We start from the raw sequence: 56,899 nt of genomic DNA, 5'->3' as shown, positions 1-56,899 counted from the left end.
TCCTGTGGACGGCCCACATCGCAGGCAACAGCAGTGACCTCGCCCAACGGGGCAAGCTGCGCGGCGGCGGATTCACAGGCCTCGACTTTACGTGATGAGATGTACACTCGTGCACCTCGGCGTAGAAACCCTTCAGCCAGCATATAGCCGATGCCGCGAGTTCCTCCTGTGATGAGAACGGTCTTCCCCTCCACGGAGAACAGATCGGTCGAAGTCGTCATAATTGGTCGCTCCCTCTCGTTGCGCTCACCGTCATTTCCCCTGGAATTCCGCATCGCGTCTTTCGACGAAGGATTGAATGCCCTCGCGGAAGTCCTCCGTGCCGAACACCGTCTCCTGGATACGGTCGATCTCAGCGATGGCGGCCTGCTCTGCCGCCTCAAGAAACTTGCGTGCACCCTCTTTGGTGGCTCTGATCCCCAAAGGAGCGTTCTTGCAGATCTCGTGCGCAAGTTCGATGGCGCGTTCGATCTGATCGCCTTCGGGCACGACCTCCTGGACGAAGCCCAACTGCAGAGCCCGCTCCGCGTCATACTCGTCGCAGAGGAAGAGGTGGTACATCGCGTTGCCCCATCCCGTGCGTGTGAGATACCGGAAATGCGCGCCACCTAGAGGGGCAATGCCGCGCTTCGACTCAAGCTGAGCGAAGCGTGTTGTGTCAGCGGCGACGGCGATGTCGGCGGCCAGCATCATCTCGATACCGATCGTGTATGTGATTCCCTGCACTGCGGCGACGACCGGTTTGCGGCACTGCCGACTCAGCCCGAAAGGGTCGACCTGCCCGTCGGGGACCGCCTGGGGCTCGGCGTCAGGCCCGAAGAAGCGAGGCATGTCCAAACCCGCCGTCGTATGCTTGCCCGAGAAGGACAGCACCGCGGCCCACAGGCCGTCGTCTTCGTCCACAGTGGTCAGATGGTCTGACAGCTGCTTCATCATCTCCGGTGTGAACGCATTCATCTTCGCTTCGTTCTCCACGGTAATGATTGCGACATGGCCATCAACGGCCATCGTCACGGCGCCGAGTTCCTGCTTCGAGTTCATGCTTTTCCTTGCAGGGTCCATCGGCATCGACGGACGCATCGAGTCCACTCTGACTTGCCCCTATCAGGGCGCCTGCTGCATTTAGACTATTTCGTCTAGACCGAGCCGTCAACTACTTTCAGCAGAATACTTCCTCGGCAAGAACTGGACATCCGAGAATTGCACAGTGGAGGGTTGTTCACCCTGACTGGCGGTGCCGCGCAGCTCGACAGGAATAGGGCTCAGGACATGGTGTCTCTTCACCGGCTCGCATATTGCCGTTCAGGAGAATAACCGCATCGCCGGAGTCTGTAGACCGCGACGCCGTGAAGAGGAAACCGCTGCTAAGTGTGCGCAGAGCACGAGGAACGCCGCAGGTACGCGAAACGAGACACGCCCTGTTGCCGAAAGACCCAAGGTCGGAGAACCGGCAGATGCCGGCGAGCGAATTACTTCGGGGGTTCGATGATGCTTGCGATGGTCTCGCCCACTGCAGTCAATGAATGGTCATCGTGAGTAGACAGTGCCACGACGAAAGCACCTTGGATCAGCGCCATGATCCCGTCAGCGATGTCACTGGAGGAACGATCCTGACGTACATCGCCATTGGCTTGTCCGGCTTCCAGCGCGACAACAATGTCACACTTCATCTCATTCAGCGCCGCGCTCAGCTGCTGCCTGAACAACTCCGAGGTCGAACTGACCTCAGAGGAGAGCTTGCCAACGAGACAAGCACGCTGATGTCCGGTACCGATGAAGCGATCAACCATGCTCATGAAATGGCCGACAATCTTCTCCGCTGTGCTCAAGCCGTCCTTGGCCAGCCAGTCATCGAGCATGCTTGCCTGGTGCGAGACATAGCGCCCGACAAGCGCCTTTGCGAATCCGTCCTTCGACCCAAAATGATGATAAAAGGATCCTTTCGGGACTTCAGCAGCCGCGAGAACTCCATCGATCGAGGTACCGTTGAAACCGTTCTGATAGATTAGTCGAACACCTTCGCGAAGTAGCTTCTCTTTATGCGGGAGTGGTCGTGAGGCCTGGTTGCCCATCATCGTCACCCGTCTCCCCTGTCGTTCCAACTACTTCCGCCTGGCTGAGTGCAACCAGACCTAGATCTGCGCAGTCTCTTCTTTTGATTGTGATGACTACCAGTCTAATGAGTTTAGCTTCCGATCCTTTCGATTGCGACCGCTTCCGACCCCACCTCGTTGGACTCAATAGGTGCGGCGAGCCGTTCTACTCAATAGTGCATGGTCCCATCCTCCGCGGTAATTGCAGGAGCGGAAAGGACAGCTAGGACTCTGACGGTCTTTGCCAGTACGGATACGGACTGTTGGCGGGCTCATCAAGGATGAATGCGACGCTTTGTCTCGCACGTGTAAGCGCCACGTAGAGGTAAGCGGCGCGTTGTTGCTCCAGAGGCGTACCACACTGAAGAAGTTTCTTAACTTCATTGGTCGGGATGATAAGGACGTGTTCTCGGCCAAGACCTTTCGAGACTCCTATGTTAATAGGCTTAAGGCGTTCGAAAGCCTTGCCGGAGTTCGCTGTGCGTCGCAAGACAAGTGGACGAAAAGTCTCCACGTAGTGGCCCACGTCGTTCGACTTAACAAGGAAGATCCCATCGTGCCCTGTGACAGTGGTGTTTCGTGATGTTGTTGGACTGAACCCAAGTTCCGGTGAAAATAGCGAGTCAGCCATCTCCACTATTTCGGGTCGGCAGCGATACGATTCGCTCATCTGTACAATGGCGAGACGCGTGGCAGCCTCCTCGCCTCGAAACCAGTCCCAGATATTCAAGTACTGATACTTCTTATTCTTTGTCTCGCGTGGGTTAGTAAGGAGAATTGCCTGACGCACATCCCCGACCATATCGAGCGGAAGAGATGTACCCATGAGCAGTCTCAAAATCTCCAAATCCCATCCGCAAAGATCCTGGACTTCGTCGATGAAGATGCGGTCATAGACACGCTCTAGCCTCATGAGAGGTCTGCCGGAAGCTGACTTATTCACGTGGTGCGCAAGCTGAGAAAGGTGAACCTTGCGGACTTCATCACGCTTGTTGAAGTACCGATCCCACGAGTAATTGGAGACGCCTTGTTGCGGTGCACTCTTGAAGTCGAAACCACACACTCGTGAGTGGGAGAACGCGAACGGAAGGTATGGGCGGACGATGTCATTAATGAGGAACGAAAACCACCCACGTACCTCAATGTTGTGGTGCTTTCCTGCAATCCTCGCGAGCCGCTCCCGCAGCTCCTCCTGATTCGCAGCAGTGTATGTGAGGATGAGTATCTGTTCGTCTGGATCTGCTCTGACGCTAGCATTGACGATGCTCTGTGTCTTTCCTGAGCCAGCCGCAGCCAAGGTCAGGTGATTATTCGCCACGAAGGAACTCAATGGCTCGGCGGAAGTATGGCGGAGGAGAAAGCCGTTCATCGGAATCTGCGATCCGCAGTGCAGCCTCGGTCTTGTTGTTCGACATCCACTTCTGGGGGTCCGCTCGTTCGGTTATGTCTAGGACCCGGCGCATTTGGGCTTCGTCAGGATTGGCGTTCAAAATTTGAGGCTCGAGCGTGTTTCCGAGAGCCGGTTCACCGATGAATGCGGAACGGCTCGTCCCGTTGACGAGGTCTCCCAGTTCTGAAATAAGGTCTTCGCTCGGTATGCCATCGTTATCGCGAAGCACCGCACAACGCTTGCCTGTCACCTTCGCTAGCTCCAGACACCGCGAAAGTGACAGCCCGCGCATTGAGAACACGTCGATACCGTGTTCGATCGGCCGGCTCCCAGTTTCGTCATAGTAGAAGCGTTCGAAAACGAGCTCATCAGACGGTCCCTCGACAAGCACGAATCGATCCGCAAGTACCATACGCAGCGTGTCATAGCCGGGCAGCTTTTGAAAGTACTTCACGGTGCTGGCGCTAATCTGGCCGAACGTAGAGATTGTCCCCTCGGACATGAGCTGGAGCCCATCCAGACCGAGCCGGTTTAATAGAAACGAGCTGTGTGTGGTGATGAAGAGCTGTTGCTCATCGCCGGCCAGATCATTAATGCGTTTCACCAACATATTGAGGCTAGTGTGCGAGAGGTGGTTTTCTGGTTCTTCAACCATGACTACTTGCGCCTGGTGAGCCCGGCGGGCCATGGCAAGTTCGATCTTGATCGTTGCCTGTTGACCTTGTCCGGCCATCGCGAACGGCAAGTCCGATACGTGTGGCACGACGCTCGAGTCCCACGAAGTGCGCGATGACTGGTCCATAGCGAGGGAGATCGGCTGACCGTTAAGAACGCTCCCCAGCTCTCGCATCCCTTCGTTAACCGATGCTAGATGCTGTCTAGTCATCTCCTCCTTGACAGTACGGAACGCCAGCGAAACCTGTGCTTTATCTTCAGGCTTGAGGTGGTCGCTCAAGATGTGCCGGAGGTGCCAGTCGACGCCATTGTTCGACCGGATAGTACGAGAATCGATTATTGCTGTGGTCAGCTCTTTCGGCCGCTTGGTAAGCACTCCGTCTTTGAAAGTCCTCCAGTCCACCGAATAGTACTCGACGGGTAAGATGACGCTGCCAGATTCAAGGTGCTGCTCCATCTCTTCTGCGTAATCGGCATCAGGTTCGATACGCATTCGTACACCAGCACTTTCGTGAACGGGCATATCGGAATTATGCGCCCCTAGGAGGTGCCGGGCGAACTCGTCACGATTTTCGAGGAATACCTCAATGTCTATGGTGGGCGGTGCCACTGGGTCTCCAGCAGCGCGAGCCTCGAAGAACTCGGCCACGAGCTTAGAGTTGAACCAGTAAGGGTTTAATTCCTCGGCTGCACGCCGACCATTCACTCGACCTGTAAGCGCGAGGCCGATCGCTTCGAGGAGTGACGACTTTCCGGATTCGTTGTCTCCAACAAGAATGTTGAGTTTAGCTTGGGGGAAAAACGTTTCATCCCGAAAAATGCGGTATCCACGGATTCGCACCTTCTCGATCACTTCTAGCCCTCTCGCGGGAATGTTGTTGCCGCATCTCTAGATGAGTCTTTCGTCGAGCGGCGTAGTAATTTCAGTCACTACATGTGATCGTAGCCGATCAAGTCACTCGTGAGGGCTAAGTCCGACGTGGATTTGAAGATAGGCGATAGCACAAGTATGTGGCAGCTAGCGGATCGCCAGTTGGTCAGCACGCATACTTTCTGCTCGAGCTAGCAGACTCACTCGGTTAGGTGAACTAGCTACAATTCGTGATAGTAATAGATCGGACTGGGCAAAAAGTTCTCGACCACTTTTGGGAAGTTGTTGCCGACTAGATGTTGTGGCGATGGGCGTCTATCGACAACGCGAACGGTGGTCAGTAAACGATCGTTTCCGCGACGTCCCAACTTCACCACTTCATTTCCGCTTCACACTGCGTCTGGAATGTCGCACAAACGTGTTCCACAATTGAACACGAACCTCTAACGGGAATTGACACATCTTCACTGTCAGCGACCTGTGGTACATCTGAACGCATGAGTTCGCCCCACCCCAGTTTCCGCAGGCTTGGTTATGGACGAGTCTCCACTGTCGGTCAGAACCTCGAACGACAGCTCGACTCTCTCAAACAGGCCGGATGCTCACGAGTCTTTTCTGACACTGGATCGGGAGCTAAGGCGGATCGTCCAGGAATCACTGCCCTGCGCGACCACGTGCGCCCCGGTGACACTGTATTAGTCACGTCTCTCGACCGCCTGGGACGCTCGATGTCGGGCATCCTCGGTCTCATTCACGAATTCGCCGAGGAAGACGTATCCGTAGAAACGCTGGACGGTTTATCCACCGACCGCCGCAAACCAGGGGGCAAAATCCTTCTCGCCGTCACAGCCGCCATGGCAGAGGTCGAACGCGACCTAATCATCGAGCGCACCAACGCGGGGTTGAAATCCGCACGTGCCAGAGGACGAGTCGGTGGGCGCAAGCCCCGACTGACGCCGTCGCAAGAACAGGCGGTTCTTTCCGTCGTCGACGGCGGGCAACAGAGCCTGACAGCCATAGCCGACGACTTCAGCATTTCCAGGTCCACGCTCTACAGGATCCTCGAACGGCACCGAGACAAGTCAGGCCCCGACCCAACTGTCAGTGGGCCAGGGTCTGACTGATATTACGAGAACTAGCAGTTCTCACGTGACTGGAAAGATTGCGTTTCCTTTTCCGTCCGACTTTGCCGATAGCAGCTTGACATTGCTGGTCTGGTCGAAGTCTTCAGGATTGACCTCGACCATCTGGATTCCACGTAAACGCTCATTTGAGTCGTAGTCTCCCAGCCGCGAGTTCGCCTGAACCACGTCGCCGACGCCAACGACCTGCCACCAGGTATCACCTGGCAATATCAGCTCGTTCTCACCCATCAGATGCGACTTCACCACTGGCTCCGACCTCTCGGACAGGAACAATCCACGCTTTGGAGCGAGCTCAAGCCGCAGACCGTTCTCCTCACCCTCTTTGTTCAACCAATGTGGATCCCTGCCCAACACTGACCCAAACCACCAGGTCTTCGTCGTCGCCGAACGCGCGTGCTCGTATCGCACAACATCACCCACTTGCAGATTCTGGTGCTGGTCGAACGACCACCGTGCCCACTGATCCCACAGACTCAACCGGGACAATTCGGACGTGCCCACACAGGGTCGCATCTCCTGGTGATACACCACGAGTCCGTCTTCGAGGTCCAGATTGGCCTCGGGGTCGTCGAAGACATCTTGAATCTCTGGCGGGCGCTCATGATGCTTATAGGCATGAATCACCGACTTATGTCGCTCGATCACACCTGCGTTCGCAATCTCTTGCTCATCAAGCAAGTTCCTGGCATCGTCGTCAACGCGTCGCCGCCGCGTCACTGGTGTGAATGGCGCCGGAGTCGGAGATTTCATCTCCTGCTGCTGCCTCGCCACGCTATCGATCCAGCTCTCAAACGAGAGCACTGGAAAAAGATCTCCGTCGTCGCGTGGCACGCCCGACACCTCATCCAACTGCATGTATGGGTACTGCTCGATCATGGTCTCCGCCAGCCAGCCGTCCGGAGGCAACCGCCACGCAGAATGGCCTTTCTGCGACCGCCACTGTGAAATTAGTGGCTCGACAAGCTGAGACGCAGCATAGAGGCGAATCTCGTTGATCTCGCGATGGGCGGCTCGGCTGCTTCGGCTCCACATATCACCGCTCCGGATGCTCTCGAGTTTCCGCATTCGCTTCTGGCTCGCCACCCACCATCCACTGATATCCATGTCATGGGTCGTCAACGGATCGAAATGTTCCTCGCCAGCCAGCCATGCCCGCAAGCGGCTCTTCGCTGCCCAATCGTGGAACCGACACCGCGTCTTCTCCGTGCTCCTAATACACAGTTCCACCAAACAAATTCGGCCGTCCATGTGTGCATTTCTCACGTCGTCAATCCTTCCACTCTGATTTGTTCGCGATCGTACCGGTGACCCATGACACGCCTCTTTTCGACGAGACCTGCTTCTCACTCAACGCTGGGGACAGTAGTAGCCGGCTGTGGCGCAGGCGGAGTATAAAGGTCCGGTGATACTGGCTCGCCTGGGGACCGTGCCGCCTGGGCCTCGACGCTCTTGAGGTTCTCCTGGAGCTGCTTGATCTTGCCGTGAGCATCGATCAACCGTGCTTCGTGGACCTTGAGGTCGTCCTCGTGTGCTGAGCTTTCCGCCGTTTCCACAGCGGCAGAGAAAGCTTCCAATCCGGTTGAGCACATTGTGGCCACCCGTTCCAGCTCATACCGGTAAACACTCAATGCAGGAGAGAGCTTGTGCTTATCCGTGGCTTCACGACGCACGCGCTCCACCGCCGCTGCTGTTCTTTCCTCGATCTGAATCGTGATCTTCTTCGCCTCGTCGCCGAGTTTCTGCGACCGTTCCATCCGTGCACTCTGAGCGTGCGCGGCCCCTTCGGATTCCGCCTCGTTCGTCGCCGTCTCAGGCACGCTGGACAGTCGATGCCCTGTCTCTGTGTACTTGACCGTCTCCGGTTGGCTCACGGTCACGCCCGATCTCGTGGGTGTCACCGCGACCCTCGTCACTGAATATCCGGCCTCGGTCCCGTCTCCATTCGTCTCTGGTCCCGGCTCCCGCTTCTTGCGGTCCTCAGCCTCCTGCATCTCCTTGATCTTCGCGTCGATCTCAGCCAGTTTCGCCTCCGCCTCGGCCAGCTCGTCGGCATGTTTGAACGGCTTGCCCAACTGCTCACCCACGGCCTCCAGCGTCTGCTCGGCCTCGTTCTGGTTCGCCACCAGCCGATCTCTGACCTTGTCCAGGCCAGTGACCTTGTTCTCCAGCAGTTGCGCGACATTCCGCGGTGCTGAACTCTGCGGATCCAAAATGGCGTCGAAGTCGATCTCCACCTGCACTGATTCAGGCAACGCCCCGGTGTCTTCCAACGTCAGGAGGACTCGTCGACCCGTCGCGTAGTCGTGTCGGAAGTCGACGTTGACGAAGAACCCACCAATCTCGATGCGGTTGCCCTCACCATTGATCAAACCGCCACCGGGCCGAGTGAATCCCTTGATATGCGAGTAGATCGCTTCCGAGGCATCCCCACGATTGTCATACTCGACACCGGCGACCCGTGCTCGGAAACGATCACCCTGCGTGTCGATTCGTCGTGTCAGTGCCTCTTCGACGGCAGGCAGGATCCGCTTGATCTGCCCGAGCCGCTGCTCAGCCGAACTTCGGCGGAACTTCAACGCCGCCTGCGCCTTGTCATGACCGCGTGCACGCCGAGATAGCTTCTGCACCGTCACATCGACTTCGGTACGTTCGACCAGCAACGGGTTTCCGGAAGATCCAGCCATCATCTGCTGCGCATCCAGCGCCAGGTCGCCGGGATCGTCGAGCTCTCTGACATCGAGTCGGCCCCGCATCACCTGAGCGATCGCGGTGGCCTTTCGACCGATGATGTCCCAGGACGTGCTGTCGAATGTGTTCTCCGTCGCGTACCGGTAGATCTGGACTTCACTGTTCTCGTTGCCCTGCCGCAGGATCCGTCCCTCACGCTGTTCAAGCTGGTCGGGTCGCCACGGACAATCAACATGGTGCATCGCCACCGCACGATTTTGGATATTGGCTCCGGTGCCCATTTTCTGGCTGGATCCGATGAGCACGTCGACACGACCCTCGCGGGCATCCCGGAACAGATTCGCCCGCTTCTCATCGTCCTTGGCTTCGTGGATGAACCGGATCCGCGACCGGTCCATCCCGTGCTTGGCCACCAGATCGGACTTCATCTGGTCATAGGCATTCCACTCATCATCAGTCGGCGTCGACAAGTCACAGAACACCAACTGCAGCCCACCCTTGTTCTCGGACACATCGGTTGTGCCGGGAACCAGGTATTCGTTGTCGCGGTTCTCGCGCCAGATCTTCGCGATTCGGCGAGTGACGTAGTTGAGCTTCACATCCCCGCTGAATTCCAAGCCGACCATGCGAGGGTCCAATGCCACCTGTCTGCCGTCGTTGTACACGGTCAGGTGGTTGTCCTCGCCTTTCTCTGGTCGACCCGACAGCTTATCCAAGCGTCCTTCGAGGTACTCCATGTACTGTGCGTGAGCCTCGGTGCGAGGAATGACGACCATCTCGGGGCGGCGGTCACCATTGGAGTTGACCGCCTGTTCGGGCACCGGCAGGTTCAGATCCTCGGCACGCTTCACATCGGCGAACTGCTGCCATGACGACAGCATTTCGGGGACGTTCTTGAACTTCGCGAACCGAGTCCGCTGCTTCAGCCGGCCCGCAGCATCACGTTCGACTCGAGTCACCGTCTCACCGAACGTTGACCCCCACTGGTCGAAAGCACGCACTCCGGCCTCTTCCAACAGATCAGGACGCAGATACCGTGTCATCACGTGGGCTTCGCTGATGCTGTTGGCAATCGGGGTGCCCGTGGCCATCGTGACCACCCGCTCACCATAGGTGTCCCGCAGATAGTTGATCTTCAGCTCCATGTCGGTGGCCTTCTCGGATCCTTCGATGAAAGCACCGGCAATCGAGGTGGGCGTGTGCAGATTCTTGAACTCGTGAGCCTCATCAACGGTCAGGTAGTCAATCCCCGTGGCCTCGAACGTCAGGTTTGTCTCGTCAGCGGCGGCGAGAATCTTCTCCAACCGTGCTTCCTGCTTCTTCTTCGCGTTCTCGATCTGCTTGACGGTGCGGTTCGTTTCGCTCTCCGTCGACGCTTCCATGGCCGCTTTGGCTTCATCGAGCTCGGCGGTGATGTCACGGAAATAGCTCTTCGCGGTCTCCGGTTTCACGCCCAGCATCTTGAACGACGAGTGTGTCATGATGATGCCGTCCCAGTCGCCGGTAGCTGCCTTGGCCACGAATTCCCGGCGCCCAGCCAGACTGCCTTTCTTCACTGCCAGATCGTCACTTCCGGCAGCAAGCAGCCGCGCGTTGGGGTACATCTCCTGCCACTCGCGGGTGAACTGTTCGAGCATGTGGCCGGGAACCAGCACGGCAGGTTTGGTGACCAACCCTCGCCGTTTCAGCTCCATCATTCCCATCACAGCGGCCCCGGTCTTGCCCGCACCCACGACATGGAACAGGCCCACTGCCGGTTCAGCGATCATCCTCGCCACCGCCGTGCGCTGATGCGGTTTCGGTACCCAATCATCGACCAGGCCGGGGAACGTCAGTCGCTCGGCCTCTGGAGTGTAATCACGGGGTACGAGTGAGTTGAAGCGGCGGTTGTAATCGGCACTGAGTCGTTCAGCACGCTCAGGATCGGCAAACACCCAGTCCTCGAACCGTTCGGCGATTTCCTCGGCTTTCGCTCGTGCCGCCTCGGTCTCGGTCGGGTTGAGGACACGGGTCTTATCCTCCATCGTGTCCATGACCTGGATCTCTGCACCGGTGAGCAGGTGGCGGTAGATGTCATAGACGGGCATTCTCGATGTGCCCCACTCCGTGGTGGCCTGCACCGACTGGCGTGCACCGGCATATCCGAACTTCACATCCCAATAGCCTGCGCCGGCCTTATGCACGCTCGCCCAACGGTCGCCGGCGATCTCTTGCAAGAACGCCTCATGATCGGACGCCGGAATCCATACCGCCCCGATAGTCGGGGTGATGTCCTCAATGGGAATATCGTCCGGGATCACCGACTTCAATGCATCCACGTTGACCGTGTACCGGTCATCGTTGACCGCAGCCGCTTCGGCCTCAGCCAGTTTCCGGCGCACGTTGCCCGACAGGTATTCCGCCCGCGTTGCCAGGTCTCCGGTGGTCGGATCGTCGAACACGAGAGCGCCGAGCTCTTCGCGAGCGGTAGCTTCGTCTGTTCCCAGCAGATTGGCGATTCGTTCGATCTCGGCCTTGCCCTTGGCATCCAGGCACAGTCCGAGGGCTTCTTCTGCCGTGTCGGCACCCAACAGGGGCCGGTTCTGCTCGACGGTGCGCTGGTGCAGAATGTCTGCCGCGACCGCTTCCCCGGTCTCGTCGTTGTAGGTTTCCAAGGCTTTCGTCAGTGACCACAACGGATCATCGCGCATGACCTGTGCCGGTTTCGGGTCCTGCCGCACCTGCACCCGGACCTTTTCTTTCTCCCCGGTGTCGTCGTTGTCAACTGTCACCGTCTGCCACTTCATCCCGTGCCGATTGATCGGACCGAACTTCGCGACGTGCTTGGCCCACACGGCCCGTGTGTCCTCGCGCAGTGCGACCAGTTCCTCGGTATCGACCGGAGTGGCCACCTGTCCCTCGATGAGGGCACTGGCACGGTCTCGAAGATCCATCAGTGACCGAACCTCGGCCATGGCGTTCTTCGGCACCTTCACGTCCACGTTCTCGCCGTAGACGACGCGCACGAAATGACCTGGTTCTGTCTCGACAATCGTTCCCGGCCACTGGCCCTCAGCCAGTTCGACGGGAGTCTCACGCTCACGCTCGGCCAGCATCTCCGCCGTGGGAGCCACGTACCCGCGACCACGTTCGTTGGCCGCATCGACGATAGCGGTCAGCCGCTGCCGCAGCAGTTCCGGTACCTGCTCCAGGCTTTCGGCACGCACGTTGATCTGCGATTCCCGGAACGTGCTCGCCTCCAGCTCGCCCAGAATGTTCTCTGGGTGGTCATGGAAATACCGATTCATCAAGGGCCGTGCACCGGCCTCACCGAGGTCGGTCGGTTGCGTCTTCACCCACCGCAGAGTCTCCGGTGTGGGATCTTCACCGGGCAGGCGTTTACGGAACACGAGCACATCGGTGACCACTTCGGTGCCCGCGGTCCGGCGATGCGCCCCAGTCGGCAATCGCACCGCGCCCAGGAAGTCGGCCTCGCGACCGATCTCTGCCCTGAACGCTGGATTCTTCGCATCCATGGTGTAGGCCGACGTCATCATCACCGCAACACCACCGTCGTGGAGGCCACCGACGGCTTTGCGGATGAAGTGATTGTGGATGGAGAATCGTTCACCCGGATTCCACGACGGGTCGAAGACGGGAAAGTTGCCGAACGGGACGTTGGCAATCGCGGCATCGAAATGGTTTGGCCGAATCAGGGTCTTGCCGAACGATTCATTGCGCACATCGGCGTGCGGATACAGATACGATGCGATCTGCGCTGACAGTGGGTCGAGTTCAACTCCGACCATGTTCATTGACTCTGGTGCCGAGCCGATGAAGTTGCCGGATCCACACCCTGGTTCGATCACGCGGCCCTCGGTGACTCCCAGACGCTCCAGTGATGACCACATTTCGGCCACGATGGCCGGGGAGGTGAAGTGAGCGTTGAGCGTCGTTGCCCGTGCCGCTTCCCACTCATCGTCGGTCAGCACCTGCCGCAACTGGTCACGTTCGCTCGACCAGTTCTCTTTCGCTTCATCGAAGACATCGGCCACGGCACCCCACGATGACCACCCGGCCAGGACTTCCTGATCCTGACCGGTCACCGTCCGACCGGACTCGGTCAACTCACGGACACGCTCAATCGCGGCCAGATTCGCCTGAAACCGTGCCTTTGGCCCCGAGGGCACATACTCTTTGGCCCGGTCAACGACGAACCTCGGCCCAGTAGTGTCCGGTGTCGTGTCCGCCTCTGTCCGGTCATGACCAGTGTCCGTGACCGGACGAACATCGTCGCCGGTCACGGACACCACCTCGATATTGTCCGACTCGAGGAAATCGGTCAGTCTCAGTCGTCCAGTGGACTGCCGCTCTCGTCGACTTCCGGTGGATACCGGTCGAGAACGACCTCCTGCCACGCGATCTCCTCGGCCTGCCGCCGATTCGCCCGACTCTTCCCAATCAGCAGCAACGGATTCGCCCGCTCTTCCGCGCTCGGCTGTACGCCCTCCGGCTCCAGATCCGCGATCACCTGGCTGCGCCGGCTCACGTACTCGTCGAACATCGCCGAATAGTGTTCCGTCGGGTTCTGGATCGCTGCTGCCCTGCTCGGCGCGAACCTCTCCACGTACTCCCGAATCCTCTGGCCCTCGGCCATCTTCCTCACCTGCTCCTGCACTCTCAGCTCGTGGCTCCGACACGAGTTCCTGTTTGACACTGAGCACCGGCTGTTCCGATGCATCATCCGAAAAAATGAGGTCAAACAGACCCTCAGCGTCGTCAAACTCTTTTTTCGCCATTCTGCCTTACCTCACAGATTAGAACATACCTACGATTACGTCAATAGTGGACGCGCTTGCCCTCGGAGGTCTGTTGCGCCCTCGGTCTATCCGGTCCCTGTCGGACTCACACAGTGCTTCTCGCGGTCACCGGTCAAGGCCGGTGTCCGGTCCCTGACCGGTCACCGAGTGACCGGTCATCATGTCCAGGCTTGGCCCGGTCGTGGTGGTTGCTGGTGTCCGGTCACGACCGATGTGTTCGTCCCAGGCTCGCGTTTGGCTGACCCCGGTTGCCCGGTCAACGGTCATCATTCGTGCCGCGAGCTGACCGGTCGGAGACTCGGGTTCGTTCATGAGGGCACTTGATTGTTCGAACCGTGTCCGCGCACGTGTGGACAGATCAGCGTCGTTGGACACTGCCCTCCACGCCTCGGACACGAGCCGTGACCGGTCATACTTCTGACCGGACTCGCCCAGATCGATCGTGCATGCCCTATTTTGCTGTTCGTAGGCCTCCCAGTACCGGTTCAAGGCGGTCTCGACCTGGGGTGCTTCGGCCGTCGGTGTCCACGACATCAACGCCGCCTCCCGACTCGCCGCCTTTGTCACGTACATGCTCTGACTGTCCTCAAGCTGTTTGACCGTCTGAGCCGGGAGTTCAGCCTGCATTGCCCGTCTCACGATGGCCCAGTCCTGGCCCCCAGTGACGGGATCCTTGGCCGCAACGAGAGCATCGGCGTAGCGTTCCATGACTGCCGCCTCTGCCGGTGCTTGCTCGGCGAGGTTCGACGCCGCCAGTTCTGCGTCTTTCGCTTGACCACCCAGAAGCTTCTGCATGTCCTCCATGTACTCAATCTGGGACTCAGGTGACTGATCCACCCGTTGTCCCAACTGCCTCACCACGCGAACTCGCAGACTCATCCGGTCACGGATCTCAGCAATATCGGTATCGGCCATGACCGTTCACTTCCACATCTCAAACGTCGACGTCTGTTCGAACTCGACTGTGGGCGGTTCCACCCCGTACATGCTCTGCGGGTCTGCGGCCTTCTCGACCATCCACTTCTGCAGGTTCAGGCCCTCGCCCTCTTCCCTGGCCTGATCAGCCATTGCAAGAGCAGGCATGGCGGGAAGCCCAATCGCTGTCGAGTAGTCATGTGCTCGGGCACTGTTGACTCCGCGGTCATCTACGATGGAGCGTTCGACCGATGACAACTTCCGCCACCGGTCGCTGAGCTCCTTTTGCTCCTTGCTGATCACGTCATAGCACGCCATCGCTAATCCTTGCCCCCGCAGGGTGGGAGTGCGAGGTAGATGACGTCGATCGACCATTTCGTCCCAATCGAGGCGGTCACGTTCCTGGGCTGTGTCGATATAGCTGTGGATCCGCTTGATCATCCCATCTTGGTCGGGATACCAGTTCACTGGATCTCTCGGCGTCAATCGCAGTGCCGCCTCGACGCTAGACTGCTCGGTGAGCCTGCCAGCTTTGGTCGCGAGAATCTCCCTGTCCTGATGAGGGAATCGTTCGCTCAGACTCCGCCGCAGGCACGCCATGAATGGTGTTGTCCGACGCGCTGCTCGCTCCAGGGCCAACGAGTACGCGGTCAAAGCGGCAGCTCTGCTCGCGGCAACCTGTCTGTTCGCCTCGAACAACTCGCGAAGAGAATCAGGCGTGGACTCCCGGTCCCTCGTTTCGTGGAAGTCTCTAGCCGCTGCCGTGTACTTTCTCGTCGCGAGCTCCACGTGCTCACGAGCCATAGCGATTTCCCGTTTAATGTACCGCTCAGCCTCGGCACGCCGCGTCGGATCTTCCGCCATCGCCTGTCCATGGACAAGAGCGTCAACGATACGTCGCCGAAGCAGCACTACGGCCTCATCAGCTTCAACCAGGTCCAGAGGACCACTCTCAGCCTCTTGATGGTTCCGATACACGCCTTGTTCGTCTTCCCACCACTGCGACGCTTCGTCTCGTCCCGGCACCCGCACTGTTCTGTCCGGGTTCCGAGCGTCCGCGATCGCGTCCTCGACCACTCGGTCGACGACTTCGGGTGACACTTCACCATGGCCAGTCTCTAGATGTGTTTCCATCGCATACATCAGGACGCCGTCGTTCTCGATCCGGTCAAGGTCGCCATATGCGTAACCGACGGCATCGAGACCGAAGATCCTAGGACTCTCGTGCTCTCCAGCGTCTCGAGCCTGGCGGCGCAACTGCTGTTCGTAGTCGGCCAGTTCACTCCAGCGTTCCCAGCGCAACGCGACATCATCCGGCGTATTACCTGCCACGCCCAAACGCATCGCCGTTCCAGGAGGCGCTGCCGCTAGCTCTGCGTGCAATTGTTCTAGCTCAATGAAGTTCATGGTCATCCTCTTTCTCGTGTTGCTTCAGGCACTGAGACGGGTAAAACCGCCCGTGATGGGGGTGTCGCTGGTGTCTCCCACTGGGAGCACTCCTTGGTCGAAACGACGTGCCATCACCTCGCAGTAGCGTTCGTTGATCTCGATGCCAATCCCTTTTCGTCCGAGCATCCGTGCCGCTGCCAGAGTCGTTCCTGACCCAGCGAACGGGTCGAGGATCGTCTCACCGGGGTCCGTGAACTGTGACAGAAGCGTGTGCATGAGTTCCTGGGGTTTCTGAGTGGTGTGGAGCCGCGCCCCGGTGCGGCCACGGTCGAGCACGATTGGGAACGACCACACGGCGTGTTTGCCCCCGCCGTTCCACTTCTTCCGACCTTTCGGGTGAGCGATAGTGATTGCCTCGAAGCCAGTTGCGGGACGGTCCCCAGAGAACTGTGGTGTCGCTCCGAGCTTCACCCATGCCCCTGTACGCACGTAGTCCAATCCGGCCCCTGTCAGGTCGGACCGCCAGAGGTGATCAGATTCAACGTCGGAGAACACGAGCACCCACCGCTCGGCCAGACGGGCGAACTCGGCAGCGCACCAGCGTCTGAGGTCCTCGTCAAGATGGTCGAACCCTAGGTCAACGGTGCGGCGTACATCGGCACCGTAGCGGCCTCCCCGGTCGTTGGCTGCTCTCATTCGACCAGAACGCGCATTCGGGTGAATGTGTTCTCCATAAGGAGGGTCCGTGATGATGTGGTCGGCAGTTGAAAACTGCGGCAAGATTTCACTGCAGTCGCCGTGGTAGATCACCACGTGCTCGTCCTCGTAGTAGGGATCCATATTCGATCACCGATCCAGGTCGGCACCGGCAACCGCCGGGGTCGCTGGAGGAACTATGTGTGGTGCCACCGCCGGAGCCGGGGCACTGTTGTGCATGGTGACCGGCTTGGCTGAGTTGAGCGCACCCACGACGACACTGCACTGGTAAGCGACCCGCTCCGCATCGTCGCGCAGTTCCTCGACCTGCCCCACAGTCTCACCACCGTCGAGTCCATAGTCGTCGCTGCTCTGGCTAAATTCGATACGTTCTTCCGCCTCGTAGACGGTTCTGAACTGCACGTCCTCGGCTCGTTTTCGCAGCTCGATGCGTTTCTGTGCGCTGACGGTCACGTCGACGTCGCTCTCGCCCTCGATCACAGCGTGGTCGAACGCCGGTCCCATGTATGCCCGGCTTGCCTCCCACACCGGGCGGGGGAGCTTGAATCGCACGTCGGCGTGCTGCTGAACAGACTCGTTCGGAGCCGGAAACGAATCAATCTCGACCGGGATGCCATTGCGCAGTGCCCACCAGTCACTAGTCGGAGACAACGCGCCCTGGTCCGGCACTGGCACGAATCGCTCTTCCTCGAGATCGCCGCCCTCAGGCACTCCGACCGACTCCATCGCCGGTTCTCGCGTATCGAATTCGTAGGCCTTGGTAAACGCCGTGTCCATGGCCAACCAACTGATGTCGGTGCGCTGACAGCTCACCTTGAGACGTTGTCCCACCGCCTCCCGCAACAGGTGCCCAGTCGCTGGCCCATCAGCCGAACGTTCCGAAACTGGCGGTTCGTCAGCAACCAACCACGCCGCAACATCTGCGTCGTGCTCTTTCAAGCGTTTGAGTCCTGCACCGGTGGGGGCTGACCAACCATCAGGGGACGGTGGCATGCACGATACGGTGGCTTCGATACTGGCCTGCTGCATCAGACCCCATTCTGGTGTTTCACGCAGTTCGGGAAGCTTCTCAGGGCTGACCACCTCTGCGGTCGTCACCGACATTCCAGCCAGCCATGGTCGGCGGTCCATAACAGCGTTGACGACAGAATCGCTGAAAGCACTCAGATGGGCCGCACGTGCGCTCATCTCCTGCTGGACTTCTTCGACTCCAGACAGTTCGGAGACCGCCTGATACTGGTCCCTTGCGTAGACTGCCCTGTCCGCAATCATCCGCAGTTCAGCATGCAATTGCCCATGGAGGACGTCACGGTCGCGGGCGGGACTTTTCATCAATTTCTCGTGTGCATCCGCGAGACTTGCAACCACTTCCCGCCGCATTCGCCTCACCTGTGCGTCAGCAGCACCGACCATGCGTTCTTGCAGATCACCCCCGGCAGCGGGGCCTTCTTCCGAATTTTCAGCCATTGCCGGTCACCGTCCCAGACCGGCATCCGGCGCGTGGTCCGGTGGCGGTGGCGGTGTGTACTGCTGGTGGACTGGCTGACCACGGTCCGCGAACTGCTGTGAATGTTGTGGGTACGGGTCCGGGTTCTGCCCCCATGCAAGCGAGTTCTCGTGCTCGGTCTCCGGCCCGTTCACATTCTGATTCACGTCCGGCTGGCTGTCCCGTCCCACGGCAACACCGCCGCGACCCTGTGATTCGTGCATGTAGCTGGCCGAAACATCGTGGCCGAAGATCTTGTGTCCGATTCGTTGATTGCCGGCCCCATCAATGAAGGGCTTGGCAACGTAATTGCCCTCGACGGTGACTCGCTGACCCCTTTCGAGTGAGGCAAGCACGTTCTCACGTAGCTTCGGCTGGTCGACAGTGACGTCGTATCGAGTGGCCTTTGCGTCTTTCCACTCCTGCGTTTCCGGATCCTTATACCGTTTGTTCTCGACTACGGGAAACGCAGCGAACTGCTTGCCCTCCGGGGTGGTAATCCGTTCGGGGTCGGCGGCGACATATGCTTTGATAGTTCTCTTCTCGGCCATCGTGCTCACTCTCCTTAATCGTGAGACCGCATTCATTGCGACTCACCAGGAGTACCCACCAGCCGGTATGTCTCTTCGAGTGACAAACATTTCCACCCGAAACACCGTAAACACACTGAAAGCGGTGACCTGGGCATTCAGGCCACCGCTTTACCTCGCTCAAACCCGTTGGGCGAGAGGACTCACCCACGGTCCGGTCCCACCGCAAACAACGCTCGGGCCTTCCGGCCCATTTCGCGAATCCACCCTGAGTTCTCTGGGATTGTATGGACCTCGTCGAGGATGATTGCCGACTCGTGTTCGGGCGTCATCGGCTCTTCAGCGTGCGGCCCCTCATGCCCCTTTCGAAGTCCGCACAGCGTCAACACAAACGCGAAGTCGTCACCGTCCTCATACGGAACAACGAGTTGGAACTCCTTGAAGCATTGCATCTCCTCCAACGCCCACCGAGCCTCGGAGACTTCCACTTCTGCCTGTCGAGCGGCGTCAACCGCCAGGTGCAACTCACACACCGCTTTTGCAAATTCGGTCTCACTCACCATGACTTCTTCCTTTCTCATCCTGGTCGCTCACAGGTCCACAGGCGGCTGCTCTTGGTTCACAACCTCTTCGGTCTCACTCAACCAACTGCCCCATCGTGGATCCCAGAACCCGTCCAACGGATACTGATCAAATAAGTCGACGATTTCGGTGTCTTCCGACGACATCTCATCTTCCGATTCCATCAACCCCTTCGACTCCATCACCCTGTCCAACTCTCCTTCTTGCCAGGTGTCGTCAGGATCCTCCTTCCATTGAACCGCGCTAATGGCGTCCAACCATCGCTGTGATGCGATCCCAGCATCACGATCTGCCAACACATACTCGGCGACCGCAACCGCGAAATCCTCGCAAGGGTTCTCTTCCAGATAGAACCGCGCATCATGAGTCCCGTCATGGCCGTCCGGGCGTCCACACCACAACGCCGACCACCCGGGCCGGGCGTCTTCAGGCTCCCATGAGAACCGGCACTGCAGACGCCCCAGTACATTCCGTGCCCGCTCCAATCGGGCACTGGCAACACCGAACTCATCTCTGGCCCTGGCCTCAGCTGCCGCGAGCTCTTCCTCAGTCACAGTCGTATTTCCTGCCGCATTCATTTTCCTTAACCCTTTCTTTCGCCCAGCTTCGCTTCACTCCGCAAGATCAGCCACAGATCAAATCCACCGAGGCAGGCCCTTGCCCATCCAGAACAACTCATCAGTCTGAACACCAGCGGACGCATCGATCGCGGCCACGTGAGCATCCAACGCAGCTCTGAAGCTCTTATAACGGCCCTGCGGGTAGTTCGCCAACGGGGTATTGCGTTTCCAGCCATCGGAGTACTCGTAGATCCAGCAGATCTCGTAGCCGTCGAGGTCCTCAATCATCCAGGCTCCACCGTCTTCGTCAGCAACCTGGATTTCAGTGCGAAAACACGTACCCAGCCGGTGCTCGAACGCTTCTCTTTGTCCCATCATGAATCCCGCTTTCGACTCGTTCTCTCAACCGCTCACAGGTCCGCAGGCGGCTGCTCTTTGGGTTCATCGTCATCATCGAAACCAGTCCATGGACCGTCCTGGGAGTCAGCTTTCTCCCACACAAGTTCGACAACTTCGGGCACCTGATTCACTGTTGTCGTCAACACAGCATCCGACCCACCAGGTACACCATCACCAGTGAGGACAGCCGTCGAGTCTCTGCGAGCCGTTCGCATCGCTCCAGCACCTCCGAGGTTCGACTCGCTGACGATCTCGCCGTTATTGTCGACAGCTCGCACCCGCACATACGTCGCCTCTCCTGCGGTTTCGGGCCGATCCATTGTCTTCGTCTCTGTGCGAGTAAACACGGTGGACTCCCACAGGTCTTCGTCATAATCACGTTTCACCAGTTCGGGTTCGTGATGCTTTCCCTCCCCGCACCCGCCGAGCTCATCAACAAAGATGCGCAGTCGCATGATCATGGCCTGCAACTGGGGCAACCACATCCACATCGGGTTCACCGTCGGAGCGCCCTCTTCCCAGGCCTTCCATTCCAGGTTCATAGCTGCATGGAGTTCGGCAACGATTTCTGAGTGACGGAACCAGCAGGGAGGGATCACTGCCTTGGTGATCTTGAATTCCGCGATCAGCCAGTCCACCCAGCGGCGGAGACCCACCCATGCTTCTTGTTGAAGTTCGACAGGGATCTCCCGCCACCGGATCCCCAACCAGGCTGGGTGCGCGGTCTCTTCTGCCAATCCCATCAGGCCTGGATCGACGTATGACGACGTCTGGGTACTGCCGTAGACCTGTTCCGGGTCCGTGATCTTCGCTAACAGAGCATCGAGATCACTAGGATCCACATTGTCCTCAGATTCCGGAGTGGTGTCGGATTCGTCAACCATTGGTCCGTCCCTTCTTGTGATACTTACGTGCCTTTACTGACACTGCCTCGGCTAAGCGGCGCACCATTGCGCCGATGACCTTTGCAGAACGGCCTTCCCCGGTTTCGTCCCTCATCAGCTCGTGTGCCGTTGAATGGCACAGATCCGAGCACAACCAGTACCCCGCTCCACCTGATGCGACCGAGGCCGAGCACTCAATCGCGGTGTTGTAATCCACGCTGATTGAGTGCCATTCGAGATCAGCGAAACGTCCGCACACCTCACACAGCATCGGCTTCGCAGCACTGCTCGCGCTCATCGTGGACCCTCCGGTTGTTGAATCTATTGTCATTTCTTTTCCCCTCTCGAACGGAGGTAAGCAACGATCACGAGCGTTGCCCGTCGCCGGTCCCATCCGTAGAAGTCTCGTTTCCGGTCCATCAGCCGATGGACCGCTTGGTGATGGCCCCTGCATAGTGGCATCAGATCCTCGTCGGCCTCTCGCGCCGTCCAGGAACCATCAGCGTTCTCAATCACACCCTCATACGAAACGTGGTGCAGATCGAGACTGCCTGCATCCTCGAGCCGCACACCGCACACCTGGCAGGCTGGCTCAAAGCCCGAGCCACGGCGGTCGCGGAACCACCGGCGCCGCCTCCAGTGCCACTGTTGGGATCGCAGATACCCTGCTTGGTAGGCGTTTGACCCTGTCCGCGTCAGGCTCAGCCGACTCATCACTCATCACCTGAATCAGAACATCGTCACCGATGGAGGCTCAGGCTTGTTCTGCACCCCATCGTCGGCTGTTCGCGGCCGCGTCTCGTCGACCTCCGTGTCAGGTTCAACGACTTCGCCCTGAACCGTCTCTGCCGTCGTTGCCGAGGCCAGATGGTGCTCCCACCGATCATGCTCGCTATCTTCGAGCAACGACTGGGCGTAGAGCTTCTTCGTCATGTTGATTTCGGCGGCGTACTTCGACTTCCAATACGGGGTCAGGTGCATGAGCATCGGACGCTTGTTGCGGAAGAACACGACCGACCATCCGAACGGCAGTCGCCGCAGCTCCGAGACTTCGAAGACCTTCTTCTCATGCAGCTGTTCCGAGACCGTCGTTCCGTCGTTCTGCCGAGTCCGAGACGCCCTGAGTACTTCACGATTTCCCGCTAGCGTCGACAGAACCTCCAAGTCCTGAGTGTTCGAGGCTCCGCCTAACTGGATTTTCACTGTTGCCGCGTCGAATAGTGCTGACGCAGCTTGTTCGCCCCAGGAATTGCGCACCTGCGCCATGGACTGGAACACGGCCATGACGCAGATTCCTACACCTCCACCGTCGGCCATGAGCGGGACAAGTCCGTCCCAGGCTTTGGTGATGTTGGCGATCTCATCGAGCACGAGAGCCATTGGAGGATCGAGGCGGTTTCCTTCGCGTTTGGCTGCGATCTCTCGTCCACGTTCGGTGATGGCATCCATCATCGCCACGAGGAACGCACCGGCTGACGAACCACCGGTTTTAGTACCCATGATGTAGAGGGTGCCGGAGTTCTTGATGAACTCGTCGATGTTGAATTCTTCGGCCTTGCCCTTCGGGTTCATGACCTCGCGGACGGCACCGACGCTGAGGCCACTGACCGCGTTGGCGACGCCGAACCACTTGTTCGTCCGCATCTTCGGGTCTGACTCGATTTCGGATTCGAGGCTTGCTGCCCAGCCGGTCTCAGCCATTCCCATGGCTTCGTAGTCGCGCAGGATCTTCACGGCGTCTTTCGCGCCTGCCGGGGACGTGCCCCACCGCATCAGCGGGTCGACGCCGGCCCCGTCCAGGGCACAGGCATGGAGCAGGGACTGCATGATCGTCACTGCGGCGGGTTTCCACTCAGAGTTCGATGAGTCGTCGTTCAATCCGGTGGCAGAGATCAACGAGGTTGCTCTCTGGCTTGCGACGATTCCTCTTTCGCACCCGGTGATCGGAGACCACTTCAAGCTCGTCGGCTTTCCAGTCAATCCCTGCGGGTCGAACAGTGTCACCGGGCCTTTGCGAGCACGCATGCTTGCCGTCATCGAGTAATTGTCCGCACGAGATGAAGTCGTGATCACTGGGCCAGGAGCGTCGATGATTGCCTTCACGAGGACATTGACGCCTTTACCTGACCGTGGAGGGCCGATAAAACAGATTGATTCTTCCAAGGCAATCCACGACTGGATGCCTTCACTTCGTCCGAATTCGATATTGCCGAGTTCGGGAGCGATTTTCGCTAGCCCCACTGCTCGCAGTGTTTTCGCCTGGACCGACTTGTCGACCATTGTCGGTCTGACGTTCTTGACGGCCTTACCCGCCGCACGTGGGCCGACCGCTTTGCTCACCTCACGGCGTTTGGCGACACCGCGGCGTTCGCGCAGCTTCTTGATGAAGTACCCATCCGACTCGAGATAGTCCCGGTACTTCACGATTCCGAAGAGCACTCCCCCACTGATGATGAGTAGGGCGATCACCCACACGGTGCCGATAGCTGCAGTCGATGCTGCGCAACCTGACTCGGTGGTGCCAAATGCGGCGGCGTCGCCCGTGTTGAAGAATGAGAACACGTCGAAGATTCCTGACGGTGTTGCCCACGCCCCGCAGGCGAGGCGGTTGACCATCATGGCCAGCCCGGTAAGCAACGCGAGAATCCCGACGCACGTGGCGACGATGTAGAGAATGATGTCGCCTTTCGTCGACACCATCATCTGGTTGTCGCGTTCCTGGAACAGTCCCATCAGGCAACGTCCTTTCCTGCATCTGGGTGTGCCCAATCGGTGAAGCGTCGGTCCCCAACCTTGACGAACCGGGCATCATCGTCAGTGTCCCCAGCCGCCCTCAACCGTTGGTCGGTATCGAACAACGGAATTTCTTCATCCGTGAGGTCATTGCTGACGTGGAACGTTTTCTGCCCCATCCGCCACAGGCCGGTGCCTTTGGGCAGGGTCTTCAGGATCTGTCGCTCTTTGTCGTTGAGCTCCAGCTCTTCCGTCGTTGACCGCAGTGCTGCCGCGTCCTGTCGGTAGATGACCTTGATATCTGCATCAGCCAGCAACGACTTCGCCATTGCAGCCATTTGGGATCCTTGATCACCGGCCATATTCAAGTCCGAGACCTTGTGGAGGATGAGGATGTTGAAGATGCCGTAATCGCGAGCGAGTTTCCAGTTCTCGACCATCCGCTCAAGGTCGGCCCGAGACGTGACTGCATCCCATCCCTCTTCATAGACGACGAGGCGTTGACCGGCGTCTGGGTTCGTCACCATCGCTTCGATCCAGGTGCCGCAGCACGCCGACGCTACACGCCGTCCAGCCTGGGTTGCTCCTCGCAGGGCGGCTGTGTCGATCGACACCGCTGGGACGTCGGAATCGAAAGTCACGGTAGACAGTCCGTCGAACATGCCGCCGACGTCGCCGGTGAGCAATCTCTCCAGCGACATCACCAGATCTTCGCAGGCACTCGCGATTTTGGCGGGGGCCTTCTTCTCCGCGATCTTCAACGCATCGATCACGTCGGGAATGATCATCATCCGCCCAGCACGTTCGGCAATCTCCAACGCACCTTCGACACCCTCCTGCAGCGCATTGTTCTCTGCTGGGGTGAGATCGTCTTGTCCAGTGAGGATCTTCACGATCGTTGTGAGGATCGAGAGACGACGGGTCCGCACCATCATCTTCCATCCCTCGTCCGTCAGGCGGTTGCCCATGCGGTCAATTGACGGGCGCACCCCTTCTTCGAGGGGATTGAGGCGAGTTGGGAGGCCGGGGCCGATCTGAATGACTTTGCCCTTGAGGCGGTGAATCACCTCGGTCCACTCGCCCTTGAGATCACTGGCTACAGCGAGCTTCTTCCCGAACTGCACCAGCCGAGTCGTCCATGACTTCGCCAGCGACGACTTTCCCGTTCCCACCGTGCCAAACAGCAACATCGCCATTCCCGAGATGATGCCGCGTCGGTACAGATCCCACGGGTCCGCGCAGAACAGGCCACCGCCGTAGAGGTCTTCACCAATCGGCGGTCCCGACGCTCCGAGGTTCGGACCCGCACAGTACGGGTACGCTGTGGCCGCAGTGTGACCGGCGACTTTCACTCCCCCGTCGGTGAGCATCGTCGCGCCGCGTCCCGAGTTCTTCCGTGGTTGGCCGCCGGAGGACCAACGACGTTTCGGAAAGCCTGCGTTGAGGTCTTTTTTCGGCTGTGCCTCAGCCAACTGTCGTTGCGCCTCAAGGCCGAGGGTACGTACTGCCTTGGCCTGTTCCTTGCGGGTCTTCTTGTCTCCGTCGATGAACGCGAATACATGCTGCTTTTTAGCCATTACACACTCAACCTGCCCAAAGGAGTTGCTGATGCCATGAACGCACTGTCTTGCTGGCCGTACTTCACTCGAACTTCACAGTTCGCGCGTGCAGCCGCAGTCTTCAACTCGGAGATGTTGGCATCCATTTCTTCTTCCGAGAACGCCGAGACCGTGATGAGGATCGTCATCTTCAACGCCGCGTGCCCGCGCACGAGTTCCTCTTCCTCCTGGTCCAGGTCCTCGATCTGTCGGTCATTGCGTCGGGTCTTCTGCTTGCCCAGCTTCTGCCGGATCGTATCGTTCGTGCCCCAGGTGGCCCTGGACCGTTCGTTCGTCTTCAGCGCCTTACCAATATCGCGGGGTTTCATGTACACGCTGACCGTGTGCCTGAAGTCCCCGGAGAAGATGAACCCGGAGAGGAATCCCAGTTGTGCCTGAGAACGGGGGAACTCCGAGATCTTGAATGTCCGATGCAGGGCGTTCTCGGATGAGAACGTCGCCAATGAGTCTTTGGCGTACTGGGGTCCTGCCGCTGACACGTTTACACCGTCGTCGCCGCGCTCTGAGATCTCGACCGACGACGCCGGGTCGAATGCTGATCGCACCAGTGCAGCCAAGGACCGGGGAGAATGCCACCGAACCACTTCTGTTCCTGACTCTGGCAGGGCCGATTCGATGGCGCCCATTGCCACGAGTGCAGTTTCCATGAAGCCACGGATTCCCCGTCCTGACGAGTGAATGCGTTTCGCCAGTTTCGTCTGGCTTAAGACGATTGACATCCACATTCCGTGGACCGGTTGGCCCTCAGCCGCTGAGAGCATGTCCACAAGTGACTGGTGCAAGAACTCATCGATGCCCTCACCGGCTTGGTGGACTCTCTCCCCTGTTTCCGGATCTTCGACGACTTGAGCGTTGTTGATTTCGTGGTCGTAGTGGTCGAGGACGGCAGCACCAGAGACAATCGTGGTCTGGTCCGACATCTGCACTCTCACTACCCCGTCGATACCGGCGATCGTTGCTTCGGCTTCTGCCCAGGCACGCAAGCGTGCTTCTTGGTTATCGAACGATTCGAGGCCAAAGGCTTTATGCGTTGAGATTTGGGCGACAATGACGCCTTCTTTCGCTGTCGGGTCATAGGCGAATGCGGCTCCCCCTGGCATCTGGTACACCAGCAGTTCACCGAACTCACCGGGCAACAGCAGGCGACCTGGCTTCAGCGGGGCGATGCGACCTTTCTTATCCCGAGGGGTGTCTTCACTGCGCTTCGGCGGGTCAATGACATCGAGTTCCGGCATCAGCTGAACGCCCTCGTCACCGATAACAACGTCGATGCCTTCTTCTTCGGGCATGAACTCGTTCTGCCCGGTGCGTTTCCGACTCCAAGAGGACACGAATACTTGCACCCATTTGAGGAATGATTTGCCGAAGACCCGTGGAATGCCGAGTCCGCCGAACACGGCGACTGTTCCCGCCGCTGCCAAGGTTCCACCGGGGAATCCTCCCGCGATGACGAAGACCACGGCGATAACCATTCCGATTCCGAGGAACAGAACCTGAGGGAAGTCGAGTCCGAAGACGACTCCGGTCGATTCCTCGCGCCCGAACCGGGCACCGTCCCATTCGCTTTCTTCACTGTTGAGTGTTTGCATACTCATCGTTTTCACCTTCTGCCTGTAAAGAGACGGCGACCGGCCCTGGAGGCCCCACCAAATGATTTCCTCACCGCGCTTGTGCTGCTGCGCATCACTCGCTGGCCTCCTCGCCCGATACCGCCGTAGACCCGGCGCTGACCGGCCATGGCGAATCCGCCGGCTGTCTGCTCGAGCATTCGCGCTGAGTCGGGTGTCATGAACGAAATGATGCTGATCATCACGATCGGCATCGCCGCCGAGATGAGCACCAACACCACACCAGCGGCCATTTGAACCCAGTCAGACCCGATCGAGGCCATCGTGATTCCGAACTTCGTGACCGCCGCCGCGATGGGTTTGGCCATGAGAAGAGCCACTACCAAGCTCGCCCATTTCGACGCGATTCCCTTTGCCGCGTCCCACGACATTGAGAACACTCCCACGGGAGTGAACATCGCCAGGACTAGAACGATCACGGTGCGAAAGAGCATCATGAGCATGAGGATCAAGCAGGAGATGAGGATGACGCCTGCCACCAGCCACGGCAGGATCGACTGTCCTACCTGGTCTGTGCCGTTGGCCATGGCCCAGATCTCGAAGCCCGCATCGACTTGGACTCCCCCGGCGTTGTTGTTCGCCGATGGATCCCACCAGAGTCCGAAGAGGCGCAAGATTCCGCCGACGCCGACGTCATCGCCGCTCGTGTCGCCGACGCCGACCTCGAGGATCCACTGCGTGAGTTGGTCGGTGCCGGTCAGTCCTAGGTAGACGATCCCGGCGCAGATATACGTTGCCGGTACCGCGAGGACGGCTGAGGCGAATGCACGGATCATCCCTGCCGTCGATGCGCGATAGATCGACATGAAGATCTGGATCGACAGGAAGATAATCAGCAACGGAACCATGGCAATGACCATGACGTTGAGCATTCCGGGATACTCCACGGTGTGCTGGTACACCCCGCCCTGGTAGACCTCGATCTTGCCGCCGATGACGGCCAGCCACCAGTCCGATCCCCCGCCGTCGGCGGTGAATGAACCGACTCCGAATGCGCCTTTGAGGAATTCCCAGGACGCGATTGCGAATCCGTCGATGGATTGCTGGATCAAAGCCTGGAGGGACTCGCCCCAGTCTTTCCAAGGACCGTCGAGGATTCCTCCCCAGTCCTTGCCCTTAGCTAGATACATCATGGCCTCTCATCGGTGCAGTCGGATCACGGGAACAGGGGAATTCCGGAGAAGTACATGACCGCACCACCGATGGAGCCGATAATTGCTGCAGCAACTGCTCCGATGAGCAGGCCCTGCAGACCCAGTGTCTGACCGTTCCCGGCGCCGAAGACCTTCGAGGCCACCCACACGAGAGCCGCGCAGACCATGAAGATCACCAGGCAGGCGATGACCGTACCGATGATCTGTCCACCGAGAGTGCGGAAGAACCCCATCCAGGGGGCATCGAATCGTGGTTTGATTCCTGGGTCGTAGCCCTTGGCGAGGACGTCGAGACTGGTGTTGATGATTTCAGCGTGTACAGCGTTCATCTTTCTTGGTTCCTTTCAGGGATTTCTCGGCACGGTGCCGGGAAGGATAGGGAGTGTTACTTCACGGGGATGCGGAACATTCGGTAGCCGTATTGCTGGTCATCGGCTGCTTTCGGATCTCCGACAAAGGTTTCCCAGAAGATCACCTCAACTGGTGCGCCCTTGGCGGCATGGAAGTTGGTGTTGTCGCAGTTGCCCTTTTTTCCGTCGGGCTGCCACTGGATACGGGAGTACATCGGACCATGCGCCTCGAAGTACTTATCGCGGTCTTTCAGCCAGTCATCCTTGCTGGGCATATCGCCAAGGTTCGAACCCCAAACCAGCGACTTGGTCCACGCCTTTTCGGCAGGCCACTTATCGGCCCCCATTTCGCGAATAGCGCGGCCCATCTTCCCGGCCTCTGCTTCACTTGGCATGTACTTCTTCTTCGTGTTCTCGTCCATCGGCTGTTCCTTTTTTGCCTTCAGGTGTTTCTTCGACGAGATCGATACTGTTGACGTGCACTTTGAGTGCGGGGCTTTCCGGTCAACACGGATCGTTTTCTGTTTCGCTGCTTCAGGAAGCAGGCCCTCAGTTCTCGAGTTCGTCGATGACCACTGCACTCCCCCGCCGATGGATCCCAGCAGGATGGCACCGAGGAAGAACATCGCCACCCCGAGCTGGCCCTTCTTCACCCAGTCCTGCATCGAGAAGGTCTTCCCGGCCAGCCAGGTCAACAGCAGGCACACAGCTCCGACGACGGCAAGGGCGATTGCTGACCCGAGGAACCACGCCGCAACCGTGTTCAACTGCGTCAACGGTGGAGCGATATCTTCAAGCATCCAAGTCTCCAAAGTGGGTATGTACTGTCGTAGTCGTTTCTCTCTCCGGCCAGCACATGTCTGTCAGGGCACAAAAAAGGGGCGGGCGTCCTCCGTGTGGAGAACACCCGCCCCTGATGGCAGATGGTCAGTTGCGAACTACTCGAACAGCCAAAACAGTGCGCTCACTGCCAAGATGAAAACCGCCAGTACCAGACCGGCTAGCGCGACGTAGCTCAGTAGAATTCCGGCGGTCACGATGAGGCGACGTACCGTCTGCGTCCACGGCACGGCCTCGGTTGCGTGATGGTCCCGATTTACATTCATAGCGGTGGCTCCTTACCTTGCTTATCTGTCCTCGAGGTCCAGATCGAGTTGTGCGGTCTCGACCGCGACGATCAGATCCTCTCGTGCCCGTTCAAGTTGGTCCTCAACGCTACGCCGCAGCACCTCATCCTGTTCTTGCCTCTGCAGCAACACCGCTTCCATGCCGGTGAAGTGCCGACCGTACTTCAACGTCCGGAGTCTCGATTCCAGGCTCTGCGCGCGCGCCTGAGTCTGCGGCTTTCATCAGCACTGTTTCGGGAAGATCCTGCGATTGCGGTGGGACAGTCCATTGCTTCGCCACCTTCCGTCTCCCACGAAGAACGCGGTAGAACACGAAAGCCCAACCGGCACACGCGGTAACGGCTATCAGTTTGACTATCCACGGCACATCCTCCGCACCCCACCCTGGCCACACCGCCATACAGGTGATACCGGCGACGGCAATCAACAGCCTCACCACGGTCGCCTTTGCCGGGAAAGGGCTGTACTGGACTACGTCGACGTGGACCAACCGTTGCCCGACGTGGGGGCCACGGGGAATCTGGATTCTGTAGTCTCGACAATGCCGCCTGACATGCCACATCATTATCGTTCCTCAGCCGATTGAACGAATGACTGAAAGTCTCTCAGGACCTGCTCTGCGCTCATTTCGTAGCCGGTGTTGTTGCCTATCGCATTGACCGCCGCATAGTGGCGAGTCCTGGTTTCTCCAACGTTTTTGATGCCCAGGTAGATGCGGTCGCCTTTAGCCAGCGTCGTCACCCATTCGATGGCTTGAGTATTCACGAGGGTTTCTCGTGACTCCTGTGAGTTCGTCTCAGCCGTCACGTGTTCGTCGAACCGTGTAAGTCTGATCAGGCCATGTCTTAGTTCCTCCTGTTTCGGTGGTCGGCGTTCCACTTCGCTGCCGCGAGTTTCGCCTCACCCACGTCGGCGTATTCGTGAATCTCTCTGCCAAGGTGCTCGAGCTTCCGCCGAGTGCTCATCCACCGCGCGCATGCCGTGCTGGTTTCCACCTCGATAGCTTTCCGATCTTCTTCGAGCTGCTGCAATTCATCGTCGTTGTCCACGGCATCAATGGAGATTCCCGCCAGTAGTCGCTGTGCTTCCATAAGTTCCTGTTGCGCCCGGTGATGGTCCGAGGCATACAGCATCGCTTCTTCGACCAGCGGAACTATCTGAGCCTGGTATTGGTCGGTCAATAGTCCGCAGGCGGCGAGGCGATCCATTCCTGTCTCAACCTCGACAATCAGCTCCGCGACAGTGTCTACGTCATCGTCGGGAATCAACGGTGCCGCCCAGCTGTCCGGACCAAGGGCATCGTATTTCGCCCAGCCGGCCGCTTCCCGCTTGGCCAACCACGCTTCGAGCAAATACAGGCCAGCACCTACAGAGACGCTGATTCCAGTGTTGGCCATTCCTGCCCAGATACCGTTGAGGACTTCCCCCTCACCTGCGAACAACGAGAACGGTCCAAACACGGTCAGGCCGACAAACACAGCTCCTGGGAGCAACCAAAAGAGGGGAATATGCAGATCAGGCGATAGAACGTATGGGGTCCACGTCATTTCCCGAGCAGTGGACAGGACATTCCTGGGTGGACGTTGACTCAGTGTTTCAAGCTCGACCTCACCGACTGGCCCCAGTGCGGTAGCTCGCTGTCGCTCTGGTGTGTAGTAGGTGACCTCTCGCACCACGGAAGAAGCGTATTTCAGTACTCGTTGGCGTGCCTGCATCGTGTCCATCACAGTGTCCACAGCAGCCACAGCAGGAACACCCACACGCCCATCGCCACGACGCCGCACCCAGCCAGTAACAAACGGCCAACGGGTCCGTGGAAGATTTTCGGCAGATGTTCGGGCGCATCATCGTCTTCGATCGGGACCACGTTCTCCAGGTAGTAGCTCCACCATTTGCGGAACCTTGCCCGGTTCCGGTCGCGCAGCATCCGCCACCGACCGAACAGACCCTTGTATCTGTCGCCGTTACTCGTACCAGTCTGTCCTGTCTTTGTGGTCTCGCTCGCCTCATCGAGGTTGATGTTGAGACTGCCGGTCTCGTTCTTCTTGCTCATCGTGCCTGCCCTTTCGAGTCCTTGGCGCTGAGAACTCCCAGCGCCACTTCCAGAAGAGTCTTCGTCGTCGATACGTATTGGCGTACCGTGTTCCTCTCCCATCCCGTCACTTTCACCACGTGCTCAACCGGTACCTGACCAATCGGTCCTTTCCACGAGCTCATCGCCTGAGCGGTCTCTCTCGTCCATGACCCGGACTCGTCAGCACCTGGCAGGCACTCGATCAGGTCCGTGATCCGTATTCCCCGACCGCTCACACTTCGTTTGTGCTCGATCGCGGTCCTGATCACTTGGCAGTGGAGTTCGAACAGTCGTTTGCAGTCCCGGACCCGCTGTTCGCTGAGTCCAAACGCGGTTGACGCGGTCTTCACATCGGATTCGAACTTCAGGTGGGTGAGGAACCCCACCATGAATGCTTGAGTTTCCATCACCGATGCTGCCGCCGAGATGACCGGTCGCAGCCAGGTCATCGTTGCTAAATGTTCGGCTACGACGACCGCGATGTCCGTACCCCACGACCGAGGGTCTGAGGCCGCGATCCGGTCAAGGACTTCCTCAACCGCGGCAGGAGAGTCTTTCGGCCCGGACACCAAGTCAGCCGGATTGCGTCGAGTCTCAGCGTCGATGAGATCGGCCATTCGATTGCGAGCGATGCCCGTGATCCATGCCTCCAACTGACCCAGCTCGGGGTCGAACCTCGACCGGGCTTTCCAGGCCGAAACGATCACATCACCGGCAACGTCTTCGGCCCACCGGGACAACCCGATCGCGGACATCTTTGGCCGGATGGTCCGCTTGGCCACTGTCTCGACTGCGGTCAACAACTGTCGTTCAGAGAATGGTTCTTCGTGCTCTTGCATGGTTCGCCGTCCTTCCTTCCCCATCAACCGGCATCCCGGTCGTCTGTCGGGTCTGACCGGTCGCGTGACCGGACACTCGGGCCGGTCATGTCCACGACTGTGACCGTCTGGTCCCGGTCAACGAGTGACCGGACATCGGCATCGAGGGCGTCGTATGTCGCCCGGTCGAGCTGTTTGGGGAAGTCGAACTGCTTGCGGCACCCAGGGCATGACCGGGCACTCCAGCCAGAATCAGCGTGGTGCTTGATCGGACACTTCCGGTCACCGCTCGAACTGTGGCCGACTGACCGGCCAGCGTTGCTTCGGTCACCGAAGTGGTCCATGACCGCTGCCTGCCACTCGGGACCGTCGTTGACCAGGCTGCGGCGGACAAACGCGTCCGGGGAGCCGACCGTGCGAGCCGACCGACCGATGATGGCCTCGGCCAGCCACACAGCCCGGTCACGGTCGAGAGTGACCGTCCAGTGTCCGGCCACGAGCGCGACCAGCTTGTCCAGGTCCACCTCACCTCGGGCATTCGACACTCGGCAGGTACCGAACCGGACCTGGTGCGACTCGGAGTCGTGCTGTCTCGGATCTCTTTCGTTCTTCGTCGTCTTCTGGTCTGCCTCGGCTCCCGCCGATGGCATGTTCTCGGCTGTAGTTGCGCTGGAACTCATAGACGACGACTGAGGGGTCTTATGTGGGTTCTTATTCCGCGTGCGCGATTCAAAGGAACCACTCTGACCCGGATCGTCCTGAAATGTCCGGTAGACCCCCTCCGAAATGTCCGGTAGACCCCCTCTACCGGACAAATTGCCCGGTAGTGGTGTTTTCTCGGTTACCGGCGAGTTATCCACAGGGGTGAGGTGCCTACCGGACAATTTGTCCGGTAGTGGTGTTTCCTGGCCTCGTGACCTACCGGACAAATTGTCCGCCTGGGTCGCGGCGCCCCTGTTCGCATCGGTTTCCGCCGGTTCCTGGGATCGAATATCACGCTTGCTTTTAAGGCCAATAATGGTTCCGCTCGGTGACTCGAATGGGTCCTCTGGGACCTTCTGCTGGTCGTCGATAGCTTGAAAGCGTGCCAGCGCCTCTTCCTCAAGCACGATGTAATCGCTGAGGCGCACGTTCGAGTACAGGACTCTAGTCCGAGGATCTCTGAACTCACCGCGACGTTCGTAACGAGTGATGATGCCTTTGTCCTCGAGGGCTTGGAGATGCCGCCGAACTGTCTTCTCGTTTAGGTACGCTTCCCTGGCCAGTGTGTCCACGCCGTCCCAGCATGCCCACTGTTTGTTGGCCCTGTCGGCCATCATCCAGAGCAACACGAGCTGTCCAGGGGGCAGTTTCGCAGCGGAACCCATCTGACGTGCCCAATTCAATGCCTGAACACTCATTGCTTTTCCCTCCTTCCAGTCGTCTTCTGATGTGTCATCACGGTCATTGCTTCGCTGTTTCTGGGAAGCTGCGGTTGAGGCTGAAAGGAGTAGCTACGGGCACCCCGTAGTCTCGGATGTGCCAGGACACCGCGTTGTTTTCGCGGAGGATCTCGAGATGATGCTTAACGTTCTCCACCCTCATTCCCGCAGCGGCACTCAGGGTTTCGAGCGTCTCGTCCGATTCCCACTGGTCATTGACCGTCATCGTCATCAGCCACAGCAGAAACAGCTGCTCGGGCGCAAAACGGCCGGTCCGTGCAAGTTCACGCGCCCACTCTCGGGCTTCGTCACCGGGTACTGACTGCATGCTCATTGCCTTCGTCCTTTCCCTCATCTCCGCACTTCTTCGTTCCTCGGGTCTCTCCAGGAATCTCGTCGAGAAGATCCAACTGGCCCGGCATTTCTCCGCCGCTTGCTTCTGGTGTCTTCGTCATCGTCATCACTCTCCGAGTTCCCCTTCAGGGCCGTGGAAGTCGATATTGATGTCGACTAGCGAGGAACCCCAGGTGTAGATGACGGCGATCCAGTGCCACCACCACCGCACGTCTAGCCACTGCAAGTACCACTGCCCGGTTCGGTACAGTTCGCTGAGCGTGCCCAATGTCATCAGGACGGCTAGTACCGCGACGAGAATGAATCCACCGATCTTCATCACCAATCACTCCTCTCTGAGTTCTGTGTCTGAGATATTGACTCGGTAGTCAGTCATCACGGTCACCCGTCTCTGCATCGAACCCGGCAGGGGTTTTGTCTGTCCCGGTCCTGAGGAAGACCAAGGGCTGCGGCGACCTCGCCTGCTCTTCGTCTCCGGAAGCGACGTAGACGAGGCAGGGCCGATCCTGACCAATCCGAATGGCTCGACCGATGATCTTGCAGGTTCCCCAGAAGATCACGAGGGTCACAGTTCCTCCGGCCACTTGTTCTGCCGGTGCCTCACGCACCCACTCAATGGCATCGACGAGAATCGGAGCCTGTGTCAGATACGCCACCACATAGCTCACGCCAGCAAACCAGCCGCCGATGCCTAACAGTTGCCGCAGTTTCGAGGACTTGCGTTGATACACCGTCACCGGCTGGTATCGGCCAGCCAAGTCTTCGCTGACGGCTTTACCCATCACTGCCCCGGCAGAGCCAAGGCGCATCGGCCACCTGGGGCGATGCTCAGCAGGTTCAGCGCGGTCGTTCTCAGTGCTCATTGCTCGTCCTCCTCAATGGCTATGTCTGGCCGCTTCGTGGAAATGCGGCCTCTCCTCGACCGACCAATCTGGTCCACAAACCACCAGATGATGTATGCCAATACCGACAGCGCAATCAGATACAGCAGTGCGTGCCCGAGCATTCGCGTTGTGGTGGGTGACAATCCCAGCCATTCAGCGTCGAACCAATGTGCAGGCAGAAACTCGATTAACGACGCCACCGAGTGCGTGGGGTGATCAATCATGACTGCTCTCCTTTGTTCAAAAGCCCAGCAGCGCTTGTGTTCCGTTCGTGCTTCGGGCCGCTCCAGATACGGACCATCAAACGCGCGATCACGACGAGGACTGCACTGGCCACCGCAAACGGCATCGCGATGTACAGACCCACGATCAGCAGGAACAGCGGTACAAAACCGATATTCACGATGGCGACATCGATCCACGGCGACACGCCTCCTTCGCCCGAAAGCAGGGCCAAGGTGACCGCGATGCCGGCCATACCGATGAGGACCAGGAGCCGCTTTGTGGAAATGCGGCCTGTCTTCGACCGGGCAATCATGGCCAGGATCCACCAGATGATGAATGCCACCGCGAACAGCGCCGCCAGGTACAGCAGGGACACCTCCTGGACGTTCCCGAACGACTCCGTTGTTTTCGGCGGCGTAGTCGGCCAGTCAGTACCAACCCAATGTGGAGGCAGAAAGTCGAAATACGATGGCATCATTGCTCACCCTCATCACTGGTCGAGTCATCCGACTCGTCGAATGCTTCTGGTGGGAGATCACGGGCATCGATGATCACGGGGTCGCCGAGCCCTGCTTCCATCAGCCCGGAGATACTGGCGTCTTCGGGCACGGCGTTGATCTCGGACTGGTAGTCTTCCCAGATGGAGTCACATGTCGCGCAGGCTGTGTCGGTGCACGCTAACCGGTCGAATGCTGCGAACAGCACCCGGGAGTCGTCCTCCAACTGGATCGCGATCAAGGGTTTGCCGGTGAACGGATGCAGGTGCTTGATTCGGGGCCACTGCATCCTTTTGACCGTGGGAGTTGCTGCAGGATCGTCGTGGTCCACATGTCCCGCATAGAGATATGGCACAACCGTCTTCGTTCCGAGCAGATGAGCGATGTGCTCTTTAAACGCTTGGGGCGTGGTCGTAGTGTTCTCAGGCATCGTTGACTCCTGTGAAGATGTGGGGATGGGACTCGCGCAGTGCCGACAGGCGGCGGCGTCCGGTCTTATCGCTGAAGCCGAACTCATTCGCGAGATCAGCACCGGACGTTTCCTCACCCTGCGCGGCGCGTTCAGTGATGAACTCGATCAGCGCGTCCATGTCGGGCGAGGACGTTTTCGGCTTCGCCACAGGCCGTTCAGGTTCTCTCTCTGGTTCCTCCGGAGTAGGGACACTGGCCAGCCATGGGGTGCGCGGGAGAGCGAACTGCTCACCGTCTTCGGCTGCTTGCGCCGCCCGCGAGGCCAGCGCGTCTCTTTGTGCCCGAACGACTTCGAGGTTCGTGGCGTGCTGTTCACGTGCCAGCTCAGCGTCCTGCCTCGCGGCTTCACGTTCAGCCTCGACCTCGAGCTGTTTACGTTCACGCTCGGCCTGCTCGGCCAACCACTCTGCCTCGGCCTGCCTCTCACGACGCCGAGAGATTGGATCCTCGACGGCGACTCGGGAGAGCTGCTCGGTCGCGGCGAACACGGCAAAGGGGACCATTCCGGCAATGACAGCTCCGATGATGCCCTGCCATGAACCTGCCTGAGCATCACCGTATGAGAGCGCGTGAGCGACGTTAGCGATCACGGATAGGCCGGTGAACGCGGCCAACAGCACCCACGACTGCCAGGTCTTCTCGCCACGTGTTTTATGAATCAGGATCGATCCGGCGTAGACGAGGATCGCAGTGTCAATGAACGCTGGGACTGCCCAGTGCATCCACTCGGGCAGACCGAGCCAGGACGCGACTTCCATGAGCGCGACGAAGCTGATCGCAAAGGCAACGAGACCAGCGAATGCAACACCGATAGTGATGAGGCGAACGAACCGATGATCATCGGGGTTGATTCGCGATTTCGGGCCAGTGCTGACAGCAGTAGTCGACTCGTTCGGTGTACCCTGGTTCTGCCTTTGAATTCTGCTAAATGCTCTTGCATGGTTCTCTGGCTGGGCGGCCTCATCCTCCACGGGTGAGGTCGCTCTTTCTTCGTCAGAAGTGGTGTGCGCCAGTGCTGTGTTGTCAGTATTCATGGTTGCCTCTCTCACTGGTCGACCGGGCCGATCCAGTCGCATGAAACTCCGCCTTGCCCGTTGTCGCCGTCGTAGACGACGCAGGTGATCGTCCGCCCGTCTTCGAGGACGATGGGTTCTTCGTGCAGTCCTTGCCCGTCGCCTCGTTCATCAACAACCGAGGGGTCGTTGGTCTCGTTGGATTCGTCTTCGGGAGCGTCCTCGACCTTGGTGGGCTGGCATCCTGCCAATGCGGCGGTCAGGATCACTGTTGCCAGAAGAACGGTCGGCTTTTTCACGGATGTGGTCTTCATGGGTCTTCCAATCACTTGGTCTTCGTGGTCGTGATCTGCTTCATCACGAACGGTTCGATTTCAGGGATCTTCACGACTTGGTCTCCGACAACGGGTTTGAGTGCCTTGAACAGTGCACGCATTGTCCGGTCGCGGTCATCGTCTGTGGTGTCGGAACGACGCAGGATCTCTACAAGGTGGGCGGCATCGTCCATGACTCGTTTCAGCACCGGGTCGAGGGATGGTCCGCGTCCGAGGAGTTTGGCCTGGTGTTCACCGTCGAAGAGTGCCTTGTCGAAGTCGTCGACAGCCGCGCGGTATCCCTGGAGGCGACTCGTGCTGTGAGGCTGGGCCTCCCATGAGTCGCGTTCGCTGTTCGCAGCTTCGGCAGTATCGAGGATCCGCACAGCGAATTTCTCGTGTGCAACGTCGTGGATAGCGGGGTACTCGATGAGCAGGTCGAGATCCGTATGCCACTGATCCCACCGTGCCTGAGCCGCGTTATGTCGGGTTACTGCGACTGCCGCCTCATCCCACACATCGGTTGACGATGTGTCGTCGTTGGTCAGGTTCTGCGCTTGACCAATATCGAAGGGACGGGCCATCAGATACTTCGCCAATGCGAACATGATTGCTGCAGCCGTACAGAGAGCGATGAACGCTGGAACGCCGATTGACAAGACCTGCTCGTTAATCCACATTTCCAAAGAGGGTTTGCCCGTGTCAGCGGCGAAGAACATCATGACCGGCTCCGGTCGATGACTTGGAGGTTCGTCATGGTCTTCTTGATTGACCCGACTGTGTCCGAGTGGGTTAGCGCGGCCTGGAACGTCGGTGCCGGCTGGGTTGCCATGGCTGAGAGCAGATCGGAGAGGACGCCGAGGGCATCGGCGACATCGCGGCCAAGATCTTCAACCTTGTCTGCTTCGAGAGTCGCGAGGTCGGACACTCCCCCGCTGAACGCAACTTCGAGGAGCTTTGACTGTTTCTTCACCATCGGCAGTGGTGCCGCTGCTCCGTAGTGGAGTTCCCGGATCGCACGCACGACATGCTCACGACCAGGAGTATTACTCGACTCAGTGAGGTCCACGGAGGCGGGTTCGAGACCAGACGTAGAAGCGAGGCCGAAGTCTTCTGTCTCGTCCTCATCGATGACTTCAGCATCAATGATGTTCTCTGCCGTATGGTTCATCGTGGCAGGCGGTTTCGGAGGCTGTTCGCGTTCGTAACGCTTTCCATCCAGGCCAATTACAGGTTCGGTATTTTCACGTGATTCATTTGAATCACCTGGAACGCTCAGTCTGCGGACTACGGTTGGTTGGCTCAGGTCCGTCGCTGACGCAATCCCGCGAGTACTCATCCCCGCTTCACGCAGCTCCGCGATTACCTGCTCTTGAAGTTCCTTAGGGGGTCGCAAACTTACGTCTCGGAATTCTTCGTCCAGATAGTCCTGCCAGGATTCGTAGCCCAGAGCAAGCCAAATACGCCCTCTCCAAGCGGTTGAGATCTTGACTTGCAGCGACCCATAGTCGGCCCTTAGTTCGTCTGTGAGTTCACGGGCCTCATCGGCTGAAAACTGGCTCACAAGCTCGGTGCTCATGCTGACACCGCCAGTTCCGAATCGATCCCTTCGACGAGGCTCGAGAACGGTATATCGAGTGCCCTTGCAAGACCGACAAGTTCGTTCATCCGCCACTCAGTACGGCCGTGTAGCCGAGATGAGAATGTCGCCGGTGTCAGCCCAATTGATTCTGCGGTTTTCTGTCCTAGCCAGTCGCGACGCGCCATGGCTGCTTTGATGTTGCCCCTCAGGACCATTTGATAGGTCATGGGGACGACCGTAGTCCTGTCGGGACTATTCTGCAAGCTACAAATGTCCCGTGTCGAATATTTTTGTCGCCGGGGCTATGTCTCAGTGCATGCGGAGGATATAATTACCACATGAGCACATCGACAGAACCGGCAATTGATCTAGAACGAACCGCCAACCTTAAAGTCAGCAGCGAAGTCAGAGCATGGTTGGCACGTAAAGGTCTGAGGCAGATTTGGCTTGCAGAACTCTTGGGAGTCGGCCAGTCGGCAGTTTCTAAGCGCCTGCGTGGCGTTCTACCGTTCACTGCCCCCGAGCTGATGATGATCGCAAACGCGCTTGGCGTGTCTTTGGCCGAACTCCTTGGCGAACTTGTGAATGAGAAAAACCCCCATCCAGTGGATGGAGGTTCTTCGAATGGTAGCGGGAGGGGGACTCGATCCCCCGACCTCACGATTATGAGTCGTGCGCTCTAACCAGCTGAGCTACCCCGCCCCAGCACCGCATTTAAGCGGCACGAGAGCCCCGAAAGGGATTCGAACCCTTGACCTTCTCCTTACCATGGAGATGCTCTACCGACTGAGCTATCGGGGCAACAGGTAAGAATTTACACGGCTTCGCGCAGCGAGGGCAAATCGGCGTTCGGTGACGTCACTCACAGACTGTAGGAGTTCACTTCACCGGGTCGAATCGCCCTGCCAGGAAACCCTGCAGACGGCCGGGCTGGTTGGTGATGATGCCATCGACCTCGGCATCGAGGAGCTCACGCCATTCGTCCATGGAATCAGCCGTCCACACGAATACGCCCAGGTCATTGTCACGGATCTCGGTGACAACCGACCTGCGCATGGAGAAGCCCTTGAAGGAGGGATTGATCGCGACGGCACCCAGGACCCGCGCCAACTCGATGTCTTCAGGGCGCGGGACCATGCGCAGAAGGAACCGCGAAACCATCGGCAGCATGTCTCTGCAGGCCGCCAGCGTCTCGGTGTTGAAGGACTGAACGACCATCCGGTCAGCGGTCCCGGTCGCAACAACGAGTTCGGAGATCTGAGCCACCGCACCGGAGGACCACTCACCCTTGAGTTCGAGGAGGAGCTCACCGCCTCGGTGCTGGATATCTCGCATCACGGCTGCCAGCGTGGGTATCCGGACACCGGTGAATCCCGGCCCCATCCAGGAGCCGGCGTCGACGAAGGAGAGTTCTTCCGCCGTCAGATTCGCCACCGGTCCTTTCCGATTCGTGGTCCGATCCAGATCCGGATCATGGAGGATGACCGGGACCCCATCGGCGCTCGTCGAGGTGTCGACCTCGATGAAGTCCACGTCGAGGGCACGTGCCGCATCCACTGCGGCGAGGCTGTTCTCCGGGGCCACTGCGGAATAACCGCGGTGCGCGATCACCAGGGGACGCTTCGAGGAACCAGGTCGCTCAGTGATGCCTCGTTCGTGCAGGAACTGCAGAAAACTCATACGCCCAGACTATGCCCTGCCCCGGCCCTCGCCTCAATCCAGGCACACCCAGTCTCCCCTCATCGCCCGGTCACGCGGGACCTGAATCGTCTTCATTATCTTGAATGCTGAGAAAGGCATAGGCACTATCCGAAAACAGGCAATAACGTACTCTCTGTGAGCTGCTTCATATCCACGCCGTTGCGGATGTGACGACCGAGCCCACACGACACTCACCATCTTCGAAAGGATCGCTATGGAAGGCATCTATGCTGCCGCGATCGTGCTCGGCTTCATCGCCATCGGCGAATTGGTCTCGATCTGGTCCAAGGCCCGCATCCCCAGCCTCCTCGTGGCGATGCTGGGGATCTTCATCTTCGCCAAGATCGGCATCGTCCCGGACACCGTCGTCGACGATTCGATGCTCGTCCAGGTCTACACCATCCTCGTGGCTCCTCTACTCTTCCACATGGGTACGCTCATTCCTCTGCGCGTGATGCTCAAGCAGTGGCGCTCGGTCATCATCGCCATCTCCGGAATGCTCGTCGCCGTACTTCTCATCTTCTTCATCATCGCTCCCATCTTCGGATTCGAGACCTTCGTGGCAGGTTCGGGACCACTGGCGGGCGGGATCGTCGCCACAAGCCTCACGACCGAGGGCCTGACAGCGTCCGGAGCCGCATCGGCGATCATCGTGCTTCCGGCTCTGGTGCTCATGCTGCAGTCGCTGCCGTCGATGCCGATGACGAATTTCCTGCTCCGCCGCTATGCGACGAAGCTGCGTGACAGCGGCGAACTCCACGAGCTCGCGGCGGCTCATCAGGAGGACGAGGCCGACGCCGCTGAGAAGAAGAAGCTCGTGACGCTGCCGGCGTTCCTCGTCGACAACCAGCTGTTCATGCTCTTCCTCATCCTCGTCGGGGGCTCCATCGCAACCCTGCTGTCGGGCCCGACGCACATCCCGTCGTCGATCCTCGCGCTCATCCTCGGCATCGTCGCGACCGCAATCGGCCTGTCCCCGGACAAAGCGATGGAGCGGTCGAACTCCTTCGGCATCGCCATGTCCGGCGTGATCGCAATCGTCATGGCGCCGCTGGTCTCGGCCTCGGTGCAGGACGTCATCAACGCGTTCCTGCCCACCATTTCGATCCTCATCATCGGCGGCATCGGCATCGTCGCCGGCGGCTACATCGCTACGAAGCTGCTGAGGTGGAAGGCCACACTGGGAATGTCGGTGGCACTGACCGCCATGTACGGCTTTCCTGCCGACTACCTGCTGACCAACGAGGTCGCTCGCTCCATCGCCCGCGACGAGGACGAGAAGGAAGCCCTCCTCAACGTCATGTTGCCACCGATGCTCGTCGGCGGGTTCACCTCGGTCAGTGCCGGTTCCGTCGTCATCGCCAGCGTCCTCGTGGGAATGCTGTGAACACCCTTCTGAGCGAGGCGAATGGCCTTCTACCCCAGCTGCAGGAATTCCGACGACGGCTCCATTCCCACCCCGAGGTCGGCCTCGACCTGCCGCACACCCAGGCCGCGGTTCTCACCGCCTTGGAAGGACTCGTTCTGGAGGTGAGCTCTGGCGTTGAGACCACCTCGGTGGTGGCAGTCCTGCGGGGAACCCACCCCGAGCGGCCGGCGCGTGCTCCGGCTGTCCTCCTACGCGGCGACATGGACGCGCTGCCCGTCGAAGAGCTCACCGACGAACCGTTCAGGTCGACGAATGGGAACATGCACGCCTGTGGTCACGATCTGCACACCGCGGGGCTCGTGGGTGCCGTCCGACTGCTGCATGCGCACCGGGAAGAGCTCGCGGGCGACGTCGTCTTCATGTTCCAGCCCGGCGAGGAAGGTTACAACGGCGCCTCAGTGATGATCGACGAGGGTGTCCTCGACGCTGCGGGGCCACGGGTGATCGCCGCCTTCGGAGCCCATGTCCACATGGGCTCCAGAGGAGTCGTCTCAACGAAGCCCGGCACACTGCAGGCCGGTTCCAATGTCCTCCACATCACCCTGCACGGACGCGGCGGCCACGGATCCCAGCCGCAGTCGGCGATCGACCCCGTCCCGGCCCTGGCCGAACTCGTGACCGCGCTGCAGAACATGGTCAGCCGACGCATCAGCACCTTCGACCCGATCGCCCTGTCCGTGACCCAGCTGATGGCAGGTGAGGCTGTCAACGTCATCCCCGCCTCGGCGAGCCTCGGTGCCACGGTCCGCACCCTGTCCCAGGAGTCATTGGACACGGTGCGCGCGCAATCGACACAGTTGGCTCGAGGAATCGCGGAGGCCCACGGATGCACCGCCGAGGTGGACTTCCAGGTTCAGTACCCAGTGACCGTCAACGACGAGGCTGAGACTGCATGGACCATCGATCAGGTCCGCGGCCTGCTGGGCGAAGACCGGGTGGAGGTCTCACCGCACCCGATCATGCCCAGTGAGGACTTCTCATTCGTCCTGCAGGAGGTTCCGGGCACCTACATGATGCTCGGCGCCAAACGCACGGACGTGCCCGAAGAACGGCAGGGCGACAACCACTCACCCTTCGTCATCTTCGACGACACAGTGCTCGGCGATCAGGCGGCAATGCTGTCTCACCTGGCCCTTGAACGTCTGCGCGCGGAGATCTAACTCCGCTTCCTCTGCCACCACCGCCGAGGCTGCTCCCGCTCCTCGCCCTGACCTGCGGTCGGGGCCGGGGGCGGGTTCGTCGTCGGCGCAGCCTTCGCAGCTCGGCGCCGGCGCCAGGCCGCAACCTCATCCTCGACCTTCCGGGGCGGAGTGAACACGGGCGGTCCCTCGCGCAGATCCATGATGGCGTCACGGACACGATCGTTGAACCCGGCGAGATAGCTGCGCACGTCGGCCTCCTTCGAAAAGGCATCGAGCGTGTCCTCGAGGACGGCGTTCTCCTTGCGCAGCTGGAAGGCCGCGGGAGCCACGCCGCTCATGTCTTCCTGATCCATCTTCGCCTTGACCCACCAGTCGGGATCTTCCGAGTTGTGGAGACCGGACAGGGGCTTGCCCAGACCGGGCAGGTCGTCGAAATCGCCGCGTCTGATCGCCTTGTCCAGAGCGGATTCGACGATCGCGTTGCGATCCTCGAGCGAACCTATGCGGCGGGGAGGCTGTTCTTCGTTCATAGCGACGATTCCATTCGGCTTTTCTTCCACAGTAGAGAAGCGCCGGGGGCCGCGCAATGGGGGCGAATGCGAAGAAGCCCCGTGATCCGAAGATCACGGGGCTTCTCACTTCTGCGTGGCAGATGAAGGATTCGAACCTTCGAAGGCAATGCCGGCTGATTTACAGTCAGCTCCCTTTGGCCGCTCGGGCAATCTGCCGCAGTGTGTGCTCGATGAGCACTTGAAAATACTACAAGCACCCACCCCGAATCACCAACTCGATAGACGCAGGTCACAATTATGCGTCTCGACTACACTCGGTGACCAGATACTCGTCCATCTTCTCACCGCACAAGGAGCATTCATGGCCAGCGAATCCTCATTCGACGTCGTCAGCAAGGTCGACCGGCAGGAGGCCGACAACGCATTGAACCAGGCTGCCAAGGAGATCAACTCACGCTATGATTTCCGCGGCACCGACGCTTCGATCGCCTGGACCGGAGAAGCCATCCAGATGAAGGCCGTCAGCGAGGACCGCGTCAAGGCGATCCTCGACGTCTTCCAGTCGAAGCTGGTCAAGCGCGGCATCTCGCTGAAGTCCCTCGAAGACGGCGAACCCTACCCTTCGGGCAAGGAATACCGCATCGATGCCAGCCTCAAAGAGGGCATCGACAAGGACAATGCGAAGAAGATCTCGAAGTACATCCGAGACGAGGGCCCCAAGGGCGTCAAGGCACAGATCCAGGGAGAGGAGCTGCGCGTGAGCTCGAAGAAGCGCGATGACCTGCAGGAAGTCATCGCCCTGCTCAAGAGCAAGGATCTCGACCTCGACCTGCAGTTCGTCAACTACCGCTGAGCCGCAACGATCGGTGAGCAGCACTCCCCTCACCCACATCCCCGCTTGCACCGGCCACTGGCCCTCGCTTCGACCAGCATGTCTCAATAAGACGCTGCCTGACGTCTCGAGACGCTGCTTGACAGTTCAAGACTCTGCCTGACGGCTCGAGACGCTGTCTGAGCTGGTCATGACGGCAGATGTCGGCGATGGTCGTCTGCCCCACCGCCGCCCCGAGCCTGACGGCACGATGGTGGCATGTCCAGCACATTCCCCACAGCCACCGTCATCGGCTATCCGCACATCGGCCCGAATCGTGAGCAGACGAAGGCCCTCGAGAACTATTGGGCAGGGCGCATCGATGCCGAGGCGTTCTCACGGTCCATGCACTCCCTGCGGCTGAACACCTACAATCGCCTGCGAGAGCTTGGTTTGGACGAGGACTATTCGATCCCCGCCTCCTACAGCCACTGCGACCATGTCCTCGACACTGCCCTGAGCGTCGGACTCATCGAGTCGGAGCCCATCGGCACCGACTTCGACCTCGATGAATACTTCGCCGCGGCACGGACCACGGGGCAGACAACGCCCCTGGGGGCCGACAGGTGGTTCAGTGCCGACTACCGCCATCTGGTGCCGGAACTCAAGGACTACACACCGTTCAGGGCAAGGCCTCAGCACCTTCTGTCGCTGGTGTCGGAGGCACGAGCCGCCGGTCACACGATCCGACCTGTCCTTGTCGGTCCCGTGACCCTACTGGCCCTGGCGAAGACCAGCCCCGACACGAACATCTCGGCGTTCGACCGGCTCGACGAACTCACTGTCGCCTACCTCGACGTCATCAGCATTCTCGCCGCGGCCGGAGTCGACTGGGTTCAGTTGGACGAGCCTGCCCTCGTGACCGACTTCGACGAACACTCCGATTCCGAGCTCGCCGAGGCGGCCTCCCGTGCCTACACCGCCCTGAGCAGGTCGACCACTCGCCCGCAGATCTTCGTCACGGCCCCGCACGGAAGTCTGCGAGCAGGGTTGTCCGCGCTGGCGCATAGCGGCATCGATGCCCTTGGTGTGGACGTCTCAACAGCCACCCGCGCGTCCGATCCGGGCTCCGTTGCCCGCATTGCCGCGGAGACTCCACCCTCGGTCCACCTCGTCGCCGGTGTCATCGACGGCTGCAATGCGATGGCTGACAACCTGTCCACCAGCTTGTCGGTCTTGGAGGACTGTGATCGCGAATCGCTCAGCGTCTCCACCTCGACTTCGGTGCTGGATACGCCCCACGCGGTGTCAGTCGAGACCGATCTGAACGTTCATGAGGCTTCCTGGCCCTCCGCCGCCGAGGAGAAGGTCACCGCGGTGAAGACCCTGGCAATCGCGTTCGCCGATGACACAAGGTGTGGCTCACCTCGAGTATGTCGACCACATGGCCCTCTGCGAGAAATCGGCGACCCGCAGCAGCTCGTTGCGTCTCACACCGTGCTTCGCCTGGACAGCCAGACCATGCCAGTTGGCCTGCACGAAGCCGGCGACGACATCACCGTCGGTTCCGCCCAGGATCTCGCCCTCGTCAATCGCCCTGGTGACACGAGTTCGGAGAAGTCGTTCGTTCTTCGTCAGCATGGTGGATATGTCTCCGCGCGCCTTGTGCGTCGCCGGCACCTCTGACATGACTGCACTGGTGATGAGGCAACCGGGGTGCGAGTCCGCGGGTTGAGTGAACTCGATGACCGAGGATCTCAGCAGCTCATCGACGACGGTCCTGATGGACTGCGCGGCGACTGCCTCTTCATACAGAGCGGTGTACCTCCGGGCGTAGACCCGAACGGACTCGTCGAACAGTCCGGATTTGCTGCCGAATGCCGAGTACAGGCTCGAAGTCGAGATACCGATCGCCGAGCTCAGGTGCCGAGTCGACGTTCCGCTGTAGCCGAGGCGCCAGAACAATCGTGCGGCGTCGAGCACGGCCCGGGCTCGATCGAACTCGAGTGGCCGTCCGCGGTTATTCGCTTCCACCCTTGCATTGTAGAGCGTCTGCTCCACAATTGCTTATGGAGCAGACGCTCCAGAAATAATATGATGCCGAATCTGAGCTCAGGCCAGTTCCCTCGGGATGTAGTACAGGCCCTTTGAGTCCTCTTCGACGGTGACTCGCAGGCGGTCGTCGACGCTGACGAAGTCGTTGACCTTAATCGTGCCCTTGGAGTCGCTGAGTTTGCGGACGGCGAAGGCGGGGATGAGACCTTGACGGCCATCGCCGTCGACCGCCAGCGCGTACTTCGGGCCCGTGGCCCTCACCTTCACCTCGATCGTGTCGTCGGTGGCCGAGGGCACACCGGTGTCGAGGTCGGGGTTCGTCAGGGCGGAGAGTTCGACCGCGAGGGTATCGGCCATGTCATCGACAGTTGCGAGCATGTTCGCCATCGCCCGGGCGAACTCACCGTGCAGCTCACTGGGCTTCATCGCCGCGCCGGGTTTGTACATGTCCTCGTGAGTCAGCTCGCCCCAGGCGTCTTGGAGCCTGGTCTTGACTTGGATCTCGGCGAAGACCGGCTCACCCTTGTCGGAGGGAATCTGCAGGGTCACGTGGCAGGCCCGGTAGCCGCTGGGCTTGGGTGGGTCGACGTAGTTCTTCTGCTCGATGAGGACGAAGGATCCCAGCTGCTGCGGATCCGTGAGCGAGTCGAACATCATCTTCTGGTCGCGCGGTGATTTGCACAGCACCTTGACTCCGACGATGTCTCGGATGTGATCCTCAACGTCATGTGGAGTGGAGATCCGCAGCTCCGGGTCTTCGGCGGTCTTTTCGACGAGCTTGGCTATGGTGCGAGCCGGATCCTTGATGCGATGCCCGTCAACATCCAAGCGGGAGATGTCCTTGTCCTTCAGGAGACCCTTCTGCTGCTGCTTGAGCCAGCGTTTGATTCGCACGGCGGCAGATTCCCAGGCGTCGCGCCGTTGCGCATAGGCCTGCGAGACCACTTCCCTCATTGCCGAATCCGCACTCACCGTACCTCCTCTGTCACAGGGTCCTCACTGCTCCCATCAAACCACGAGCGCGCCACCGATACAGTGACGCGCTCGCAGATTTCCGGATTGAGTTGTCGAACTCAGTGCTTTGTCGAACTCAGTGCTTTGTCGAACTCAGTGGCTTGTCGACCTCAGTGGCCCGATGCGGGCTGGCTGGCCGTTTCCGCCTGCAGATGGCTGCGGGCCTCGGAGAGCATGGCCTCGCGGGTCGCGAGCTTCACTCGCTCACGACCTTCGGCTTCACCCAATGCCTTCTCCGCAGTCTCCACCCGGTGATAGCCCTCCCAATCCACATAATCGACGCCCTTGGACTCAAGCAGCTCGACGATCGCAGAGTCATCCGGATACACAGGCTCCGTCAAGACACCAGCAGCACGGTCATCGAGAATATGCCCAATCGTCTCCAGAGCATCACCCTTCGTATGACCGATCAGACCAACAGGACCACGCTTGATCCAACCAGTCGCATACACTCCCTGCACCACATCCGCGTCAGCAGAGACCTTCTGGTCATCTGCATCCACGACTCGACCCTCATGGTTCGGGATCACCCGCTTGGCCTCGTCGAAGGGCAGCTGTGGCAGAGGAGTGCCGGCATAGCCGACGGCGCGATACACGGCATCGATCTCCCAATCATGGAAGGTACCAGTGCCATTGACTCCACCGGATCCGTCGAGCTCCATGCGCTCCGTACGCAGGCCCGTAACCTTGTCTTCGCCGAGGATGGCCACCGGGGAATGAAGGAAATGCAGGTGCAGACGACGCTTGGCACCTACCGGCTCACGCATTGTGAAATCAGTCAATGTCTTTGCGACCTGTTTGGTTTGGTTGTTCGACTCGATCGCTTCCAGCGACCCGTCATCGAACTCATAGTCCTCGGGGTAGACGATGATATCGACGTCCTTGACATGCCCCAACTCACGCAACTCCAAGGGGGTGAACTTCGCCTGCGCAGGACCACGCCGACCGAACACATGCACATCCGTGATCTTCGACGACTTCAAACCCTCGTAGACATGATCGGGGATCTCCGTCGTATGCAGATCGTCGGGCTGCTTCGCCAGCACACGCGCCACATCGAGGGCAACATTGCCATTGCCGATGACAGCGACCTTCTCTGCATCCAGAGGCCAGGCCTGAGCCACGTCCGGATGCGAGTCGTACCAATTGACGAAATCCGCGGCACCGTACGACTCGGGCAGATCCACTCCAGGAAGACTCAGCGATGCATCGACGAAGCAACCGGTCGAGAAGATCACCGCATCGTAGCGATCGGTCAACTCCTCCAAAGCGATATCAACGCCGTACTCAACATTGGAGAACAGGCGGATGTCACCCCGGTCGAGAACCTTGATCAGCGCATTGATGATGCCCTTGATCCGCGGATGATCCGGAGCCACTCCGTACCGGACCAGCCCGAACGGAGTCGGCAGACGTTCGAAGAGATCAATGCTGATCTCGAAGTCACGCTCAGCCTTGGTCAGCAGATCGGCCGCATAGATCCCGGCAGGGCCGGCACCCACAATAGCCACACGGAAGGGACGCGTCATTCTCACACCTCTCTAGTAAGTCATCTCCGATTGTATCGGCAAAGAAGGTCCTCCTAACAAACACGTGACGAAGCTCGCATCTCGACCTTCGGCTTCATCTCAGGCATCAGTCGGAATCGCCAGCTTCCTGTGCGTTGCCTAGACTCGCCCTGTGAATGCCTCTGCACCCGAAGAATCTGCCTTCCGACGCATCGGACTGGGATATGGAACCGCTGCCTACATCATCTGGGGTCTCATTCCCCTTCTCTTCGCCGCTGCGGCTCCGACGGGCGCGTTCGAGATCGTCGCCCATCGGATCATCTGGTCGCTGATCTTCTGCGCTATCCTCCTCTTCTTCGCCAAGGGCTTTGTCCGCACCTGGTTGGTGATGCGCTCGGGAAAGATCTTCTGGCTGCTTGCTCTGGCATCCGTGCTCATCGCTGTGAACTGGACAACCTACGTCTACGGCATCGAAACCGGCCGCCTCGTCGAGATCTCGCTTGGCTATTACCTCAACCCGCTCATCTCGATCGGTCTGGGCGTCGTCCTCCTCAAGGAGAAGCTGCGCCCACTGCAGTGGGCCGCGGTGGGCTTCGGAGCGGCAGCAGTAATCGTGGTCGGCATCGGGATCGGCCGCTTTCCCTATCTGGCACTCACTGTGGCGCTCTCCTTCGGCCTCTACGGCCTGGTGAAGAACAAGGTCGGTGGGAAGGTCGGTGCGCTCGAAGGCATGACCGTCGAGACCGCTGTACTCACCATTCCCAGCCTCGCCTTCCTCGCCTACCTCGCTGTGCAGGGCAATGGGACATTCATCGGATTCGGGCCTTGGCACGTTATCCTGCTCCTGGCCACAGGACCGCTGACGGCGATCCCGCTCATCCTCTTCGGCGCAGCCGCCCGGAGAATTCCACTGTCCTGGGTGGGAATGCTGCAGTACATTGCACCGACGATGCAGTTCGTCCTCGGCGTCGCAATCTTCGGTGAGGCTATGTCGACGACAAGATGGATCGGGTTCCTCATCATCTGGATCGCCGTCATCCTGCTGTGCACGGACATGGTCCGGCAGAACCGACGGCGACCGCATTTGGGCTGAGTCCCGATCACTGGTGGTCCCACGTCACAGGCAGTCCGGTGCCACCAGTGGTCCGACAGGCTGCTGCGACTCACTAGACTCTGTGTGTGATCGCAGATTCAGCCCCCGATGAGAACGCCTTCCGCCGTGCAGGGCTGATCAACGGACTCTCCGCCTACCTTCTGTGGGGGCTCATCCCCCTGCTCTTCGCAGCTGCAGCCCCGACCGGGGCCCTGGAGCTCGTCTCGCATCGGGTCGTCTGGTCGCTGCTCTTCTGCGCAATCCTGCTGACGTTCACCGGCGGCTTCAGACGCACCTGGGTTGTGGTGCGCTCAGGTCGGACCTTCTGGCTGCTCACGCTGGCCTCGGTGCTCATCGCGGTCAACTGGACCACGTTCATCTATGGAGTCGAGACGGGCCGCCTCGTCGAGGTGTCACTTGGCTACTACCTCAATCCGCTCATCTCGATCGGCCTGGGCGTGATCTTCCTCGGTGAGAAGCTGCGTCGCCTGCAGTGGACTGCTGTGGGCTTCGGCCTCATCGCCGTCGTCATCGTCGGCATCGGCCTCGGTCGGATGCCCTACCTCTCGTTCACCGTTGCCATCTCATTCGGTCTCTACGGACTCGTGAAGAACAAGGTCGGCAATCGGGTCGGAGCCCTCGAAGGCATGACGATCGAGAGTGCCGTGCTGTCCGTGCCCAGCCTGATCTTCCTCATCGTCCTCGGTGCGCAGGGCCTCTCCACGTTCACCGGGTTCGGTGCCAGCCACGTCATCATCATCCTCATCACCGGCCCGGCCACGGCGATTCCACTCATTCTCTTCAGTGCTGCGGCGAGAAGAATTCCGCTGTCGTGGGTCGGGATGCTGCAGTACATCACCCCGACGATGCAGTTCATCACCGGAGTCTTCGTCCTCGGTGAGATGATGTCGACGACCCGTTGGATCGGATTCTTCGTCATCTGGATCGCCGTCGTCCTGCTGAGCGTCGACATGATCCGCCAAAGCCGCCGCAGACCCTAGCCACCTCCCCCGTTCCCGGCTTCACACATCGCTGCAGAGCGGCTATCAATCGTCCACGAATCCGGCGCACCCTTGACAATACAATCACCTACATGGTTCATTAGTTGAGTAACTAACCAATACACATGGAGCTGATGTGATCGACGAAGCCAAACCACTGTTCGCACAGATCGCCGAACAGGTCGAGGATTCGATCATCAATGGCACTCTGCCGGAGATGTCTCGGGCACCGTCGACGAACGAACTCTCAAGCTTCTATTCGATCAACCCTGCTACCGCCGCCAAGGGCGTGAACCAGCTCGTTGCCAAGGGTGTTCTCGAGAAACGGCGCGGAATCGGAATGTTCGTGAAGGAAGGAGCCCGAACGTTGCTCATCAATGAATACAAGTCCACCTTCTCCGATAATTTCATCGCCCCGCTGCTCTCCGAAGCCAACAGGCTAGGACTCAACCGCGATGAAGTCATCGCCCTCATCGCCGACCGCTCGAGAGAACTCGGCACTTCACACAGCCTGGACCCCACCACCGCGAAGGGAAGAAAATGACCTCCGTCATCGACGCACGCGACCTTACCAAGAAGTACAAGCACGCCACCGCCCTCGATAACGTCAGTCTGTCCATCGAAAAGGACTCGATCTACGGCCTCCTCGGGCGCAACGGCGCCGGCAAGACGACTCTGATGTCCATTTTCACCGCACAGAATTTCGCCACAAGCGGCGATGTCGAGATCTTCGGTGAGCATCCCTACGAGAACGCTCGCGTCCTCAATCGGATGTGCTTCGTGCGGGAGAGCCAGAAATATCCTGAGGACTCCAACGCAAAGCACGCGATCGCCTCCGCGCGCCTCTTCTTTCCCCGCTGGGACCAGTCGTTCGCCGAGGAGCTCATCGACGACTTCCGTCTCCCCCTGAAAACACCGATCAAGAAGCTCTCCCGGGGTCAGCAGTCGGCAGTGGGAGTTATCATCGGCTTGGCGTCTCGGGCGGAGATCACCTTCTTCGACGAGCCCTATCTCGGCTTCGACGCCGTGGCTCGACAGATGTTCTACGACCGCCTCATCGCCGACTACGCGGAGTGCCCACGAACGGTTGTGCTGTCGAGTCATCTGATCGACGAGGTGGCCAACCTGATTGAGAATGTCATCGTCATCGATCGCGGTCGGATCATCATGGATGAGTCCACGGAAGAGGCGCGCACACGTGCAGTCAACATCGTCGGAGATGCTGACTCGGTTCAGCGTCTGGTCTCCGGTCGAGAGGTCATCCACCGGGAAGCGCTGGGGCGTGTGTCGTCCGTGACGATACTCGGTCAGCTCTCCGACGTCGATCGTGAGTTCATTGCGGACGCGAATCTGGATCTCACTCCGGTATCGCTCCAGCAGCTCATCGTGCGCACCACACAGGCAGACACCACTTCCTCGAACGAGGATGAGAACACCGATCCCCTCGCCGACACTGATGTCAGGAGTCTTCAGTCATGACCGCAACCACAGAAGCACTCGGCAATCAGAACTCGACTCGTTCGAATAGTCGGATACTCGGTGTCGTCCGGCTCCACTTCATGAACACTCAGACCTTCGTCTGGGTACCAGTCATCGTGCTCAGCGGAGTCTGGCTGATCACGCTGCTGATCTATTGGATCATCTCCGCCTCCGGAGTCGAAGGGCCGATGTACAGTGGTGGATCCCAGGCACCTCTGTGGTACTTCGCCGTGGTCGGAGCGCAGGCGATGAATCTGACCTTCTACTTCTCGCAAGCCATGAGCCTCACACGTCGCGAGTTCTATCTCGGATCACTGACCGCGGCAGGCATCAGCGCCGCGGCGATATCCACCGTCTTCGTCCTCCTCGGTCTCATCGAACAGGCCACCGATGGCTACGGCATCAACGGGTTCTTCGCCTACCTCCCCTGGGTGTGGGAGGGTGGGCCGTTCGCAGCGGGGCTGACCTACTTCGCCCTCACCATGCTCGTGTTCATCCTCGGCTTCTGGTTCGCCATCGTGCACAAGCGCTTCGGAGCTATCATCCTCACCACCGCGCTGCTCGTCATCGCACTCGTCTTGTTGGGCTGCGCCGCACTCATCAGCCTCAACGGAGCCTGGCTCGAGGTATGGATGTGGGTCCTCGAGACTCAGAGCATGGGACTGACGCTCTGGGCCATGGGATTGGGCGTGGTCTTCGCCGCGGGTTCGTATCTGACTCTGCGACGACTGACTGTCTGAAATCAGCTGACCGTCTCTGGTCGAATCAGCTCATGAGCATGAGCACGACCCCGGAGAGCACCCCTCCGAGGGCGACAGCACTGCCCATTGCGGTGGTGGTGCGCCAGCCGAGGGACTTTCCGACCATCACCATCGACGGGATGCTCAGTGCCGGAAGTGCGATCAGCAGGGCTCCGGTGATGCCCGCTCCCACCCCTGCGGCGAGCAGCGCAATGATGATGGGAATCTCGCCCCCGGTCGGGATCACCAGGAGTGTGCCCACAACAGCAGCGATGAGCACTGCGAGGGCACCGACCTGAGCCTCGAGCCCGTACACCCCCGACAGCCATGGACTGATGAGCCCGATGACGAAGACCAGGGCGAGGTGCTCGGGCACGAGGATGAGCGTGAATTTCGACAGCGATCGCAGGTAACGCTGGGGAAGAGACGACATCCTCGGCGGCTCCGGACTCTGCTCGGGAACCACTTCGGCGCGCCCCTTGATCCACCGGCCGATGAGCGCGCTGGCACCGACTGCGATGAGGATTCCGAACACAAGTCGGGTGAGAGTGTACTGCCAGGGCAGGACGAGCGCGAGGAAGATCAGAACTGCAGGGTTGAGGAGCGGATTGCCCACCCAGTAGGCCAAGGCGGCGCTTCGCATCACGCCCGAACTCCGCAGTCCTGCAGTCACCGGGGCCGCACAGCAGGTGCACATCATCGACGGCAGCGACATCGCCGCGCCGACGAGTGACTGGCTGGTGTGACTGCGCCGATTCATCACCCGCAGCAGCCAATCTCGCGGCACCAGAGCATCGATGGCCGCAGCCACCACGAGCGCCACGAGCAGGGCCTTCCACACCGCGATGAAGTACACCAGTGTGAAGTCCCAGGCTCCGGCCAAGGAGAACGTGTCCCCAGCAGCTTCGAACAGCGGGCTGCCGTCCCACACGGAAGTCTGGCTCATCGTCCAGGCCTTGTCCCAATAGGGCATCCACTTCGACCAGCTCAGGCCGATGATGAGGAAGACCACGAGCACGCCGAGTCCGACCCAGTCGACCGTGGTCAGTCGCCGTCGACGTCCTGCCTCAGCAGTCGCTTGGATCGTCAAGGATCAGATCCTCACGCTGTGCGTGAGACCACCGAATCGGCGAACGCGAACAGCGACTCCTTGACCAGTCCTTCGGGGACGGGAGCCAGCGCTGCCTTCGCGTCCTCGGCCCATCGAGTCGCTTCGTCGCGTGCACGGACCGTCACCGGGTGAGCGGCCAGGGCAGCACGGGCGGACTCGAGCGCTTCGTCGGAGGTCAGATCCGCGTCGAGGAGTTCGACCACCTCGGCGGCGGCCTTGTCACCGTCGGCCGCAGCGGCCCGGACATAGAGCACCGGCAAGGTCGGAACGCCTTCGCGCAGATCAGTGCCGGGGGTCTTGCCCGACACTGCGGAGGCCGCAGTCAGGTCGATGATGTCATCGGCGAGCTGGAAGGCGATGCCGACACGTTCGCCGAAGACCCGCACGGGCTCGGCCAGAGCCTGGTCCGCCTGTGAGAACATGACCCCGAACTGCGCCGAGGTGGCGATGAGGGACCCGGTCTTGTCCGCGAGCACCTGGATATAGTGCTCGATCGCATCCGCGCCCTCGGGTAGGCCCGCAAATTCGTTGAGCTGGCCCAGGACGAGTCGTTCGAAGGTCTCGGCTTGGATGGCGACGGCCTCGGGGCCGAGCTTCGCCGTCACGCCGGAGGCCTTCGAGAACAGGAGATCGCCGGTGAGGATGGCCACGGAGTTGCCCCACACCTCGTGTGCGGCCGGAGCACCTCGGCGCACCGGAGCATCGTCCATCACGTCATCGTGATACAGGGAGGCTAAGTGGATGAGCTCCACGGCTACGGCCGCGTCGATGATCGCCTCACGATCGGCCTCGCCGAGGCGGGCCGTGAGCAGCAGAAGATTGGGACGGGCCCGCTTTCCGCCGGCTGCAAGGAGATGTTTTGACGTGGTGTCCGGCAGCTTGCGCGTCTGCTCGGTCACTTCGTAGAGCCTGCGCTCGACGGCTTCCAACTGTGTGGAGATATCCGCCGCAAGCTGGGCATCGGCACCAATAAAAGTCGCCGGAGAGGCTAGGTGGCTCATGTCCTCGTCATTCATCGTAGTCAGTGTTGTAAGTCGCTGGTGAGTTCAAGCATTGCTGGTGGCCGGCACGATTCGGGTGAGAGCTGAAATCACCCGGTCGATGAGATCGGCCTCAGAGACCTTCGGGTCGCGGTAGAGGTTCGCCAACAACTTCACGACGAACTCCATCACAACGTCAACACCCATACCGTACTTGATTCCGAACTGCATGAGTGCAGGGTGGCCGATAATGGCGGAAAAAACGCGTCCCAGAGTGAAGTAGCCACCCAGAGAATCGCCCACCAGCGCCGGATATTCCTGCAGCTTCTCCCGCATCACATGCTTCGGGTAGCGGGAATAGGTGGAGATCACCTCGGCGGCCAATCGAGCGGATTCGAGGGCATAGTCGATGCCCTCACCATTGAAGGGATTGACCATCCCACCCGAATCGCCGACGAGGAGAAGCCCCTTGTGGAAATGCGGGGTGCGGTTGAAGGCCATCGGCAGTGCCGCGGACTTGATCGGGCCCAACGACGTGGACTCATCGATGCCCCATTCGTGCCCCATGTCCGCGATCCACTGACCCATCATGGCGCGGAAGTCCACGGATCCGAATTGGGGTGAGGAATCCAGCAGACCGGCACCGATGTTGATCGTGCCGTCGCCCAGAGGGAAGAGCCAGCCGTAGCCGGGCAGAACCTCGGATTCGCCCGCCGAATTGCTCGAGCGCATCTCGACCCAGCTCTCGATGTAGTCGTCGGCATGCCTCGGCGAGGAATGATAGGCGCGCACGGCCACACCCATCGGTCGGTCGTCTCGCTTCTCCAGTCCCATGGCCACTGCCAGACGTGAGGACACGCCGTCCGCGGCGATCACGATCGGGGCGCTGAAGTGAGCCTCAGGTCCGACCCGACGACCGCGGTGGTCTGTTCCGGA

The 56,899-nt window shown here is 59.7% G+C and carries 58 protein-coding genes, 3 tRNA genes and 3 pseudogenes (2 of these 64 only partly in view); 11 read left to right on the top strand and 53 right to left on the bottom strand.

Annotation, left to right across the window (positions count from 1 at the left end; genetic code table 11):
• The 5 genes from HX613_RS03140 to HX613_RS22485 form a co-directional block, all read right to left on the bottom strand.
• On the bottom strand, positions 1–221 hold the start of the coding sequence (locus HX613_RS03140; RefSeq protein ID WP_235344033.1) for an SDR family oxidoreductase. Its footprint begins 568 nt before the window's first position; only the first 221 of its 789 coding nucleotides appear in the window; it begins with the start codon at positions 219–221; its stop codon lies beyond the left edge, outside the window.
• Positions 222–252: 31 nt separating this feature from the next.
• Positions 253–1,041 carry a crotonase/enoyl-CoA hydratase family protein gene (locus tag HX613_RS03135; protein WP_235344032.1) on the bottom strand — a complete coding sequence of 263 codons (789 nt, stop codon included), beginning with the start codon at positions 1,039–1,041 and terminating at the stop codon, positions 253–255.
• 428 nt (positions 1,042–1,469) lie between these two features.
• Positions 1,470–2,075: a TetR/AcrR family transcriptional regulator gene (locus HX613_RS03130; protein ID WP_235344031.1), complete on the bottom strand. Its 606-nt coding sequence runs from the start codon at positions 2,073–2,075 to the stop codon at positions 1,470–1,472.
• A 241-nt stretch (positions 2,076–2,316) separates the two neighbouring features.
• Entirely contained in the window at positions 2,317–3,411 is a 1,095-nt protein-coding gene (locus tag HX613_RS03125) for a UvrD-helicase domain-containing protein (RefSeq protein WP_235344030.1), read from the bottom strand.
• Positions 3,401–5,011, bottom strand: coding sequence for an ATP-dependent nuclease (locus HX613_RS22485; RefSeq protein ID WP_235344029.1), 1,611 nt, complete (start codon positions 5,009–5,011; stop codon positions 3,401–3,403). Before HX613_RS22485 ends, HX613_RS03125 begins: the two co-directional genes overlap by 11 nt.
• Positions 5,012–5,526: 515 nt before the next feature.
• On the opposite strand from HX613_RS22485, the gene HX613_RS03115 reads away from it, so the two are divergent.
• On the top strand, positions 5,527–6,153 hold the full coding sequence (locus HX613_RS03115; RefSeq protein ID WP_235344028.1) for a recombinase family protein: 627 nt from the start codon (positions 5,527–5,529) through the stop codon (positions 6,151–6,153).
• 21 nt (positions 6,154–6,174) lie between these two features.
• Here the strand turns inward: HX613_RS03115 and HX613_RS03110 are convergent, their stop codons facing one another.
• From HX613_RS03110 to HX613_RS02935, 37 genes and pseudogenes are all read right to left on the bottom strand, one after another.
• On the bottom strand, positions 6,175–7,437 hold the full coding sequence (locus tag HX613_RS03110; RefSeq protein WP_235344027.1) for a hypothetical protein: 1,263 nt from the start codon (positions 7,435–7,437) through the stop codon (positions 6,175–6,177).
• An 80-nt stretch (positions 7,438–7,517) separates the two neighbouring features.
• Positions 7,518–13,145: a helicase-related protein gene (locus tag HX613_RS22480; protein ID WP_235344026.1), complete on the bottom strand. Its 5,628-nt coding sequence runs from the start codon at positions 13,143–13,145 to the stop codon at positions 7,518–7,520.
• A gap of 44 nt (positions 13,146–13,189) precedes the next feature.
• Positions 13,190–13,507: a hypothetical protein gene (locus HX613_RS03100; RefSeq protein WP_193627291.1), complete on the bottom strand. Its 318-nt coding sequence runs from the start codon at positions 13,505–13,507 to the stop codon at positions 13,190–13,192.
• 259 nt (positions 13,508–13,766) lie between these two features.
• Positions 13,767–14,576 (bottom strand): hypothetical protein, encoded by an 810-nt coding sequence (locus HX613_RS03095; protein WP_235344025.1) that lies wholly within the window; start codon positions 14,574–14,576, stop codon positions 13,767–13,769.
• 6 nt (positions 14,577–14,582) lie between these two features.
• Entirely contained in the window at positions 14,583–15,920 is a 1,338-nt protein-coding gene (locus tag HX613_RS03090) for a hypothetical protein (protein WP_235344024.1), read from the bottom strand.
• Positions 15,921–16,007: 87 nt separating this feature from the next.
• A complete protein-coding gene (locus HX613_RS03085; protein WP_235344023.1) occupies positions 16,008–16,661 on the bottom strand; it encodes a DNA-methyltransferase in 654 nt (217 codons plus the stop codon).
• Positions 16,662–16,811: 150 nt separating this feature from the next.
• Positions 16,812–18,014 (bottom strand): hypothetical protein, encoded by a 1,203-nt coding sequence (locus tag HX613_RS03080; protein ID WP_235344022.1) that lies wholly within the window; start codon positions 18,012–18,014, stop codon positions 16,812–16,814.
• A 141-nt stretch (positions 18,015–18,155) separates the two neighbouring features.
• The gene (locus HX613_RS03075; RefSeq protein WP_235344021.1) at positions 18,156–18,755 is read right to left on the bottom strand and encodes a single-stranded DNA-binding protein; all 600 of its coding nucleotides are present in this window, start codon (positions 18,753–18,755) and stop codon (positions 18,156–18,158) included.
• Positions 18,756–18,901: 146 nt separating this feature from the next.
• Positions 18,902–19,261, bottom strand: coding sequence for a hypothetical protein (locus tag HX613_RS03070; protein ID WP_235344020.1), 360 nt, complete (start codon positions 19,259–19,261; stop codon positions 18,902–18,904).
• Positions 19,262–19,288: 27 nt separating this feature from the next.
• Entirely contained in the window at positions 19,289–19,834 is a 546-nt protein-coding gene (locus tag HX613_RS03065; RefSeq protein WP_235344019.1) for a hypothetical protein, read from the bottom strand.
• Between the two features lie 81 nt (positions 19,835–19,915).
• Positions 19,916–20,128, bottom strand: a complete 213-nt coding sequence (locus tag HX613_RS03060; RefSeq protein ID WP_235344018.1) for a hypothetical protein — start codon at positions 20,126–20,128, stop codon at positions 19,916–19,918.
• Between the two features lie 122 nt (positions 20,129–20,250).
• Positions 20,251–21,123: a hypothetical protein gene (locus tag HX613_RS03055; protein WP_235344017.1), complete on the bottom strand. Its 873-nt coding sequence runs from the start codon at positions 21,121–21,123 to the stop codon at positions 20,251–20,253.
• Between the two features lie 729 nt (positions 21,124–21,852).
• Positions 21,853–23,856, bottom strand: coding sequence for a type IV secretory system conjugative DNA transfer family protein (locus tag HX613_RS03050; RefSeq protein WP_235344016.1), 2,004 nt, complete (start codon positions 23,854–23,856; stop codon positions 21,853–21,855).
• Positions 23,856–25,433 (bottom strand): conjugal transfer protein TraC, encoded by a 1,578-nt coding sequence (locus HX613_RS03045; RefSeq protein ID WP_235344015.1) that lies wholly within the window; start codon positions 25,431–25,433, stop codon positions 23,856–23,858. Before HX613_RS03045 ends, HX613_RS03050 begins: the two co-directional genes overlap by 1 nt.
• The gene (locus tag HX613_RS03040; protein ID WP_235344014.1) at positions 25,433–27,070 is read right to left on the bottom strand and encodes an SCO6880 family protein; all 1,638 of its coding nucleotides are present in this window, start codon (positions 27,068–27,070) and stop codon (positions 25,433–25,435) included. Before HX613_RS03040 ends, HX613_RS03045 begins: the two co-directional genes overlap by 1 nt.
• A gap of 5 nt (positions 27,071–27,075) precedes the next feature.
• The gene (locus tag HX613_RS03035) at positions 27,076–28,236 is read right to left on the bottom strand and encodes a type IV secretion system protein (protein WP_235344013.1); all 1,161 of its coding nucleotides are present in this window, start codon (positions 28,234–28,236) and stop codon (positions 27,076–27,078) included.
• A 23-nt stretch (positions 28,237–28,259) separates the two neighbouring features.
• Entirely contained in the window at positions 28,260–28,586 is a 327-nt protein-coding gene (locus HX613_RS03030) for a hypothetical protein (RefSeq protein WP_235344012.1), read from the bottom strand.
• A 56-nt stretch (positions 28,587–28,642) separates the two neighbouring features.
• A complete protein-coding gene (locus HX613_RS03025; protein ID WP_235344011.1) occupies positions 28,643–29,407 on the bottom strand; it encodes a hypothetical protein in 765 nt (254 codons plus the stop codon).
• Between the two features lie 138 nt (positions 29,408–29,545).
• A complete protein-coding gene (locus HX613_RS03020; RefSeq protein ID WP_235344010.1) occupies positions 29,546–29,713 on the bottom strand; it encodes a hypothetical protein in 168 nt (55 codons plus the stop codon).
• A 585-nt stretch (positions 29,714–30,298) separates the two neighbouring features.
• Positions 30,299–30,499, bottom strand: coding sequence for a hypothetical protein (locus HX613_RS03015; protein WP_235344009.1), 201 nt, complete (start codon positions 30,497–30,499; stop codon positions 30,299–30,301).
• A gap of 80 nt (positions 30,500–30,579) precedes the next feature.
• Entirely contained in the window at positions 30,580–31,458 is an 879-nt protein-coding gene (locus tag HX613_RS03010) for a hypothetical protein (protein WP_235344008.1), read from the bottom strand.
• The gene (locus HX613_RS03005; RefSeq protein WP_235344007.1) at positions 31,458–31,787 is read right to left on the bottom strand and encodes a hypothetical protein; all 330 of its coding nucleotides are present in this window, start codon (positions 31,785–31,787) and stop codon (positions 31,458–31,460) included. The genes HX613_RS03010 and HX613_RS03005 overlap by 1 nt, the downstream gene beginning before the upstream one ends.
• The gene (locus HX613_RS03000; protein ID WP_235344006.1) at positions 31,784–32,647 is read right to left on the bottom strand and encodes a sigma factor; all 864 of its coding nucleotides are present in this window, start codon (positions 32,645–32,647) and stop codon (positions 31,784–31,786) included. Before HX613_RS03000 ends, HX613_RS03005 begins: the two co-directional genes overlap by 4 nt.
• A gap of 23 nt (positions 32,648–32,670) precedes the next feature.
• The gene (locus tag HX613_RS02995) at positions 32,671–33,306 is read right to left on the bottom strand and encodes a hypothetical protein (RefSeq protein WP_235344005.1); all 636 of its coding nucleotides are present in this window, start codon (positions 33,304–33,306) and stop codon (positions 32,671–32,673) included.
• Positions 33,307–33,828: 522 nt separating this feature from the next.
• Positions 33,829–33,993 (bottom strand): annotated as a pseudogene (locus HX613_RS22965) (helix-turn-helix domain-containing protein); the annotation flags it as partial.
• A 76-nt stretch (positions 33,994–34,069) separates the two neighbouring features.
• Positions 34,070–34,381 (bottom strand): hypothetical protein, encoded by a 312-nt coding sequence (locus tag HX613_RS02990; protein ID WP_235344004.1) that lies wholly within the window; start codon positions 34,379–34,381, stop codon positions 34,070–34,072.
• On the bottom strand, positions 34,356–34,502 hold the full coding sequence (locus HX613_RS02985; protein ID WP_235344003.1) for a hypothetical protein: 147 nt from the start codon (positions 34,500–34,502) through the stop codon (positions 34,356–34,358). Before HX613_RS02985 ends, HX613_RS02990 begins: the two co-directional genes overlap by 26 nt.
• Positions 34,503–34,507: 5 nt before the next feature.
• A complete protein-coding gene (locus HX613_RS02980) occupies positions 34,508–34,723 on the bottom strand; it encodes a hypothetical protein (protein WP_235344002.1) in 216 nt (71 codons plus the stop codon).
• A gap of 46 nt (positions 34,724–34,769) precedes the next feature.
• A complete protein-coding gene (locus HX613_RS02975; protein WP_235344001.1) occupies positions 34,770–35,264 on the bottom strand; it encodes a hypothetical protein in 495 nt (164 codons plus the stop codon).
• The gene (locus tag HX613_RS02970) at positions 35,261–35,509 is read right to left on the bottom strand and encodes a PspC domain-containing protein (protein WP_235344000.1); all 249 of its coding nucleotides are present in this window, start codon (positions 35,507–35,509) and stop codon (positions 35,261–35,263) included. The genes HX613_RS02975 and HX613_RS02970 overlap by 4 nt, the downstream gene beginning before the upstream one ends.
• Positions 35,506–35,886, bottom strand: coding sequence for a hypothetical protein (locus HX613_RS02965; RefSeq protein WP_235343999.1), 381 nt, complete (start codon positions 35,884–35,886; stop codon positions 35,506–35,508). The genes HX613_RS02970 and HX613_RS02965 overlap by 4 nt, the downstream gene beginning before the upstream one ends.
• Positions 35,887–35,984: 98 nt before the next feature.
• Positions 35,985–36,437 (bottom strand): hypothetical protein, encoded by a 453-nt coding sequence (locus tag HX613_RS02960; RefSeq protein WP_235343998.1) that lies wholly within the window; start codon positions 36,435–36,437, stop codon positions 35,985–35,987.
• Entirely contained in the window at positions 36,430–37,512 is a 1,083-nt protein-coding gene (locus HX613_RS02955; protein WP_235343997.1) for a DUF2637 domain-containing protein, read from the bottom strand. The genes HX613_RS02960 and HX613_RS02955 overlap by 8 nt, the downstream gene beginning before the upstream one ends.
• A gap of 11 nt (positions 37,513–37,523) precedes the next feature.
• A complete protein-coding gene (locus HX613_RS02950) occupies positions 37,524–37,805 on the bottom strand; it encodes a hypothetical protein (RefSeq protein ID WP_235343996.1) in 282 nt (93 codons plus the stop codon).
• A gap of 11 nt (positions 37,806–37,816) precedes the next feature.
• Entirely contained in the window at positions 37,817–38,527 is a 711-nt protein-coding gene (locus HX613_RS02945; protein WP_235343995.1) for a hypothetical protein, read from the bottom strand.
• The gene (locus tag HX613_RS02940; RefSeq protein ID WP_235343994.1) at positions 38,524–38,976 is read right to left on the bottom strand and encodes a hypothetical protein; all 453 of its coding nucleotides are present in this window, start codon (positions 38,974–38,976) and stop codon (positions 38,524–38,526) included. Before HX613_RS02940 ends, HX613_RS02945 begins: the two co-directional genes overlap by 4 nt.
• 404 nt (positions 38,977–39,380) lie before the next feature.
• Complete coding sequence (locus HX613_RS02935; protein ID WP_235343993.1) at positions 39,381–39,614, bottom strand: helix-turn-helix transcriptional regulator; 234 nt, start codon at positions 39,612–39,614, stop codon at positions 39,381–39,383.
• Between the two features lie 111 nt (positions 39,615–39,725).
• On the opposite strand from HX613_RS02935, the pseudogene HX613_RS22960 reads away from it, so the two are divergent.
• Positions 39,726–39,980: pseudogene (locus HX613_RS22960) on the top strand (helix-turn-helix domain-containing protein); the annotation flags it as partial.
• Between the two features lie 32 nt (positions 39,981–40,012).
• On the opposite strand, the gene HX613_RS02930 reads toward HX613_RS22960, so the two are convergent.
• The 3 genes from HX613_RS02930 to HX613_RS02920 all read right to left on the bottom strand — a co-directional run bounded on the left by HX613_RS02930 (position 40,013) and on the right by HX613_RS02920 (position 41,067).
• Positions 40,013–40,089, bottom strand: a tRNA-Met gene (locus HX613_RS02930).
• A 26-nt stretch (positions 40,090–40,115) separates the two neighbouring features.
• Positions 40,116–40,188 (bottom strand) — tRNA-Thr (locus HX613_RS02925).
• 78 nt (positions 40,189–40,266) lie between these two features.
• The gene (locus HX613_RS02920; protein WP_235343992.1) at positions 40,267–41,067 is read right to left on the bottom strand and encodes a glycerophosphodiester phosphodiesterase; all 801 of its coding nucleotides are present in this window, start codon (positions 41,065–41,067) and stop codon (positions 40,267–40,269) included.
• A gap of 235 nt (positions 41,068–41,302) precedes the next feature.
• Between HX613_RS02920 and HX613_RS02915 the strand changes: the two genes are divergently transcribed.
• Positions 41,303–42,475 (top strand): hypothetical protein, encoded by a 1,173-nt coding sequence (locus tag HX613_RS02915; RefSeq protein ID WP_235343991.1) that lies wholly within the window; start codon positions 41,303–41,305, stop codon positions 42,473–42,475.
• Positions 42,472–43,677, top strand: a complete 1,206-nt coding sequence (locus tag HX613_RS02910) for a M20 metallopeptidase family protein (RefSeq protein ID WP_235343990.1) — start codon at positions 42,472–42,474, stop codon at positions 43,675–43,677. The genes HX613_RS02915 and HX613_RS02910 overlap by 4 nt, the downstream gene beginning before the upstream one ends.
• Here the strand turns inward: HX613_RS02910 and HX613_RS02905 are convergent.
• Positions 43,674–44,189, bottom strand: coding sequence for a J-domain-containing protein (locus HX613_RS02905; protein ID WP_235343989.1), 516 nt, complete (start codon positions 44,187–44,189; stop codon positions 43,674–43,676). The two genes, HX613_RS02910 and HX613_RS02905, sit on opposite strands and share 4 nt — an antisense overlap.
• Before the next feature lie 116 nt (positions 44,190–44,305).
• Positions 44,306–44,387: transfer RNA gene (locus HX613_RS02900), tRNA-Tyr, on the bottom strand.
• 145 nt (positions 44,388–44,532) lie between these two features.
• Here HX613_RS02900 and HX613_RS02895 point away from each other — a divergent pair.
• The gene (locus HX613_RS02895) at positions 44,533–45,024 is read left to right on the top strand and encodes a YajQ family cyclic di-GMP-binding protein (protein WP_235343988.1); all 492 of its coding nucleotides are present in this window, start codon (positions 44,533–44,535) and stop codon (positions 45,022–45,024) included.
• A gap of 237 nt (positions 45,025–45,261) precedes the next feature.
• Entirely contained in the window at positions 45,262–46,668 is a 1,407-nt protein-coding gene (locus HX613_RS02890; protein WP_235343987.1) for a hypothetical protein, read from the top strand.
• A 174-nt stretch (positions 46,669–46,842) separates the two neighbouring features.
• Here HX613_RS02890 and HX613_RS22015 read toward each other — a convergent pair.
• From HX613_RS22015 to HX613_RS02875, 3 genes and pseudogenes are all read right to left on the bottom strand, one after another.
• Positions 46,843–46,965: pseudogene (locus HX613_RS22015) on the bottom strand (TetR/AcrR family transcriptional regulator); the annotation flags it as partial.
• A 129-nt stretch (positions 46,966–47,094) separates the two neighbouring features.
• Positions 47,095–48,009: a GTP pyrophosphokinase gene (locus tag HX613_RS02880; RefSeq protein WP_235343986.1), complete on the bottom strand. Its 915-nt coding sequence runs from the start codon at positions 48,007–48,009 to the stop codon at positions 47,095–47,097.
• Between the two features lie 152 nt (positions 48,010–48,161).
• On the bottom strand, positions 48,162–49,580 hold the full coding sequence (locus tag HX613_RS02875) for an FAD-dependent oxidoreductase (RefSeq protein ID WP_235343985.1): 1,419 nt from the start codon (positions 49,578–49,580) through the stop codon (positions 48,162–48,164).
• A 151-nt stretch (positions 49,581–49,731) separates the two neighbouring features.
• Between HX613_RS02875 and rarD (HX613_RS02870) the strand changes: the two genes are divergently transcribed.
• The 5 genes from rarD (HX613_RS02870) to HX613_RS02850 all read left to right on the top strand — a co-directional run bounded on the left by rarD (HX613_RS02870) (position 49,732) and on the right by HX613_RS02850 (position 53,872).
• A complete protein-coding gene (gene rarD, locus HX613_RS02870; protein ID WP_235343984.1) occupies positions 49,732–50,652 on the top strand; it encodes an EamA family transporter RarD in 921 nt (306 codons plus the stop codon).
• A gap of 86 nt (positions 50,653–50,738) precedes the next feature.
• On the top strand, positions 50,739–51,653 hold the full coding sequence (gene rarD / locus HX613_RS02865; RefSeq protein ID WP_235343983.1) for an EamA family transporter RarD: 915 nt from the start codon (positions 50,739–50,741) through the stop codon (positions 51,651–51,653).
• Between the two features lie 136 nt (positions 51,654–51,789).
• A complete protein-coding gene (locus tag HX613_RS02860) occupies positions 51,790–52,197 on the top strand; it encodes a GntR family transcriptional regulator (protein ID WP_235343982.1) in 408 nt (135 codons plus the stop codon).
• Complete coding sequence (locus HX613_RS02855) at positions 52,194–53,132, top strand: ABC transporter ATP-binding protein (RefSeq protein ID WP_235343981.1); 939 nt, start codon at positions 52,194–52,196, stop codon at positions 53,130–53,132. Before HX613_RS02860 ends, HX613_RS02855 begins: the two co-directional genes overlap by 4 nt.
• Positions 53,129–53,872 (top strand): hypothetical protein, encoded by a 744-nt coding sequence (locus tag HX613_RS02850; protein ID WP_235343980.1) that lies wholly within the window; start codon positions 53,129–53,131, stop codon positions 53,870–53,872. The genes HX613_RS02855 and HX613_RS02850 overlap by 4 nt, the downstream gene beginning before the upstream one ends.
• A gap of 25 nt (positions 53,873–53,897) precedes the next feature.
• Here HX613_RS02850 and HX613_RS02845 read toward each other — a convergent pair whose 3' ends face one another.
• The 3 genes in view from HX613_RS02845 to HX613_RS02835 are tightly spaced (at most 45 nt apart) and all read right to left on the bottom strand, a layout consistent with a single transcriptional unit that may run on beyond the window.
• A complete protein-coding gene (locus tag HX613_RS02845) occupies positions 53,898–54,962 on the bottom strand; it encodes a permease (protein ID WP_235343979.1) in 1,065 nt (354 codons plus the stop codon).
• Positions 54,963–54,973: 11 nt separating this feature from the next.
• Positions 54,974–55,984 carry a polyprenyl synthetase family protein gene (locus HX613_RS02840; RefSeq protein WP_235343978.1) on the bottom strand — a complete coding sequence of 337 codons (1,011 nt, stop codon included), beginning with the start codon at positions 55,982–55,984 and terminating at the stop codon, positions 54,974–54,976.
• Positions 55,985–56,029: 45 nt separating this feature from the next.
• Positions 56,030–56,899, bottom strand: partial view of a geranylgeranyl reductase family protein gene (locus HX613_RS02835; protein WP_235343977.1) — the 3' portion only. 432 nt of this gene lie beyond the right edge of the window; the window shows 870 of its 1,302 coding nt (coding positions 433–1,302); its start codon lies beyond the right edge, outside the window; the stop codon is at positions 56,030–56,032.

The organism is Brevibacterium sp. UCMA 11754, assembly GCF_021532275.1.
Taxonomy (GTDB): domain Bacteria; phylum Actinomycetota; class Actinomycetes; order Actinomycetales; family Brevibacteriaceae; genus Brevibacterium.
Note: the sequence above shows the minus strand (reverse complement) of the source record. Positions and strands in the feature narration are given on the sequence as shown.

What these genes read in the sequence shown, in the direction of transcription:
- HX613_RS02995 (WP_235344005.1), bottom strand. Translation starts at nt 33,306, where the DNA reads ATGAGTTCCAGCGCAACTACAGCCGAGAACATGCCATCGGCGGGAGCC.
- HX613_RS03020 (WP_235344010.1), bottom strand. Translation starts at nt 29,713, where the DNA reads ATGAATGTAAATCGGGACCATCACGCAACCGAGGCCGTGCCGTGGACG.
- HX613_RS02935 (WP_235343993.1), bottom strand. Translation starts at nt 39,614, where the DNA reads ATGACCTATCAAATGGTCCTGAGGGGCAACATCAAAGCAGCCATGGCG.
- HX613_RS03045 (WP_235344015.1), bottom strand. Translation starts at nt 25,433, where the DNA reads ATGGCTAAAAAGCAGCATGTATTCGCGTTCATCGACGGAGACAAGAAG.
- HX613_RS02850 (WP_235343980.1), top strand. Translation starts at nt 53,129, where the DNA reads ATGACCGCAACCACAGAAGCACTCGGCAATCAGAACTCGACTCGTTCG.
- HX613_RS03075 (WP_235344021.1), bottom strand. Translation starts at nt 18,755, where the DNA reads ATGAATGCGGTCTCACGATTAAGGAGAGTGAGCACGATGGCCGAGAAG.
- HX613_RS02905 (WP_235343989.1), bottom strand. Translation starts at nt 44,189, where the DNA reads ATGAACGAAGAACAGCCTCCCCGCCGCATAGGTTCGCTCGAGGATCGC.
- HX613_RS02985 (WP_235344003.1), bottom strand. Translation starts at nt 34,502, where the DNA reads ATGACGAAGACACCAGAAGCAAGCGGCGGAGAAATGCCGGGCCAGTTG.
- HX613_RS03085 (WP_235344023.1), bottom strand. Translation starts at nt 16,661, where the DNA reads ATGAGAGCAGCCAACGACCGGGGAGGCCGCTACGGTGCCGATGTACGC.
- HX613_RS03010 (WP_235344008.1), bottom strand. Translation starts at nt 31,458, where the DNA reads ATGGACACGATGCAGGCACGCCAACGAGTACTGAAATACGCTTCTTCC.
- HX613_RS02975 (WP_235344001.1), bottom strand. Translation starts at nt 35,264, where the DNA reads ATGAGCACTGAGAACGACCGCGCTGAACCTGCTGAGCATCGCCCCAGG.
- HX613_RS03005 (WP_235344007.1), bottom strand. Translation starts at nt 31,787, where the DNA reads ATGAGCAAGAAGAACGAGACCGGCAGTCTCAACATCAACCTCGATGAG.
- HX613_RS02920 (WP_235343992.1), bottom strand. Translation starts at nt 41,067, where the DNA reads ATGAGTTTTCTGCAGTTCCTGCACGAACGAGGCATCACTGAGCGACCT.
- HX613_RS02940 (WP_235343994.1), bottom strand. Translation starts at nt 38,976, where the DNA reads ATGAACCATACGGCAGAGAACATCATTGATGCTGAAGTCATCGATGAG.
- HX613_RS03000 (WP_235344006.1), bottom strand. Translation starts at nt 32,647, where the DNA reads ATGCAAGAGCACGAAGAACCATTCTCTGAACGACAGTTGTTGACCGCA.
- HX613_RS03050 (WP_235344016.1), bottom strand. Translation starts at nt 23,856, where the DNA reads ATGGGACTGTTCCAGGAACGCGACAACCAGATGATGGTGTCGACGAAA.
- HX613_RS02950 (WP_235343996.1), bottom strand. Translation starts at nt 37,805, where the DNA reads ATGAAGACCACATCCGTGAAAAAGCCGACCGTTCTTCTGGCAACAGTG.
- HX613_RS03090 (WP_235344024.1), bottom strand. Translation starts at nt 15,920, where the DNA reads ATGCGTTTGGGCGTGGCAGGTAATACGCCGGATGATGTCGCGTTGCGC.
- HX613_RS02855 (WP_235343981.1), top strand. Translation starts at nt 52,194, where the DNA reads ATGACCTCCGTCATCGACGCACGCGACCTTACCAAGAAGTACAAGCAC.
- HX613_RS03055 (WP_235344017.1), bottom strand. Translation starts at nt 21,123, where the DNA reads ATGGTTGACGAATCCGACACCACTCCGGAATCTGAGGACAATGTGGAT.
- HX613_RS02970 (WP_235344000.1), bottom strand. Translation starts at nt 35,509, where the DNA reads ATGATTGATCACCCCACGCACTCGGTGGCGTCGTTAATCGAGTTTCTG.
- HX613_RS03070 (WP_235344020.1), bottom strand. Translation starts at nt 19,261, where the DNA reads ATGGTGAGTGAGACCGAATTTGCAAAAGCGGTGTGTGAGTTGCACCTG.
- HX613_RS02840 (WP_235343978.1), bottom strand. Translation starts at nt 55,984, where the DNA reads ATGAGCCACCTAGCCTCTCCGGCGACTTTTATTGGTGCCGATGCCCAG.
- HX613_RS02960 (WP_235343998.1), bottom strand. Translation starts at nt 36,437, where the DNA reads ATGCCTGAGAACACTACGACCACGCCCCAAGCGTTTAAAGAGCACATC.
- HX613_RS02895 (WP_235343988.1), top strand. Translation starts at nt 44,533, where the DNA reads ATGGCCAGCGAATCCTCATTCGACGTCGTCAGCAAGGTCGACCGGCAG.
- HX613_RS02945 (WP_235343995.1), bottom strand. Translation starts at nt 38,527, where the DNA reads ATGATGTTCTTCGCCGCTGACACGGGCAAACCCTCTTTGGAAATGTGG.
- HX613_RS03040 (WP_235344014.1), bottom strand. Translation starts at nt 27,070, where the DNA reads ATGAGTATGCAAACACTCAACAGTGAAGAAAGCGAATGGGACGGTGCC.
- HX613_RS02990 (WP_235344004.1), bottom strand. Translation starts at nt 34,381, where the DNA reads ATGAGCATGCAGTCAGTACCCGGTGACGAAGCCCGAGAGTGGGCGCGT.
- HX613_RS03095 (WP_235344025.1), bottom strand. Translation starts at nt 14,576, where the DNA reads ATGGCCGATACCGATATTGCTGAGATCCGTGACCGGATGAGTCTGCGA.
- HX613_RS02875 (WP_235343985.1), bottom strand. Translation starts at nt 49,580, where the DNA reads ATGACGCGTCCCTTCCGTGTGGCTATTGTGGGTGCCGGCCCTGCCGGG.
- HX613_RS03115 (WP_235344028.1), top strand. Translation starts at nt 5,527, where the DNA reads ATGAGTTCGCCCCACCCCAGTTTCCGCAGGCTTGGTTATGGACGAGTC.
- HX613_RS03035 (WP_235344013.1), bottom strand. Translation starts at nt 28,236, where the DNA reads ATGATGTATCTAGCTAAGGGCAAGGACTGGGGAGGAATCCTCGACGGT.
- HX613_RS02955 (WP_235343997.1), bottom strand. Translation starts at nt 37,512, where the DNA reads ATGAATACTGACAACACAGCACTGGCGCACACCACTTCTGACGAAGAA.
- HX613_RS03130 (WP_235344031.1), bottom strand. Translation starts at nt 2,075, where the DNA reads ATGATGGGCAACCAGGCCTCACGACCACTCCCGCATAAAGAGAAGCTA.
- HX613_RS02890 (WP_235343987.1), top strand. Translation starts at nt 45,262, where the DNA reads ATGTCCAGCACATTCCCCACAGCCACCGTCATCGGCTATCCGCACATC.
- HX613_RS03060 (WP_235344018.1), bottom strand. Translation starts at nt 20,128, where the DNA reads ATGATTGAGGACCTCGACGGCTACGAGATCTGCTGGATCTACGAGTAC.
- HX613_RS03030 (WP_235344012.1), bottom strand. Translation starts at nt 28,586, where the DNA reads ATGAACGCTGTACACGCTGAAATCATCAACACCAGTCTCGACGTCCTC.
- HX613_RS02915 (WP_235343991.1), top strand. Translation starts at nt 41,303, where the DNA reads ATGGAAGGCATCTATGCTGCCGCGATCGTGCTCGGCTTCATCGCCATC.
- HX613_RS03135 (WP_235344032.1), bottom strand. Translation starts at nt 1,041, where the DNA reads ATGAACTCGAAGCAGGAACTCGGCGCCGTGACGATGGCCGTTGATGGC.
- HX613_RS03080 (WP_235344022.1), bottom strand. Translation starts at nt 18,014, where the DNA reads ATGAAAAGTCCCGCCCGCGACCGTGACGTCCTCCATGGGCAATTGCAT.
- HX613_RS03025 (WP_235344011.1), bottom strand. Translation starts at nt 29,407, where the DNA reads ATGCTTGAAGATATCGCTCCACCGTTGACGCAGTTGAACACGGTTGCG.